Genomic DNA, 57,671 nt, shown 5'->3' on the forward strand with positions numbered 1-57,671 from the left:
TCCGCGCATTTCTGGCTTTCGATTTAATTAAATACTGGGGAGATGTTCCGTTCAAAACCACTTATACTGCCGGATATGACGAATCTTTCAAAGGTCGTGTAAGTCGTGAAGAAATCTATGACCAGATTATAGTTGACCTGAATTTTGCTAAAGAAAACCTGCAAAAAGACAATGCTTCACTTTCACCGGAAGTTCCTTCACAAGGTGCTGCCCATGCATTGCTGATGCGTGTTTATCTGCAACGTGCCGGGTACAGCTTGCAGCAAGACGGTACATTGACCCGCCCGGACGAAACTAAAAGAAAAGAATACTTTAACGCTGTAATTGCCGAATGGACTGCCTTCCAGAACAAAGGCAACCATGGTTTTTATACAGGTGGTTTTGAACAGTTATTCAGAGGTTATTCAGAAGGTACCTTGAATTCCCAAGAGAGTTTGTGGGAAATTGCTTTCAATCCTACAGGAGCCGGCTACAAGGACAATGCAGGTACTTGGGCTACTTATAACGGACCAGCGGTAGAGGCACCGGGAAAAAATGCTCCTGCTGATGCATGGGGACGTGCCAATGCTTTCTTCCGTGTACTGCCGGCCTGGAAAAACTTCTTTGAAGAAGGCGATGAACGCAGAGATGTAATGGTATGTACCTATCAGTACAAATGGAATGCAAATGCCGGTAAACATGATAAGGTTGAAAACGCAAAACTGACTGACTGGTATCCCGGCAAATGGCGCAGAGAGTGGATGCCCGGAGGTTTTGTAGATCCCAACAACACAGGAGTGAACTATTGTCCGCTTCGCTTCGCCGACGTTGTATTGATGGCAGCCGAAGCTTATAATGAAACAGGCAACACCCCGGAAGCCTGGAAATTGCTGAATATGGTACGTGAACGCGCAAAAGCTACTCCGATAACCGATGCCAACTACAGCAGCCTGATGAAAGCTCCACAAGTTTATGATCTCCCATATATTCAGGATGGAGACGCTGCCGGCAAGTTCCGCACAGCTCTTTATTGGGAACGTGGTTTCGAGTTAGCTTTCGAAGGTCAGCGCAAATATGACCTGTTGCGTTGGGGTATCTTGGGCGACGCACTGAAGTTCTTCCAAGGAAATATGGACAAAGCACTCAAAGGTAAGTATGTAGCCGGTGATAAATTCGTCAAAGGCCAGCATGAACTTTTCCCGATACCACTGGGAGAGTTACAGGCTAATCCGGCTTTGAATAACCAGAATAATCCGGGTTACGAATAAATCCGGGAAATATAAAATTGGCAATTGTGATGGAGAGAGAATCTGTTTCATACTCTCTCCATCTGCTTTACTTATAAAACGTATTGTATGAAAAGATTTTTATTATTTTGTTACGCAGTTGCTACACTACAGGGTTTCTCCAGTTGTTCATCCAGTCAACCTGAAGAAGATTATGACTGGTTGAAAAAAGCAATAGATACTTCTGTTCAACAACTGGAAGAAACAGTGGCCGATGTAGGAGATTCAGTCTTGTTGCCCCGTTCCATCTGGACGGGATACGATATGGATTTTCTCTGTAGTCAGTTACAAAGAGATCCTGCAACCTTCAAAGACTCTTTACGGGTTAAACCCGTGAAGGATGTTCTGGGAAGCCGCAGATATTGCAGTTCCATCTATGATTGGACAAGTGGTTTTTTCCCCGGAAACTTGTGGTATACGTACCAGCTGACCGGCATTGAAGGATTAAAGAACGATGCTGTGAAATTCACGAATTATTTGTATCCGGTAAAAGACTATAAAGGTACACACGACATCGGATTTATGATGAATTGCAGTTATGGAAATGCATATCGCTTGGCTCCTGCCGACAGTGTTCGTCAGGCATTGGTGCAAACAGCCGATAACTTATGCAGCCGTTTTGATCCGACCATAGGTTCTATTCGCTCCTGGGATTTCGGGAAGTGGAATTTCCCTGTAATTATTGATAACATGATGAACCTGGACCTGCTGTTTTACGTAAACCATCTTACCAATGATTCCAAGTATAAGGAAATCGCATTGAAACATGCCGAGACAACCTTAAAAAATCATTTCAGAGCAGATCATTCATCCTACCACGTAGTCAGTTACAATAATGATGGCAGCGTAGAAATGAAATGTACCCATCAGGGGAAAAATGATGATTCGTCATGGGCACGCGGACAGGCTTGGGGAGTATATGGATATACCTCTTGCTATCGTGAATCCGGAGATACGGTCTTCTTGCAGCAAGCCAAAGATATTGCAACATTGATTATGACTCGCGTAAAGACTGAGGATGCGATACCTTTGTGGGATTATGATGCGCCGGATAGCCCGGAAACACCCCGTGATGCATCTGCCGCCTCTATTACAGCCTCCGCTTTGATAGAACTCAGCACTTTGGTAGAAGATGGACAAGTATATTTTGACTATGCGGAAAAACTGCTTAAGTCTCTTTCTTCCGATGCTTATCTGGCAAAGGTTGGTACGAATCAGGGATTTATCCTGATGCACTCTACAGGTTCGTTGCCCAATGGTTCCGAAATTGATACTCCTATCAATTATGCCGATTATTATTATCTGGAAGCATTGGCCCGGTATATGCAGGTAAAAGGACTCGATTATAAATCGCTTTAAACGAAATTAGTATACCATGAAAATAGCAAAGTATTTTTTATGCCTGGCTCTTTTGCTGGCCGCCATAAGTGCGGAAGCGCAGCAACTGCGGAAGGAAGCCTTTGATTTACTGAACCTGGATTATCCGGGGTTGGAGAAAGTAAAGGCTGCATGCACCCAACAGCAATGGGATAAAGCGGCTCAGGCTTTATTGGACTATTACCGCCAACGCACCGGCATAGGACATCCTGATATAAATCTGAAGAATATCAAAATATCAAAGGAAGAACAAAAATGGGCGGACGATGCCCTGGAACACACATTTTTTGTGCACAAAGGATATCAGCCTTCCTATAATTACGGTAAAGATATCAATTGGCAATATTGGCCGGTACAGGACAACGAGTTGCGCTGGCAGTTGCACCGCCATAAATGGTTCACCCCGATGGGAAAAGCATATAGAATCTCAGGGGATGAGAAATATGCCAAGGAATGGGCATACCAATATATGGACTGGATTAAGAAGAATCCTTTGACAACCGTAGAGAAAGAAGAATACGAACTTGTCAGTGCGGGCGAAGTAAAAGGAAATGCTGAAAATGTACGCTTTGCATGGCGTCCGCTGGAAGTGAGCAATCGTTTGCAGGATCAGACACTGCAATTTCTATTGTTTATTCCCTCACAGGCTTTTACTCCGGAATTCCTGACTGAGTTCCTTATTAATTACCATCGGCATGCCTTACACATTTTGGGCAATTATTCCGACCAAGGCAACCATCTGTTGTTCGAAGCGCAGCGTATGGTGTATGCAGGCGTATTTTTCCCTGAATTTAAAGAGGCAACCGGATGGAGAGAGAGTGGGATAAGCATTTTGAACCGTGAAATAAAAAAACAGGTTTACCCGGATGGCGGTCAATATGAACTGGACCCGCATTATCATTTGGCGGCAATCAATATTTTCTGCAAGGCCCTGCGTATGGCTGATGTCAATGGTTTCCGTCAGGAGTTTCCTGCCGAATACGTGAATACAGTTAAAAATATGATTGAGTTTTACGCTAACATCTGTTTCCCGGATTACAGTAATCCTTGTTTCAGTGATGCAAAACTGGGAGACCGTCCGGCAGAAATCCGCAATTATCAGGAATGGCTCAAACTGTTTCCTGATTGCGACTGGATTCGTTATTATGCCACAGAAGGACGTGAAGGTTCCCCCCTACCCAATCTTTCTCACGGAGCCCTGACTTCCGGTTTCTTTACTTTCAGAAACGGCTGGAAACAAGATGCTACTGTAATGGTGGTAAAGGCCGGGCCTAAAGGTGAATGGCACTGCCAGCCGGATAACGGAACTTTTGAGCTTTGGTTCAATGGTCGGAATCTCTTTCCGGATAGCGGTTCATACGTCTATGCCGGTGATGATGAAGTGATGAAACTTCGCAACTGGTTCCGCCAGACAAGTTCACATAATACCCTGACACTGGATGAGAAAAACTTGCAGACCACACAATCCGTCACTAAACTTTGGAAACCCGAAGGTAATGAACAAATCCTGGTGACAGAAAATCCCCATTATGAGGGTTTAAAGCACAGACGTTCTGTCTTCTTTGTAGACCAATCTTATTTTGTCATTGTCGATGAGGCTGTGGGAGATGCAAAAGGAACAGTGAATCTGAACTATCACTTATGTGAAGGTACTGTAAATGTGGACGATAAGAATCATATTCTGACTACCGCTTACGATGGGCCAAGCAATATGAAGCTACAATGCTTTGCCGAAAAGAAAGCTTCGATGAGAGAAAAAGAAGGATGGCGTTCAACTGCCTATCGCGTACGTGTCCCCCGTACTTCAGTTTCTTTTGATGTGGACAAAAAGGATTCGGAAGCTGTACGCTACATAACCATTATCTATCCTTCGAAAAATGCAGCTTCTTTTCCTGCATTCAAGGCTAAATTCCTGAATAAGAAGTTTGATGAGAATGGAGTGAAAATAGAGATATCTGTTGATGGAAAGAAACGTCAATTGGAGTATAAACTATAAGAAGACTTTTATTATGAATCGCTTATCATATTTATTTTTACCTCTCACTGCCATCGGAGTCTCCGCTTGTAGCTCCAATAAGGCCAAAGAGGAGGTGAAACGTCCGAACATTATCTTTATGATGACAGACGACCATACCACGCAGGCTATGTCGTGCTACGGCGGACGCCTGTTGCAAACTCCCAATATGGATCGGATTGCCAATGAAGGTATTCGTATGGACAATTGTTATGCGGTCAATGCTTTATCCGGTCCGTCAAGAGCTTGTATCTTGACGGGCAAATTCAGCCACATCAATGGATTCACTGATAATGCCAGTACTTTCGACGGCAACCAACAGACCTTTCCCAAATTATTACAGTCGGCAGGCTACCAAACTTCGATTATCGGTAAATGGCATCTGATCACCGAGCCTCAGGGATTTGATTATTGGTGCATCTTGACCGGACAACATGAACAAGGGGATTATTATAATCCCGATTTCAATGAGAACGGAAAGCAGATTGTAGAACAGGGCTATGCTACCGACATTATCACGGATAAGGCTATCGAGTATCTGGAACACAGAGACAAAAGCAAGCCTTTCTGCATGATGTACCATCAGAAAGCTCCGCATCGTAACTGGATGCCTGCCCCCCGCCACTTGGGTATGTTCAATAATACCGTTTTTCCTGAACCGGCCACACTCTTCGATACGTATGAGGGAAGAGGTTCCGCTGCCAGGGAACAGGATATGTCTATTGAACATACATTGACCAATGATTGGGATCTGAAACTGCTGACTCGTAAAGAAATGCTGAAAGATACGACCAATCGCCTCTATCAGGTCTACAAACGTATGCCGGCTGATGTGCAGGATAAGTGGGATTCAGTATATGCCCAGCGCATTGCCGAGTATCGCAGTGGTAAACTGGAAGGTAAAGAGTTGATCAGCTGGAAGTACCAGCAATATATGCGGGATTACCTGGCAACAATTGTTGCTGTGGATGAAAATATAGGGCGGTTACTCAGTTATCTGGAAAAAATCGGTGAGTTGGACAATACAATCATTATCTACACTTCGGATCAGGGTTTCTTCCTGGGCGAACATGGTTGGTTCGATAAACGCTTCATGTATGAGGAATGTCAGCGTATGCCGCTGGTCATCCGTTACCCGAAGGCAATCAAGAGCGGAAGTGTTTCGAGTGCCATTGCCATGAATGTAGATTTTGCTCCCACCTTGCTGGATTTTGCCGGAGTAGACATACCCGCCGATATTCAAGGCCAGTCGCTCAAACCGATCTTGGATAATGGGAAAATACCGGCAGACTGGAGAAAAGCCGCCTACTACCACTATTATGAGTATCCGGCGGAACATTCGGTTAAAAGACATTATGGCATTCGTACAGCTGATTTTAAACTGATTCACTTCTATAATGATGTGGACGAGTGGGAAATGTACGATTTGAAGAATGACCCGAATGAACTGAATAATGTGTTTGACAAACCGGAATATGCCGACAAACGGACAGAACTGATGTCACTGCTGAAAGAAACCCAAAAGCAGTATAAGGATGATGATCCGGATGAAAAAGTAAATGAGCTGTTCAAAGGTGACAGACGATTGATGAAAAATAGATAATCTAAATGAATACCATGGATAGAAGAAATTTTTTAAAGAATACAAGCTGGTCCTTTCTCGGATTAGCTGTTTCCGGTAGTTTATTGTCCGCATGCCAGCGCGGAACTGCCGCAGGAAAGAAAATTATGCCCTCTGCCAGTAATCTGAAATATTTCTGGGGAGATCTACATAACCACTGTAACATAACCTACGGCCATGGCGACATGCGTTCTGCGTTCGAAGCCGCCAAGGGACAATTGGATTTTGTATCTGTCACCCCACATGCCATGTGGCCTGACATTCCCGGAGCAGATGACCCTCGCCTGAAGTGGGTGATTGATTATCATACCGGTGCTTTCAAGCGTTTGCGCGAGGGAGGTTATGAGAAATACGTAGCCATGACCAATGAGTACAATAAGGAAGGGGAATTTCTAACCTTTGTAGGTTATGAGGCACATAGCATGGAACATGGCGACCATGTGGCCCTGAACTATGACCTGGATGCACCGTTGGTGGAATGTACCTCCATTGAAGACTGGAAACAAAAAGCCCGCGGACATAAAGTATTTATAACTCCGCATCACATGGGTTACCAGACGGGCTACCGCGGATATAACTGGAACTTCTTTACGGAAGGAGACCAGACCCCGTTCGTAGAGATGTATTCCCGCCACGGATTGGCTGAGAGCGATCAGGGCGATTATAATTATCTGCATGATATGGGACCTCGCCAATGGGAAGGTACAATTCAATGTGGATTGGAGCAAGGCAAGAAATTCGGTATTATGGGCTCGACAGACCAGCACGCCGGATATCCGGGCAGTTATGGTGATGGGCGTATAGGCATACTGGCAGAGTCATTGACCCGTGATAAGATTTGGGATGCCATGAAGAACCGTCACGTTTGTTGCGCTACCGGTGATAAGATCAATATAGATTTTCGTCTGAACGACGCTTTTCCGGGCGATGTGGTGCGGGGTAACAGCCGCCGTATTTATTTGAATGTGGAAGGCGGCAGTTGCATCGATTACATAGACATTGTCAAGAATCGAAGATGCATAGCCCGTTTAAGTGGTCCGTTGTTGCCCGAAATGCCGGAAGGAGACATGGTACGTTGTAAGGTAAAGATTGAATTTGGATGGAATCGTGAAGAGCAGTATGTACATTGGCAAGGAAAGCTATCTATCAGCAAAGGAACTATCAATGCTGTGGAACCTTGCTTCCGTGGCGCTGCCTTCACCTCTCCGCAACCGGGAGAACCCGAGTTTGAAACAAAGGTCAACCGTATTGTGTCTGTTACGGACAAGGATACGGAGTTGGACATGTACAGTTCCAAGAATCCGAACACCACCACTCCCGCCATGCAGGCTGTCATTCTGGATGTCACTATGCCTAAAGACGGTATGATTACGGCAGAATTCAACGGCAAGAAGTTTGAACATTCACTGGGCGAACTTCTGGAAGGTTCCCGCTCCCATTTTATGATCGGATGGCTTAGTGAAGCTATTCTATTCAACCGTGCAATGCCGGAAAGTTGCTTTATGGTTGAACATTATATGGAAGATACTGAACCCGAAAGAGATACGGACTATTACTATGTCAGAGTTCGCCAGCGTGACCAGCAATGGGCGTGGAGCTCTCCTATATGGGTAGAAAGAACATAATGTTTCCTTATTTGATACAATAAATTATGGAATACGCAATTGGCATTGATTTAGGTGGCACATCTATAAAATATGCTTTGGTAGATAAAGCGGGTAATTCTTTCTTTGAGGGAAAATTACCCTCTTTTGCTTCTGTTTCGGCTGCAAAAGTGATGGAACAACTGACAAAGGCTGCCACTTTGCTGAAAGATGAAGCTGCCAAACAGAACTGGAACGTACTGGGCATAGGACTTGGTACACCGGGAATTGTAGATGAAACAAACCGTATCGTACTGGGAGGTGCGGAAAATATTGTCGGCTGGGAAAATATAGATGTAGCCTCCCTTATGGAGAAACAGATGAGTCTACCGGTAGTTGTTGGAAATGATGCCAACCTGATGGGACTGGGAGAAACGAAATACGGTGCAGGAAGAGGTTGTACTCATGTGGTGTTTCTGACTGTAGGAACCGGTATCGGCGGAGCTGTCATCATTGATGGCAAGTTGTTCAATGGATATGCTAACCGGGGTACGGAGTTGGGGCATGTACCGTTGATTGCCAACGGTGAACGTTGTGCCTGCGGGGCAGTCGGCTGCCTGGAGCATTATGCTTCGACTTCCGCCTTGACAAGACGTTTTAGCGCATTGGCGAAAGAGCAGAATTTAAGCTTTGATACGGAGATAAACGGGGAATTGATTGTTCGCCTCTATCATGAAGATTTCCCGCTCGCTGTCGAGTGCATGAACGAACACTTTTACTATTTGGGGAGAGGAATTGCCGGCTTCATCAATATCTTCAGTCCCCAACGGATTGTGATAGGAGGAGGTGTTGCAGAATCCGGCAGCTTCTATTTAGAGGAAATAAGGGCGGTAGTCAAAAAGCACGTAATAGCAGACTGTGCCCTGAATACCCAGATTGTGGCTGCCGAATTGGGCAATAGAGCCGGTCTTATCGGTGCAGCGTCACTAATTCTATAAACAAACGAATTATCATGAAAAATAACAAGAAATGGGGTATGCTGGCATTGATAATGATGTTCTGGTTTACCATTTCATTCATTACAAACATTCTCGGGCCGCTAATTCCTGACATTATCCATAACTTTGAGCTGAAGGATCTGGCAATGGCGGGATTTATCCCGACTTCCTTCTTTCTGGCTTATGCCATCATGTCGATACCGGCAGGCATATTGATAGACAAATATGGAGAAAAGCCGGTGCTGTTTATCGGTTTCCTTATGCCATTTATCGGAACCGTCTTGTTTGCGTGTTTCCCGTTTTATTCGATATTACTGGTGTCTTCCTTTATCATCGGTTTGGGAATGGCTATGTTGCAGACCGTAATTAATCCTTTGCAGCGTGTTGTCGGTGGAGAAGAGAACTACGCATTCATAGCCGAATTGGCACAGTTTGTGTTTGGAGTAGCATCGTTTATCAGTCCTTTGGTTTATACTTGGTTAATACATGCGCTGGCACCGGGAGTCTATCAGCCGGGAAAGAATTTCCTGCTTGATATTTTGGCGGACATCACTCCGGTCACTCTTCCCTGGGTTTCTCTTTATTGGGTATTCACAGTGTTATTGCTGATTATGCTGCTCGTTGTGTCATTGGTTCGTTTCCCGCGCATTGAACTGAAAGATGATGAACGCAGTGGTTCTTCGGCCTCCTACAAGAAATTGTTCCGTCAAAGATACGTATGGCTTTTCTTCTTGGGAATCTTTTGCTATGTCAGTACGGAACAGGGAGTTTCTATTTTCATGAGTACTTTTCTGGAACAGTATCATGGCATTGATCCGAAGACCGTCGGCGCGCAAAGCATCAGTTATTTCTGGGGTTCAATGACCGTCGGATGCTTATTTGGCATGTTCCTGCTGAAGTTGATAGACAGCAAACGTTTACTGCAAATATCGGGCATACTTTCCATGGGGTTACTGTTAATCGCATTATTCGGTTCTGCGGAAATAGCGGTATGGGCTTTTCCTGCAATAGGCTTTTGTATCTCCATGATGTACTCCATAGTGTTTTCACTTGCCCTGAATACAGTAACCCAGAATCATGGTTCTTTTGCAGGTATCCTTTGTTCCGGAATAGTGGGAGGTGCAGGTGGCCCGCTGCTCGTCAGCCTGGTATCCGATGCCACTTCATTGCGAACAGGCATGCTGCTTATTTTGGTTTTCATGGGATACATTACGTTTATCGGCTTCTGGGCACACCCTTTGGTTAATAATAAGACAGTTAGCTTGAAAGAGCTGGTTACCTTCAAAAAACAAAAATAAGATTTTGAGATGAAAAAGATAGTATTGGGCTTATCGGCCCTCTGCCTGTTAATGGCATGTGGCAGTTCCGAGCAACCTGCCGTGATAAAGGTTTCCGAAGAAACATTGATGCATGAAGTCCGTGCAACTCCCTCTCCTGCCGGTGGCACATACGTCAAGATGAATCCACCGCGTTTCATGTGGCCGGACAAATTCCCTCATTTAGGTCCGGTGCTGGATGGAGTTCCGGGACAAGTAGATGAAAAGCCCAAAGTAGTTTACCGGATTCGTATCTCCCAAGACAAGAATTTCCGGAAAGATGTCCTTACCGGTGAACGTGCCTGGGCTTTCTTCAATCCTTTCCAGTGCCTGGCACAAGGAAAATGGTATTGGCAACATGCTTATGTTACCCCCGAAGGTACTGAAGAATGGTCGCCGGTTTACCAATTCTATATAGATAAAGATACACCGGAATTCAATCCGCCGACTTTGGAAAAAGTCTTGGCAAAATATCCTTCCCATCACCCGCGTGTGTTGCTGGATGCAGCTGACTGGGAAAAGATTATAGCGAAAAATAAAAATAATCCGGAAGCCCGGACTTATATGGACAAGGCTTCCCAATGCATTTCCCGTCCGTTGAAGCATCTTCAGGAAGAGATCGATACAACGAATGTAGTTACGTTGACCAACATAGTGCAACGTGAATCAGCCCTCATCCGCGAGAGCCGTAAGATTGTAGACAGAGAAGAGGCCAACGTGGAAGCATTGGTCCGTGCTTATTTGCTGACAAAAGACGAGAAGTATTATCGGGAAGGCATTAACCGCCTGAGTGAAATCCTTTCCTGGCAAAAAAGCAAATACTTTGCAGGCGACTTTAACCTATCCACCCTATTGTCTATGAGCACATCCGCATATGACGGATTTTATAATTTACTGTCACCGGAAGAGAAACAACTGCTGTTGGATAACATCCGCAGAATTGGAGACAAGTTCTATAATGAATACGTGAACCATCTGGAGAACCGTATTGCAGACAACCATGTGTGGCAGATGACTTTCCGCATCCTGACGATGGCGGCATTCGCTACAGTCGGTGAAATACCGGAAGCGTCCGTATGGACAGATTACTGTTATAATGAATGGATTTCACGCCTTCCGGGTCTGCATAAGGATGGTGGCTGGCACAATGGAGATGCCTATTTCCATGTAAATATACGTACCTTGATAGAAGTGCCGGTCTTTTTCTCACGCATATCCGGTTTCAACTTCTTTGCAGATCCGTGGTATAACAACAATGCCTTATATGTTATCTATCAGCAACCTCCCTTCTCCAAATCCGGAGGTCATGGCAACTCACATGAAGGACAACGTAGTCCGAACGGAGGGCGCGTAGGATATGCCGATGCCCTGGCACGCGAATGTAACAATCCGTGGGTAGCTGCTTATGTACACGAAATTATGCAGGAAGACCCTGACATCCTGTCGAAGGCTTTCGAAGCCAAACCGGCAGATTTGACCTGGTATCGCTGCACAACCCCGAAGGAAAGGCCTGCTTATAGCAAACATCTGTCGGAACTACCGGAATCCAAAGTCTTCAAACAAGCAGGTACTGCCCTGATGAATACCGACATAGGGCATCATGCCAACAATGCCATGCTTTCTTTCCGAAGCAGCCCTTATGGTTCCACATCCCATGCCTTGGCCAATCAAAACGCTTTCAACACCTTCTTTGGGGGTAAGGCTATCTTTTATAGCAGCGGGCATCGTACCGGATTTACAGATGATCATTGTATGTATGCCTACCGGAACACCCGTGCCCATAACTCCATATTAGTAAACGGTATGGGTCAAAAGATAGGGACAGAAGGCTATGGTTGGATTCCCCGCTACTATGAAGGTGAAGAAATCTCTTACGTTGTAGGCGATGCCTCCAACGCCTATGGGAAAGTAGTTTCTCCGTTGTGGCTGGAACGCGGACGTTTGTCCGGCACTCAATTTACACCGGAGAAAGGTTGGGATGAAAATAAGCTGGAATTCTTCCGAAGACATATCGTTCAGCTCGGACGCTCGGGTTTGTTTGTTGTTTACGATGAACTGGCCGGTAAAGAACCGGTAGAATGGAACTATCTGCTGCATACGGTGGAACTGCCTATGGAGGTTGTTAAGGAAGAAGGAGGATTGCGCATCTTGGGTAAGAATAAAGCGGATGGAATATCAATAGCTCATTTATATTCTTCACAGGAGATGACTTATGCACAAACGGATACATTCTTTGTAGCCGCCCTTGACTGGAAAAAGCGTCTTGGCAAAGCTCTTGCTAATCATTATCATTTTACGGCAACGACAACTCCTTGCAATAAAGTGTTTTTTCTCAATATAATCGATGTACATGGAAACAACCGTGCCGATGCCGTGATAAATCATCAGGGAAATCGCATTACAGTAGAAGGATGGGTTATTGAATGTAATCTGGATAGTGAAGGTAAAGCGTTCCTGCGCATAGAGAACAAGCAGAACGGTGCTTCACTGGACTTCAACTATAATTCGAATAAGGGTGCTACGACTATCGTCGATCAGGTAGGCGGAAAGAGAATAGAGAAAAGACTGGTTGATTCCCTACCGAAACCTGAAATATAAAACCGAATATTAAATCATGAAAGCTAATAATATGGTAAAACAAATTCCAATGAAGCATCTGGCATTTTTTTCTTTGCTATGCTCTTCTGCGGCTTCTGCGGCCGAACGTCCCAATATCATCTATATATTCACGGATCAACAGACAGCCAGCGCCATGAGTTGTGCCGGAAATCCGGACCTGCACACTCCTAATCTCGACCGCTTGGCAGCGGCTGGCGTAATGTTCAATAATGCTTATTGCACTGCTCCGCTTAGTGGTCCTTCACGTGGAGCCATGTTTACGGGGCATTATCCGGATGCAGTAGGACTGTCAGTCAATGGTTCACCGATGCCCGACTCTCTCAGGACACAGACATTAGGCACCTTAATAAAGAATGCCGGATATGATTGTGCTTATGGCGGTAAATGGCATCTCCCTCTTCTTGATGTCCCCGACAAAGAATACGGCTTCGACAACATATACAAACATAGTGACGACGGACTGGCGGAAGCTTGCGCCGAATACCTCTCACGCAAACATAAAAAGCCGTTTTTCCTGGTAGCTTCTTATGACAATCCACACAATATCTGCGAATACGCACGGAGCCAAAACTTCCCTTATGGAAATATCGATACGCCTGATATACGGGACTGCCCGGGAGTACCTGCCAATTTCGCCAAGAATCCTTACGATGCCGATGTCATTGAAAGCGAAAGAGCAAACAATTATAATGTATATCCAACTGCCGGTTTTACCCCCGAAGACTGGCGTATGTACCGTTATACCTATTATCGTTTGGTAGAAAAAGTAGATAAGGAGATCGGAAAAATTATTGATGCGATTGATAAGAACGATCTTTGGAAGAATACAGTAGTGATCTTCTCCAGTGACCACGGAGATGGTATAGGGGCTCACCATTGGAACCAGAAATCTGCTTTATATGAAGAAGTTATCAACATTCCTCTTATTGTAACCCTGCCCGGCAAGAAGAATGCAGGCAAAGTATTGCCTCAGCTTATCAGTAACGGTATAGATTTCTTCGCTTCCGTATGCGACTGGGCAGGTGCCAAGATGCCGGAAGGGGCAGCCGGAAAGTCTTTCCGGAAAGTTGTGGAAGAAGGCAACCCACAAGCCTTGCATCAAGAATACATCATCACCGAAACACGTTTTGACGGTAGCAAGACAAGAGGTTGGGTGGTACGCAGTGAACGTTATAAATATGTGCTTTATGATAAAGGAAGACATCGTGAACAACTGTTTGATATGCAGAATGACAGAGGGGAAATGAGAAATCTGGTTATGGAAAATGCATATAATCAGGAACTACAAAAACTTCGTGATGTCCTTGAGAAATGGATGAATACATATAATATACGTCCAAGCCGCCCAAAACTGCACGATGTTCCCGGTAAAAAACTCGTAAGCACAACCCGATATCAGACAGCTTATAAATAGATAAGAAATCCCGGTATATAATATGGGGAAAGGTTCTCCTCATATTATTGCCGGGATTATACTGCTGAAGAATTAGTTTTCGTATTCCACTATCTTCCTTAACGGAGCTAACAAACGCTCCAATACATTCCTGTCCGCCAATATAATATCTGCTGTCCCTTTCAATTCGCGTACTGTAGGGAGTGTTCTGCCATAGTTTGTATGCAACCCATCGGGCAAAGTGATTTCCACAATGTATACTCCGTCTTCTGTTGGAACCGGAGAAATACTTTCCACCCTTCCCTTTACATAACCAAATTCCTGATCAGGATAATTGTCTATACGCACATGCACTTTCTGTCCTATCTGTACCTTTCCTGAACCCTGCAAAGGAAGTTTTGCCTTTCCAACGACTTTCGAATCTTTCGAAGGTTGTACCACAAAAACCGTCTCCCCCGATTCTACATTCTGATTACGGCTCCAAACCGTCATAAAAGTTACTTTGCCACAAATCGGACTACAGAACAAATAGCTCTGTTCCCACGAACTCAATTGAGCTTCAAGCTGTTCCACTGCATTCTTCAATTCAAGTCTGTGGTTTTGTTCTTCATCATAAGCCTGCTTGCCCAAATCCAATAAATTTTCTTCCTGCTGCTCCAATTGCATTTCAGCTTGCAACAAACTCATGCCGGAAGTTTCCCTGGTACGCAGACTCTGCAAATAACGACTACCCGACTCTTCAAATTCTACTGCAATCATAGCATCTCCTTCAAAAAGGATGGAATCCCGGTCATACATACTTTGCGCCAATTTCATTTCTTTTTCAGTCAATGTATGCTCACGCTGTACCAGATTGAGATAAGAACGTTGCCCGCCCAGCTGTTTTCTTCCGGCATTCAATTTCTTTGTGTAATAGTCCTGCTTAATAAAACGGATATAATCTGAAAGAGCAATCATGAAAGAAGCGTACACCGATTGCAGTTCCCCTAATTGCAAGCGTTTACCTATAAAATAGTCCGCTCCCTTATCCGGTTCATAACCGGCCTCTTTCCATTCTTTCATACAATCTGTCAGCCACAGTACATCTTCAGTAACAGAAGTATTCTGAATTACCCCCAAACGCTCGCCTGCCTGCACCATGCCACCATTATTTATATACAACGTATCAATCTTTCCTGCTGAACGTGCCAAGATAAAAGCCGGAGGTTCTTCAGTCGTCAGAGTTACTTCCGCTTGCAGCACATCTGGGTATCGAAAGACCCAGCACCCAACCAATATAACAAGCAGAATAATAAACAGCACCGTTATCCCCCACCTCACCACCCAAGGTGAAATGTGATTCATAACTTCCTGCACTTCTTCACTACGCAGTTCTATCTCCTTGTATTTCTTCTCTTCTTCCACAGTATTGAGTTACAAATTTCTAATTACCCAGTTCCAATTGATTTTTCACCAACTGATAATACAAACCTTTCCGCTCAGTCAGTTCCAGGTGAATTCCCTCTTCCGCAATCTTCCCTCTATCCAGCACTATTATGTTGTCCGCATCTCTCACCGTACTCAACCGATGAGCCACCACCACGACCGTCTTGCCCTTATAGAATTCGTACAAATGTTCCATAATCTCACGTTCATTATTGGCATCCAAAGCATTAGTAGCCTCATCAAAAAACAGATAATCCGGATTCTTATAAACGGCACGGGCTATCAAAATGCGTTGTCGTTGTCCCTGACTGATACCATTTCCTTCCATACCAATTTTAGTGTTATATCCTAACGGTAGAGAATCTATAAAATCACGAATATTTGCAATAGTCACCGCATGCCGCAAGCGTTCAATATCAATCAGCTCTTCGCCCACTGCAATATTCTGGGCAATTGTTTCAGAAAAGATGAAACCGTCCTGCATCACAGAACCAGTTCGGGCACGCCATAGATGCGGATTAATATTTTCCAACGGAGTATCCTGTATTTTGACAATTCCTTTATTGGGAGTATAGAAGCCGAGCATCAACTTTATCAGAGTGGTTTTACCGCTTCCACTCGCTCCAACAATAGCTGTCACCCTATGTCGGGGAATATGAAGAGAAATATCATCCAGCACATAATCCCTGTCTGCACCATCATAACTGAACGACAGATTCTCGATCCGAATATCTCCCTTTTCCGGCAACACCGTCAGTTTCGATGAGATATCCTGTTCTTCATCCCTTTTGCTATGTATCTCATTCAGACGTTCCAAGCTAATCTTCGCATCCTGAAACTGCTGAGCAAAACTGATAAAAGAAGAAACCGGAGAACTCAACTGCCCGATAATATAAGTAAGAGACATCATCATACCCAAAGTCATCTGCCCATCTATCACCGCCTTTGCCGCAATGAATGAGATTACAATGTTCGTGGTCTGATTAAAGAAAATAGAGCCCACTTGCTGAACCTGTCCCAATGCCAACCCCTTTATACTGATTTTAAACAATTTCACCTGTATACGCTCCCATTGCCAGCGTTTTTGCGTTTCACAGTTGTTCAGTTTGATTTCCTGCATGGCAGTCACCATCTGTATCAGACTGCTTTGTTCTCCGGCAGCTTGTGCAAAACGTCGTATGTCCAGTTCACGCCGATACTTCATGAAAACAAGTATCCAACAAACGTACAAGGTATTGCCTAATAAGAAAATACCTAATACTGTGAGATTATAATAAGCAAGTACAAAGGCAAAAATAAAGAAGTTGACAAAGGAAAAGAGTGTGGTAATAGATGACCCTGTTAGGAACGTTTTAATACGTTCATGATCACCGATACGTTGCATAATGTCACCTACCATTTTTGAGTCAAAGAAGTGCAATGGCAATTTCATTAACTTAGCCAGAAAATCAGATATTAAAGAGATAGTAATACGTGTATTAACATGTAACAGTATCCAGCTGCGAATAAACTCTACCGAAAGTTGCGATACAGATATTATGATTTGTGCTATCAGTACCAGAATGATAAAATTCAAATTACTATCACGGATACCTACGTCCACCAATGACTGCGTCAGAAAAGGGAGAATCAGTTGCAACAAGCTGACTGTTAGCATCCCCAATATCAACTGTATCAATTGCTTTTTATAAGGGGTGAGATATCTCAGAAAGAAAAGCAATCCTCTTTCTCTAATTTCCGGTTCATCCTCACGATGATAAAAGTCCGGTCCGGGTTCCAATATCAATGCTGTACCGACATCTTCTCCCTCTGTCCTTGTCGACAGCCAGCACTTCTTAAATTCCTGTTCATTATAATCCACCATCTGTTTTCCGGGATCAGCAATCTGAAACCAATACTCCTCTTTTCTTTTTTTAATGCCATAGCAAACTACAAAATGGTTTTGGTTCCAATGTAAGATGCAAGGTAACGGTACATCCGTAATAAATTGTTCAAATGATACATAAACTCCCGACGTCCGAAAACCAATAGCCTCTCCCGCATCACTAATCCCCAATAGTGATACTCCCTCACGGGATATAAACGAACGCACCCGCAATGTCTGCAATGAATAGCTCTTACCATAGTATTTAGCAATCATACGCAAACAAGTAGGACCACAATCCATCGCATCTGCCTGGTGATAATATGGAAATGAATGTTTCATCAATTGATATTTAAATCCCCCAAATACCTCATATCTTCAATCTTATAATTATCCGGCAACTGGTAACCGTTTATTAAAATAGTGGGAGTTGCCGTTAACCTGTTTTTATATTGCCATTCATTATGACTACCCAACTCTTGAGAAACTTCTGTAGTTTCCAAATCATAACCGAACGTCATGATATAGGCTTCGCCCAAATACTTCTTTCCTGCAAACCACTCATTATAAATCCTTTCAGCCTTATCACGTTTTTCCTGTTGATAAACGGCAAGAAGAAACCGGACGCTGTTTTCAAGCTCTTTAGTGAAAGATGAAAAAATATATTGCACACAAACCTTGTCCCCCATTTGTTTCAGTAATATGCCAATACGTTTATGCATCTGTGCGCATGGATTACAATGCGGATTAGTCAGGATCGTAATACGCAACTTTGCTTGCGGACATCCCCAAAGAATTTGAGAAGTGACAGCACCAACCTCATAACGAGGCTGTTGTTCTAATTGAGAAAGAAAAACACTCTCTGATGCTTTCAGATTATTCAATTCATACTTTACACTCTCTAATTGTTCCGAACGAAACCAACGTTCAGCCAGAAGGTGTAAAGCTAAGAAAGGGAGTAAATAAAGTATGACTACAAACAGAATCTCCTGTATTTCAAAAGCCGGCCACTGCCATCCTACACAAACATTGACAATAGCCGTCAGCCAAAGCAGCAACAAAACAGACAAGCACAACGGACACCATTGTTTAGCCACCTTATACTGATACCAAACGCTCCAAACCGTGTAAGGTAAAGACAATAAATTGACAAGAGCCAAGTAGGGTCCCCATTGGGGATAAAATACTGTCATGATAAGACTTGATACAAAATAGCCAAGTCCTATTTCACTCCAACTAAATACTCCCCATAGCTTAGCCGCTTCAGACTCCAGCACACTATTACAATCACTTTGTTTGAATAAAGAACAGATTTTATCAGTATACTCACTTTGTATTTTCCCCTGTTTCAACAATAATAAATAAGTCACCCCTACACCTGCCAGATTAATGAGTAACACTAAACTACCTGCCACTGAAGAAAACAACTGATGTTGCAAACATCCCAATAACAATAAAATAGCTAAAATCATAATCATACCTATTTTCTGAACCGAACTCAAAAATTCCGCTTTCCAATGTTTTCTATATTCCGGTTCTACTGATGATTTTCCCGGTTCAGCAACAAGCGCAATACCCGACCATAATCTTTTAAATTCTTCTACAGGTACAGATATTCGTTTTCCCCGCCAGATATATTCCATCATCTGTCCGGATAAATGGCTCACGACTACAAAATCATTACCAACGTGGGCCACGAACGGAAAAGTTAATTCCCCCAAGTCCTTATCTTCCACCTGTACTCCAGTATTCTCTATCTTATACACAGACAACATATCCGACAGGCCATACAAGTTATAGCGATGCGGATGCTCTGCAAAAAGTTTATCAGCAAAACTTCTTGTAAAGGGGATATGTAATTCTCTTAGATAACTTGATAAAAGTGTTTTCATTGTATATTCAGATATCTATGCTATTAACTTATTCATCTTATTTCTTCAGCCGAATCCGTATCAATACATTATTACCTTCTTCATCTATGTTCTCAGCTAGTTTCCGTATTTCAGAATTATCAGAAACCAACCAAGCATCTAATAGTTTATAAGTTGGATAGCCACATTCCAAATATTCATAACCATCCATCACGTAATAGTTAGAAGGAATTACAGAAGGAAGTCCACATAAATCATCGACGATTCCCTCTGAATTAAATAACTTCCCAGATGTTTTATCATAAAAACAATAATTCCATTGGTTCTTCATTATGTCATAAGGACGCCATATACACAAATAATAATTAACAGTTTCTATTATAGTATATATTATCATAGATTGATAATATTCTTCCTTTTCCACTTTGGCAGGAGTCAGTCGCTTATCCCACTTACCCCATACAGCAAGAACCTCTTCCCCTTTTTCTGAAATTCGATAGATGGTATCACTATATTGATTCCAAGCTAACATAGCATCACCAAAAAGTCCGATATGGTCAGAAGGGAAACTCGGATAATTACCTGAAGCAAAATATATACTTTCGTCTTGTTTAAAAGATAATAAATTCCCTATTGTATCTGTTATGGCATACATACAAGAACGCAATTTATCATCAGCTTCTACACTATAATAAAAGTAAAGCTTGCCTTTCAAATAATAAAACTTCCATGCCCACTTTTCAGGAAGTTGAAGAGAATATTTATTTAGAAAAGTCCCTTCATAAGAAAAAGATAATAATGTAGAAGTATCCATACGATAAACATAAATAATCCGGTCTGTTTCATTTATTGCCATTTGATAAAGTCTACTATATTCACCCGGCCCTTGCCCTATTCCCCCTATCCTATTCATAAAATGCCCTTCTTTATCATACCTCAATATACCCTGCTCCGTTCCAGCCAAGAAAAAAGATGAAGCATGCACAATTCTAGCCCCCTTATAATCAATAGAATCGGGTTGAATGATTGTTACCTTGTCCGCTATATCAGAGAGTTTCACATCTCTTTTTATGAAATCATCATAATGCCAAACCATTAGATTACTGTCAGACTGACTATGGCATGAACACAAAAAAATATATATTATACAAACTATCTTTTTCATACTTTATAGTTGTGAATTACATAGGAGAATAAAGTTCTATTCCCCTATGCAATCAATCAAAACTTACGTACAACGAATACTTGCTACATCATCTTTAACACCTTGATCATAATAAATCAAGTTTACGCTCGTGCGAGCCATTGCTCCGCTTGTAGCACAAACGGAGCCACTAGAACGGCCTCCTCCCACCCAAATGGTAGCACAAGTATATAGTGACTCACCTTCACCGCACATACTTGAAGGAACCGCCCCTCCACGCACCTGCTTCATTTCCGAGACATTCAAAATCTTTTTCATAAGCATAGATTTTAATAAAACAATAAGGAAACTTCCGTTTTATCCATCACAACAGCCAGCTACTCCGTTACAATTAATACTATACGGTATCAGTATCAAAGTTGAAATGCAGCTAACATCCCGACTTGGAATGTAGCAAAATTAGGCAGGATACTACACTTAAACAAGAAAAGATACCGGACAAAAATCAAATCAGATATAGCACTATAAATCAAAATATTACCTCTGTAATAAAGATAAAAAGAAGAACCTCAACCGGACAAGACATTCTCTTTATTCTCTACAACTTCCGTATAAAATCATCAAAAGCATTACCACCGGACAACAAAAATTTACTCTTCATACGCTGCTTTGACTTCGCAATAGCATCGGCAGTTACGTTAGAAACAATGGCAATCATGCCATTCGTGAACCCGGCTCGGATAAGATAACATATCCTCCGCTCCTGCATACCCAGTTTATAACCGTCCAGTTTCTCCGACATATCACCATAAAGAGTATCGATTACTCCAAATACCTCCATCCATTCCTCATCCGACTTCACCAGTCCATATGCCGGTTGGCAACGCAACTGACACAACCGGCTTAGTGCAAGCGTACGCTCAACAGGCAATAAGGAATGAATTTCCTGATATTCTTTCAATTGCTTTGTATAGGATACATTCAGTTTCTGCAAATAAGAGTTCAACTCATCCTTATCTTTCTGCCGGACGAACAACTTCTCTATCCTCCGAGACAATTCATGATTTTCTTGTAATAATTGCCGCCGTTTTTCTTCCGATTCCACTCTTCCTTCATCCAATTGTTTCTCATTCTCTTTCAGGCGAGTAAGCAAATGTTCAATCCTCCTCTGAACATTCCGTTTGTATAAGTGAAAAGCCACAAAGCCAACTACAACTAAAAGCATGGCTCCGAAACCGATAGAAAGCAACCATACTTTACGATTTAACAGCTCATTTCTTATCCGCTGATTCTCATTTTTCAAGATTTCACTATTGTACTTCTCCTTTATTTCACGGTCTAAAGCCAATTGATCCTCATTCATTTTACACCAGCTTGCATAAAGTTCCTGATATTCGGAAGCAAACTGCCTGTAGTCTTTGATTTTAAACTCTTCGCCCTGCAACAGGTTCAGATTTCGATTCCTTCCTCTCACAAAATCCTCTTTCATCAGAAACATCCCATTGGAAACCCGCCGCATCGGAAGTTCGTCCGTTGCCGATATTCTCCGGTATTGAAGCATTTGTTGCTTTCCTTCTTCCCAATCATCCACATTATGGCAGACAATGGATAATTCAGTAGAAATATCCATAAAAAGAGTCGGGTCAAAGTCCGCCACTGCCTCCTGCGCTTGAAGATAATAATACAGGGCACTGTCCGGACGCGAAGATAAAAGATAGATCCGCCCCATATTTCGCAAGGCATTGGCATAAGAAGCGGTCAGTGATTTCTTTTCGAATATGCCGGCAGCTTGTGAAAAGCATTGCAGTGCATCCTCATAGTTATGCCCATTCAGGTATCGACGGCCATAGTAACAATAGATAGAAGCTTTCAGAGACGGACTTTGCACCGTGTCGGTAGCCCATAAAGTGATGGTACTGTGAATGGGAGCTTCCTCTATAGGATGCTGGCAAGATGACGCAAGTACAATCATCCCTCCAAAAAGCAATAAACAGAACAGCATTTCCCGTAGTAATAGCAATTTCAGTATAATATGCATAGGTTATCATTCATGTATGGTGCAACAAATATACTGATTTTAATAAACATCTTCGACTTTATGCGCGCATTTCTGCCAGTGCCTTTGAAAAGAAAGCCAGTCCGTCCCTATCCTGAAGTCCTCTTTGCAATAAATCAATTATCGAATATTTTTTTTCATTGTCCACTTTATAGAGCTGCTGCAACTACTTTTAAAAATTGTATTAACTAAAGATTATTTTTAGTGTCTACTTTATTGGGCTAGTACATAGAGATAAACATGGAAGAGGATAAGTTGGGGGATGGGATCTTTGCGGATGCCAAAACGGTGAATGATTTCTATCTGGCATTGAGCGTGGTAGCGGGTGACAGGATGAAAGGACGTACTGATACACTTGTCTTTATAGATGAGATACAAGCCTACGATCATTTGCTAACCATGTTGAAGTTTCTAAAAGAAGATAATCGGTTTACCTATATAGCGAGTGGTTCGCTATTGGGCGTAACATTGAAGAATACGTCTTCCATTCCTATGGGAAGTATTGAGATTAAGCACATGTACCCAATGGATTTTGAGGAGTTTATCATAGCTAATGGTGTCGGTGAATTTGCCATCTCAACTATGAGGACTCAGTTCTTGGAACATCAATCACTACCGGATTCATTACATGCTAAAATGCTTGATTTATTCAAGAAATATCTGATTGTAGGAGGATTACCTGATGCTGTGAGGACTTTTGTTGAAGAAAAGAATGTAATGGCTATCCGAAAAATACAGGAAGATATTCTTGCTCTTTACGGTGTAGACGCATCTAAATATGAAAGAGACCATGCCAAACTGAAGATACAACGTGTATATAGCTTGATACCATCCAACTTGGAAAACAAAAAAAAGCGCATGGTGGTGAAAGATATTGAAGGGAAAAAAGGTAAGCGAATGGCGGACTATGAGGAAGAATTTGATTATCTTATCTCTGCCGGAGTCGTTTTAGAAGTGAAAGCCATCAGTGCACCCAGCTATCCGCTAGTGGAGAACTGTGGTAAAAACCTACTTAAACTCTATTTGAATGATGTGGGATTGCTTACAGGTTTATTTTTAAAAAACAATATACAGGCCATTATGCAAGATGTGCAAAGTATTAATTTAGGTTCGATTTATGAAACGGTGGTGGCGCAAGAATTGTCTGCGCATGGATTTAATCTGTATTACTATGATAATAAAAACAATGGGGAAGTGGATTTTTTGATAGATGATGCAGATAACCTCAGTGTAATGCCCCTAGAAGTAAAATCAGGCAAAGATTATACCATTCATAGTGCACTCACTAAGTTCTTGAAAGTAGAAACATATAATATACACCAAGCTTTTGTCCTGTCCAATGAGCAAAAAGTTTATCAGAAGAACGGAGTCACCTATATCCCCATTTACTACATCATGTTTTTTGAACATAGTGATGCGGTAATTGGCGAGTTTTAATGCTTATTTATTATTCAATATCTTCTAAATACAGTTCCCACAAGGGGGAACGAGCGTTCCCTGTAGTGTACTGAATAAGTTGACACTTCAAAAATCGAAAATAAAGATGAAATATTCGAAAAAGAAGTACAACTATTACAGTGATGATGAACGAATGTCTTATATTCGTGAGTATTTATCAAGTCCCGAGAGCAAATCTCAGTTTTGTAAGCGTAACGGCTTTTGTGCCAAGCTTCTTACTTATTGGCTTAACAAGTATCAAATGGAAGACAAAGCTATGGGTATATCACCTAAACCGGTAAATAGCGATGCTATTGATTCTAGTATTTCTGAGCTCCAGAAAGAACTATCGCTATTGCGTGCTGAGAACCGTAAACTTCATCGGTCTCTTGCTGATGAGAGTTTACGTCATGAGGCGTGCGAAGAACTCATCAATCTTGCTGAATCCACGTATCATATCAAGGTACGAAAAAACTCCGATGCCAAGTAATCGACACCTTGTCACAGAGGCACTCAACCCGACGCAAACATGGTTGTATAAAGTTCCTCTGTGATTACTTCGGCATAACCCGACAAGGTTATTACAAGCATGTGAACCGGCATTTGGAGGTTGATATCCTTACCACAAGCATCGTGTTGTACTGCAAGGAACTGTTGGAACTCATGCCCAAAGCTGGTATGCGCGAGTTATACGCCTGCTGCGTGAGTAAGTTTGGACCAAAGATGGTTATCGGTCGTGATCGTTGTTATGACATTTTTCGCTCCAATGGTTTGTGTCAACGTACAAGTCGCAAGCGTCCTAAAACAACGAATTCGAACCATAATTACTATATCTACCCCGATCTGTTGAATGTTACACCCAAATTTGTCGCTACGCGATTGGGCGCTATGGTAGTGGCGGATATAACCTACGTAAACACCGGTCAGGGCTGGGCTTACCTCTCGTTGCTTACCGATGCGGCAAGTCGTGCCATCGTGGGATATGCACTTTACAAAACTCTTGAGACGGAGGGACCCTTGAAAGCTTTGGAGATGGCAATATCATTCTATGAGAAGTATCACATAGACATGAGCACTCTTATTCATCATTCCGACCGGGGTGTCCAGTATTGCTCAAATAAATATGTAGAGAGGCTTAAAGAGCATCAAATCAACATCAGTATGACGCAGTGTGGTGATCCTTTGCATAATGCATTGGCTGAAAGAATGAACAACACCATTAAAAACGGTTGGCTATTCGACTCTGATGATGAGAGCTTCGAGCAAGTAAGCAAGCGCATTGAAGATGCTGTATATGTATATAATCATGTGCGGCCTCATCAAGGGATAAACATGAGGACACCTATGGAAGTGCTCAGAGAAACGGTAGAATTTACAGCATAATACCCGCTCGTCGGGACGGGTGGTCCCGCCCCTTGCCGCTAGGGCGATCCCCGACCGAAGAGTTTTTGTTTGTTGGCAACATTACATTTTCCTGAAAAAGGCTTGCGTAAATAAAGGAAGATGCATAAATTTGCAAGCACCAACAAAAGACAACTAAAATAGGAATAAGAAAAAACAAAAGTAAACCTGTTTAGATATTAAAGTATATTGAGTAAACTAATCCAGTTATAACAAACGAAGTTGTCAACTAAAACCAGTACACATCACCCATTAAAGGGAACGACAGTTCCCATTAGGAGAAACGCGAGTTTCCATTAGAGGGAACGACAGTTTCCAAGGCAGGAAACGATAGTTCCCTACCTACAAGAAACTTCAACATATCAACAATATACAAAAGGCATTATTACAATAAGAATAGGGTCTTGCCAGATAAGAGCAAGAGCCCGAATCAGGATATTATGCGGTGTAGGCAACTGATTTGCCTGCACCTGCCTACACCCTTACCTACACCTTCTGAAACGCCCATCAATAAAGCGTTTGAGGCGCATTGGTGTAGGATGTAGGCAAAAAGCGTCAAAAATCAAATTTGTAATAGACTTATTGCTGACTTTTTTGGGGGCTTTAGCACCAGGGAATTTGCAAACCTCTTTCCTCTTCAGACAAAACACCGGAAGGAAGAAGAAAATGCCGATGATAGACATTATCAGTCCGCCTATAGTGCCCGATGCCAACGGGAACCAAAAGGCCTCTTTATCCGTTCCGACCATAAACGGGATAAAACCCAGAATAGTAGAAACCACCGTAAGGAAAATAGGCAGTATCTTTGCATTCCACGCCTTTGTATAAGCACGAAGCATGGAAAGCCGGGGAAAGCGACGACGAATGCTATTATACTCATTCAGAATATAGATGCTGGCATTTACCGTAATACCACAAAGCAGCACAAACGAAGCAAAACCACCCTGATCAAAATTCAGGCGGAACCAATAGAATGTAAGGAACACTCCGATATAAGATACCGGAATAACAAAGATAATAGCCAAAGGCTGTTTCAGAGAATTGAATAGAATACTCGTTGTAAAGAAGATAATGGCAATCACAACCAGCAACAACAGGTATTGCTTGTTTTCTTTCTTACCCCATGACCACGATTGACTATCCGATTCAGCAGTATACCCCATCGGAAGCAATTTATTAAACTCTTCCAAGTCCCGCTTCTGTATTTTATTGCCTTGCTCGTACGAGCCGATATACTCATATTGCAGACAAAGACGATATTGCTGATTCTCTTTGGCTATCTGTTGCGGCATCTGCCCCTTCTCTACCGTAGCCAATTCGGAAAGTTTATAATGCTTTCCGCCATCCACACCGTAAGGAAAAAACTGCATGGCCCATACATCATAGTCATGAGACTGCCGGGAAGAAAGCCGGATACTTTCCGTACCGCTTTCCGTCACCACCGAACCCACCTGCATATTCTTGCCGAATATCGGCTGGATAGCGGAGAACAAGTGCTGGGCATTAATCCCTTCCTGGGCCATACGTTCCTTATTCAGATTGAAGTAAAACTCTTGATAATCGTCTTTCCACCAGGAAAATTCCGACTTGATAAACACTTCCTTGATGCGACGGTGCGAAAGTAATACCTCCTTCAGTTTTTCGGCCCATGCATAGAGTTCATCATAATTGTAGCCATACATCTTGATGCGATAAGAACCTGCGCTCTCACGAACATCATTACTAAAGCCCTGATCTTGCAAACCATATACATCCCAGCTACCACCACCTAACTCAGATACTTTACCAATCAGATTCGCCTTTAACGTATAAGGGAAACCACTATGCTGATACTCTTTCTTGAAATAAATCTGAAGATTAGCCCTGCGTGCATTATAGACAGAAGCATGAAACTGCTTAATCTCCTTGAAGCCGCTGAGATAAGTTTCCACACGTTTCACCAGCGTATTCATCTGTTCCAGCGTACTTCCATTCGGTAAGTTCGCATTCGCATAGAGCACCACTTCTTCGTTGCGACTAAAATAACTGCCTTCGTACACTTTCTGCACAAACAATCGGAGACTACCACCTAAAGCTTTATCCACCACAGGTTTCACTTTCTCTTTATAAGTAGAGGAACCCAACGTCTTGTTATACCGTTCTATCCATTTACCTTCACCCTCCAATTTCTCAGGAAGAAGGAAAACGGGCAGCCCGAAACCAAGCAGGAGCAAAATGCACACCGCTACCCTCCAGCGCAGAAGAAAGCGGATGAGCAACTGATAGAAATGCGTGAAGTAAACAGTCAGCCTGCGAATACGTATATGACTCCGCACCCAGCGTTTCACGCTCTGCATCCATCTGTAAAGACGAATCTTCTTCCACCAACCCAGTCGAGAGGCCTTCCCCGAAGACTTCTTCACAAGCTTTATTCTATCAATCATGGCCGGCACAAAAAAGAGAGCCACGAAAAGAGATACCGCCAGATTAATAATCACCACAGCTGCAAAGTCCTGCAGGTTCAGTCGGATTTTCTCATCCAGAAAGAAGATAATAACCAAAGCCCCCATTGTGGTCAAGGTAGCCGCCAGCACGGACATAAAAGCTTTCAGATTACGCCTGTGCAAGATGTGATCCGTCATCACAATGGTACTGTCTATCACAAGATTCAAGGACACAGTAATCCCTGCCAATGAATACAGTTGCATCTCCAAACCGAAAAGATAATAGAAAATAACCGCCACGGAAATGTTGACAGCCAGGCTGGTAACGATCAGCAACAGATATTTCAGATTCAGCGTAATAATCCAGACGAATACCAGCAGGATCAGTACTGTCAGCCCCGTGCGGAAATAAATTTTATTCAGTTCCTCGCGAATATACTCCGTAGCATCATAGCTGGTATGCACCTCGTAGCCGGGCGGCAAAGTCAGACGTATTGCTTCCATTTCCTGCATCACTTCATTGCTCAGTTGCAATTGGTTAGCAGTCTCTACGGCCGTGACAGACATATAAATGGAATTCAGACCATTGATACGGTAATAGCTTTGAGGAGCTTCTTCCATACGGACTACTGTCACCAACTCGTCCAAGCGGATAATCTTCCCGTCCGAAGCAGTCACCGTGATGTCCGAAGGAATAAATTGCCCGCTGACTCCATCCGGTATCAAAACCAAACGTATCCACTGCTTACCACCGGACGTATCCATATTGTGCGTTCCCAAAAACTCTTTATTATAATGTAACTGGATGGCCCGTTGGATATCAGAAATGCTGACTCCTAGCGTCCGCAATTGTTCACTGTCGTATTCCAACCGCCATTCCATCGGGGTAGCACCACTTAAATCTATTTTATAAATACCTTGCAACTTAGCCAGACGCGGCTTGATATGTTCTTCTGCATACTGCTGTATCAGTATAGGCGTGGACGGTGCATTCAGTGTGAACGATAAGAACGGACGGGCTGTATTCGCATCGGGCACCTTCATGTCGATATACGGATAACTGACACCGGAAGGCAATTGCGACCATGTCTGCCGGATAATAGTAGAAGCCTCAAAACGTACCGCATCCACATCAGCGTGTTTATCCAGATCTACCGTAATGGAGCCGTAACCATTGCCTGAAGTAGAGTACATTCCCTTTACCCCTTTGATGCGGGCCAGCATGGACTCCAGTTTGCTTGTCGCCTCCATCTCTACCACCCGCGACGAAGTGCCCGGCATGCTAAAGCGCACCGTAAAGCCCGGTAATGTGCGCGACGGGTTCAGCTTGACCGGAAGCATCGGAACCAAGGCCAAACCCACCAGTGCCAGACAGACAAAGGTGACGATGAGGGTAAAAGGGGAAAGGCGATTCATTCTTTTTTTTAATTATTAATTACTAATCACTAATTACTTATCGGGCATAGTCGAACTTGTCAGAAAGAGAGAAGCCGCTGGCAAAATCGTGCAGGGTTAGCTTGCGGATTTTGTAATAGTTCAGCCAGTAGTTTTTCAGGGCTGAGATATAGTTGCGCTGGGCTTCTTGCTGACGGTTCAATGACAAGGTAAGGCTACTGATATCCGCCTTACCGATGATGAAGCGTTGGCGGGTTTCATTGTATGCCAGGATGGAAAGGTCGAGGGCTTCCTCGGCACTTGTCACCAAGTCTTGCTGGACATTGAAATCACTTACGGTCATAATGACTTCTTCTTCAATGCTGATTTCGTTCTGACGGGAAGAGGTCTTTACTACATTCAGATTGTTACGGGCCATATTATATTTACCCTTACGCACTCCCCAGTCCACTAAAGGAATGGAGACGCTGACGGATACCATTTCCTGCTGCATAGGGCGGTTGTAGGCTTCTCCAAATTTCTCCGCCACCTGGTTGAAACCGACACTGGCGTTGATACTGGCGTTGAAGCGGGATTCTTTCTTAGTCTTGTCTACATTCCGTTCTGCTTCCAATATGTCCTGGCGTAATCCAAGGAAGTTCGGGTTGTTGGAACGGGCGGCATCCAAGGCAGCATCTACAGGGATGTTTAGTTCTCCGGGACGGCTGGGGAGAAGAAGCCGTATCTCTGTATTCTTTTCCAGATTGAGGAAAGAAGCCAGCGAGAACATGGCACGTTTCAATGAACTTTCAGCATTCTGCAAAGTGTTACGGGCATTCACCACGTCCAGCTTCAGCGTCAGAAGATCGGCGCGACTGATAGAGGCTATCTTCAGACGTTGCATACCAATACGATAAAGCGTATCGGAAGAAGCGACATTCTCTTTTGCCAAGTCATACTCAGCCTGCGCCATGGCAAGTGCAAAGAAATAAGTAGTGGCCTGTTCGGAGACCTGCTCGGCATTGTAGATATATTCCTTCTTAACTTTCTCGTATTTCAGCGGTTCAATCTTTCGTTCCCAGCGAAAAGGATTATAACCTACCAGACTTTGCGAATAACCTAAACGAACAGGGACACTGGTATACTGCGTGTAGGGATTGGAACCGAAACTACGCATATAGCCCAACTCGGTATCCAAATAGAAAGTACCACCCGTCAGGTCAAAGTTTTGCCTGACAGCCAAGTTACCATAGGCATAGAAAGACTGTTGGCTACGGTAAATATCCAAATCCTGTTCGGAGTCATAACGCTTCGTAATGTCACGGTTATACTGTGCAGGAGTCATATTCAGTGTCAGACTCGGCAAGCGATTTGCCTTATAGGTGCGATATTCCCAATAGCCTGAAAGATACATATTTTTGGTACGAAACGCCTCCAGCGAACTGTCGTTCGCCATCTTAATCGTCTGTTGCAAATCCAGCGTTACCTGCTGTTGCTGTGCGACGGACGGAAGCGCCTGTGAAAGTCCTAAAAGAATAATTAAACCAAGTTTCTTCATTATATCAAACTTTTAAATATGAGGTATGAGGTATGAGGTATGAAGTATGAAGTATTAAGTATTAAGTATTAAGTATAACCATACGGCATGATAGCGCAGCCTTATACTTAATACTTAATACTTCATATTTCATATTTCTTTCTTTCTTTATAAATAAACCAATATATCAAAGGGATGATGAACAGACTGACCAGCGTACCGATAAACATCGCCCCAATCATGGCAATGGAAAGCGGTTTCTGCAATTCCGAACCCATATCGAAAGAGAACAGCAACGGCACCATGGCAAAGATGGTGGTCAGCGAGGTCATAATGATAGGACGCAACCTGCGCCTTCCCGCCTCATGAATAGCTTCCAGAAGCGGCATCCCCGTCTTACGCAATTCATTAATCGCATCCAGTTTCAAGATGGAGTCATTGATAATGATACCACACGTAACGATCAGACCGATGGCAGACATCAGGTTTAGCGTATGCCCGCATATCCATAACAATACAAGGGCAAAAGCTACGTCTATCGGTATCTCCAGCAACACAACAAGCGGTTGCACAAAACTCTCGAACTGTGCCGCCAGAATGAAGTACATCAACAGAATGGAAATAAACAGAATAACCACCAGTTCATCCAGCATCTTCCGGTTAGAAAAGAAACTTCCTGAAAAAGCGGTATCCCAATCGCCGGTAGCATCCACCACTTCCTTCACTTGCTCCATAAGCGGTTCCGCCTCTTTTACTTCATAAAAACGGAACGGAACATATTCTCCGTTACGCCCTGCGGTAATCGCTTTCAGATCTTCCGCCGGTGCCACTGATACCAGCTCACGCAAAGGCAGATATTCAACACCATATTGATCCGCCCGTGTCGGAACGAGTGTTTCCTGTAAGATGCTGTTAACAGTTTGTTCCTCTCCCACAATGCTGATAGGCAGATATTGCTGGTAAGAATGAAGAGTGGCTATGCTGTTTTCTTTAAAAGCAGTTTTCAGTATGCGATACAACTCGTCATACGAAACATTATAAAGTAGCAGTTTTTCTTTATTGATACGGATATTCAGCTGATTTTCAAAGGCAATACCCGTGGGAGCATATCCTGTGCGGGTAGCAAATTCTGTTTCCAGACTACGTAATTCATCCGCCGTCGGCACCTTTTCTTTATTGCGGGAATAAAGTTCGGCCACCACATCGGCTTCTCCCGTCACAAACAGTTTCTCAAATACCGTCTCGGGCGGTGAAAAAGAAATCACGGCCAATGGATACTCCGCTTTGAGGGCACGGTAAACCTTTTCCTGCAAAGGAGCTATCTCAGAAGGATTCTTTGTCTTGAAATAAAGTTCTGCTTCCGAAGAAGAAAGAGCCTGCTCCCGATTCAGGAGATAGTCTTGTTGTCCGACGGCGGCAGTCTGTTCGATAGTCTCTGTCTTAAACAACTCAAATAAATTGTCTACCCTGCGACGATTCTCGTCCACATGGATATTCTCATTCCATTCCACACGGGCTATCAGCTCGTTCTGATCTATTTCCGGCATACGCTCTTTTCCTATGAAATAGAACATGAATACACACAATGGCACGGAAACTATGCAGAACAATACGCTTGCCGTTTTATGAGCAAATATAAAATCAATCCCGGCATCATAGAAACGATCGAGTGTATGATCCTTTATAGGATTATTGATCCGGATACGCGAGAACCATGATTTGCGCAGCCCCGTCCGGTAAACCAGCATATAGAGCACCGGCAGCAACATGATGCCCGTGAAGTAAGAAACCATCAATCCAACGGTTACCGAGAAAGCCTGATCGTAGAAAATGGCTCCGGCAATACCACTCATAAAGATCAGTGGTACAAACACCGCAATGGTAGTCAATGAAGAGCTGAGCATCGGAGTGACCACCTCACTGGTACCCGCAATACAGGCACGTTTCAGCGAGTATCCTCTTTCCCGATATTGAGAAATATTTTCAGTTACGATGATGGAACTGTCGATCATCATACCCAGTGCAAGGATCAATCCGGACAGGGATATGATGTTCAGTGACATCTTGAACAGATAGAAAAAGAGAAAACAGATCACAATGGAAACTACCATACTCAGTCCGATGATGAAAGGAGATTTGACATCCCCCAGAAAGAGTACGGCTACGATACAGATAAATAGAAAGCCCAACGAAAGGTTTTGTTGCAAATTGGAGATAGTATAATCCAAAAGCTCTGTCTGGTTTCGGCTAACGCTGAATTCAATGTCAGGATATACACTCTGAAAATAATTCATGGTGCCGCCAATGGCCTGCTTCATGTCATCCATATTCTCGTCCGCCTGCTTGATAATGGCCAATGTCACCGCCCGTTTACCATTGCTCATGGATACACCTTTTTCCCTGACGGGAACAATACCTATCCGGCAAAACTCTTCCAGACGGATGATACGTCCGTTTTTGTTAATAAGAATATTCTTCACATCTTCCTCCGTACGCAACAGAGTGGAGAACTTGATATTATATTCATAATATCCATCGCGTACGGTCATGCTGCCCGGTTCCACGTTGTTTTGGGCAAGAGCTGATTCTACATCCTGTATGGAAAGTCCCAGTACGGCAAGCTTATTTTCATCGGGAACAATCTGCAACTGACGCTCCACCAATCCTGTGATATCCACCATAGCTACCTCTGTCAGCTGCTCGATACGCCGTTTGATGACGCTTTCGGCAAATTCACACAGGTCGAGAAAAGCACGTTCGTCCGTTTGTCCGTAAGCACTGTCATTCTTCAGGGTGAGGCTGAGATAGAATACCGGAATATCGGTAGCACTTGCTTTTACCACTTTAGGACGGTCCGTATCCTTAGGCAGGTAGTTCATGGCGGCGTCAATCTTCTCATTCACCTCGATAAAAGCAAGATCCGTATTGGTGCCGAAGTCGAAATTCAGTCGGATAAGGCCTGCACCATCATGAGCTTCGCTATCCATATCTTTCAGACGAGCCACCTGGATAAGCTGTTGGCGCAACGGTTTCACCACAGTATTCTCCAACTCACGCGCAGAAGTATTCTGTGCCGAGATTTGTACTGTAATCTCCGGGATGGCAATATCCGGCAGCAAAGATACCGGCAACGTGAAATACGTCACCATACCGACAATAAAACATGCGGTAAACGCCATCAATACGGCAATGGGCCGCTGTATCAAGAACTTAACCACCCCTTTTATTTTTTATTTTCAATAACTTTCACCGGTGCCTCATGAGCCAGGTTCACATTACCTGTCACAATCACCACATCTCCTTCTTGTACTTCATCTTCCACAATGGTGTATTCATCGGAATTTTCCAGTACGGTCTGCACGTAGTTCCATTTCGCTTTATTATCTTTCAGTGTAAAAATCACCTGCTTACCGGAACGCAATACCACGGAACTCTTCGGAACAACCAGCTGTTCACCTAGCGAACGATGTACATTAACCCGTATGTTCATGCCATTAAAGAGCTTGCCCTGTCCGTTGACAACGGCTTTCACTTTCACCATGCCTTTATCGTCCACCAGCGGATTGATTTCGGAGATACGTCCTTCGTATTTGGCAGAAGGATCCGCATAAGGGGTAACAACCACTTTGTCGCCACCTTTGATAAGAGGGAGTTCACTCTCCAATACAGTAAAGTCAGCTTCCATGCCCTGTGAACCGATAATTGTACAGAAAGCGTCTGAACTGCTGGGAGCATTATAGGGTTTGGAAAAGAGATTAGCCACCACTCCGTCAAAAGGAGCAACCAGAGTGGCATGTTCTTCTTCGTATTTAGCCAGTTCATATTGAGAAAGGGTCTGATCATAGCCGCTTTTTACCCGTGCCAGTTGCATGATATCATCGGGCACATTGGCAGTATCATCCGCTGCATACCCCTGCCCTATCAATACATCCTGCAATTCCAACTTAGCTTTCTCCAAAGCATCCTTGGACTGTGCGGTCTTATTCTTTAAACGGAATTTATCCAGCTCTGCCAGCTTTTGTCCTTTGTGCACCCGGTCACCGTTCTTCACATAAATCTGCGCTACGATACCCGAACTTTCAAAACGCAAATCTGCCATTCCTCCGGCCACTATCTTGCCATTACTCACCAACTCGTGATTGAATATCTGCCGCTTCAAAGGCAACACGGTCACTTCATTCTTCTCATCCGGCAATACGGTAGCTACTCCTTCATCGGCGGCCTCTTCTTTTTTCGCACCGGAACATGCTGCCAACGCAAATAGTGCCAGACAGATCAAAAACCGGTAGTTCTGTGTCTTTATCATTTTATATTAGTTTTTCCGTTTACACTTAGTGTATGCAAAAATAGTCGTTTTCCCTTTACGAACCGCCATATATATATGGACAAAACAAGACAGGTTACAAACCATTAATTTTCTAATTATCAAATAAGTATATTCTTGCCCATTCCCAAACAGGTGGACAAGAACATACCTCCTTCCTTATTTAGGGACTGTAATAATCACTACCGGATTAGAATCATCCGTCAATTCTTTCAGTGCCGAAAGTTTTTCATTTTCTGCCGCTTCAGGATTTTCTTCCAACCAAGTCATCACTTCTCCGGCATCAATAATCATTCCATATTCTCCCTGTGCGCTGTATGCCTTGGGACGGAAAGCCATAAAGCCGGTCAAGTCATCTTTTATACCTTCCTTTTCTGCATACATCTGGGTAGTATTTGCCTTCCGGTCGTAGATTCCGTTAAACGTTTCCGGTTCATCTGTATACAGTCCCCGGATACACTGAAAGAAAACAGTATGATCCGTCTCAAAGATACATCCCACCAACAAGCGTTTTTCGTTATCTTTGGATTCGGTACGTGCCTCGGCGCCCCAATGCCATTTACCGGTGGAGAACGCAATATAAGGTGTCAATTCATTCCCTTCCACTGTATAAATGGTATCATTGAAATTCTCTTTATAACGTATCTTATTATCACTTTTCCACAGGAAAGGAATACCCGCTACACTTGCCGAGGCATCTCCACTTTTGAATGTAGTCAGAATAATACCTGCATTTCCCTGCCTTTTGACGCTGATACTGTTTATGTCATCTACTCCTCTATTAGGCAAAACCGGAAGTAGGCTGGGCACCGTATCTATCTGTTCTCCCGCTTCATTAAATAACAACAAAGCACGCCCGTTATCACCTACAATATTACCGTAACGGCCTATTATCACGGAGTCTGTGAAGCAGAAATCACTTGGTGATTCGGGCGGAGTAGGTATCGTTACACTGCCACGATAATTACCTCGCAGATCATATTTCTGTAATTTGCCGGGCCGGCGCATAAAATAAAGCAGACCGTTTACATCGTTATAAGTAGGCACCGCAGTTGAATAAGCTTCCGGATCATCGCCCAAATGTCCTACTTTGCTTAAAAACTTACCGCTCTCTTTATCAAAGACAAAACAAGTTTGACGTGAAAAAACAACAATCTCTTTATCCAGCAACAGAATATTCGGGCTTCCACCTACCAGACACGAATCGGTTGTTTCCAATGGAACATAGCGTACATCGCTTCCTAATTCCGAAAGTTTCAATTCGGCAGGCTTTTCCATAGCTCCCGCCACATCAATAGAACACAGTTCACCGTCAGCCGACGATTGCGGAGTACCGGTACAAGCCGACACCAGGCAAACCAGACCTACTGCATACAACCATTCTTTTTTCATAACTTCTTGTGTGTTTTTAGATTTAACATTCATAACATCTCCGCAAATAAACTAATATTTTTAGTTTTAGAACTATATTTTATCGTTAAAGAAGTAAAAAGGAGTATTTAAAACGCGACTTTATATATAATAGAAAGCTACCCATCATTCAATTCTTCGAAACATTCTATTCCAACTAATCCTATTCGTCACTTCATCTTTCGAAAACCAAATCATCTGTCCTACACCCAAAATAAAATCATCTGGTAATATCCCCCAACCACGTGAATCATACGAATGGTTAAAATTGTCACCACGCATAAAATAATACTTATGATTAAAACGGAAACTTTCCAGCAAAGAGTCCTCCAGATAGACTTGCCCCATTTTCAAGCTCATCTCTTTCCCCGTTTCATACTCTATACATTTATAATAATGTTCATAATTGCACGAATCAATATGTAGTACATCTCCAATCTTAGGTAAATACACCTCTCGCACACCTGTAGCTTCGCACCATCTGCAAGTGTCGCCTGGAACTCCTACACAACGTTTACAATAAAATGTATTCATACTGATTATCATCTTTTCTTTATCTTCAGCATAAGGAAAATTAAAAACAACTACATCATTCCTCTGTACTTCACGTTGTCCCTTCAATCTATGCACTAGCAGCCTTCCTGAATCCGAATTCATTATTCTACGCCCTGGTATTTGCATAGAAACAATAATATAATCTCCTCCTAATAAAGTTGGCGCCATAGAATACGTAGGAATGAAACAAGATACAATCCAGTAAAACCTAATAAATAGATAAACTTGAAATATAACAAATAAGCTTAAAGCCATATACATCAATTTCTTTCCTATTCGCTTCATTTTCCGTACTTCCATTGCAGACAACAATTACTCAATAAGGTTATTTTTATTAATTAGATAAATTCAATCCATGTTCTTTTAAAATCACTTTCACTTCCCCTCTCATCTCTTCAATGGCTTTTGAATAAACTTTCGGACGTTTAGTTAATACGATTTTTGCCATTTGTTTCAGTTTATCCGGTTGATAAAATTCGGGCTGCGCATAAAGCAGAAACAGCCGATAATATGAATAAATTCTATTAGGTAACAGATAAATAGCATCATAATAATATTTCTCTGCCTGTTCATAGTTTTTTTGTTGCTGGCTATTACCCCCCAAAGCATTATAGCATTGATAATTACATCTCAACAATATAGAACGTCTTAATAAATCATTCGATTCAAGATATTTTTTCTGTTGAGATAAGCACAAACCATATTCATATACGAAATCGGCATTATGCTTCAAATCAGGATAGAGCATAGCATATCCCTTCTCCGCAATTTCCAATGCATCGGTTGACCTTAGATAACGGCATTTGTCCAATTTTTCTATCACACCTTTGGGTACATCCTGCAAAAAGAGCAAAAAGATAGAAGCAGCTACCAAAAATACCAAAACACAGTGCCCATATACATTATTCCCAACGCCAATAGCCCTTTTAGTGCTCAAGCTTGCCACTATAATAACTGCAACAACACAAAAGGCCGGATATTGGAAAGGATAAGAAGAAAATGCGAATATCAATAATGAAATAAGCCCGCCACATAATCCATAATCTCGCCTCTTAATTCCACCACTCAGCGCATATGCCATAATCACCACAACCCCGAATAGCAAAAGACATCCTCCTTCTACCAGAATCTGCAAATACTCGTTGAAAGCATATTCAGGATTTCCCGCTACTCTTTCTTCTGTTGCCGTATATTTACCCGAACGAAATCTATCAGTCTGTTCTTGGGCATAAGCAAGCGGAAACATACAACTTCCGTACCCGAAAACCGGCTTTTTCCATATAGCACAAGCCGTATTTCCCCAAATAAACAAACGCCCACATGCAGAATCTTTTTTCAGATTAAACATTAGGTAACTTCCTGCTGCTATTCCAACAACACCCACTACAAGACAAAGAACGGACAACTTTCTTTTCAAATACCAATACTTCATCCAATTATTTTGCCAAAATAGAACAATAACAGAAGAGACTATTGCTCCAATCCATGCCGATCTGCTCATCCCGGCAGGCAGTATGCACAACAAGACTGCTAAAAAGAATAATGCAACATATCGCTTCGTGCATTTAGTTGATAGAAACAGATAAAGAGATACGGGTACCATTATAGCGATGTAGCCGGAATAAGGACCCGGATTAAAAAAAGAACCTGTTATATCAAATTTGCTATGATTAGACTCACAGAAACCATACAATTGCAGGATTCCCCATACTGACTGAATTAGACCGGTACTCAACAATACCCAAGAAATTTTCTCCACAGAAATGAGATTGCATTCAAGCAACATTCTGATTGAAAACCAAAGGATACAGAGCTCCCCAAAAAGGAAAAGCTTCCAGTTTGCCAATTGGAGATCAAAATCATATCTTAAAAGCCAATATCCCAATAAGATAATAACTAACAAGTCGGTAACAACAAACTGAAAGCATTTTTTCCTTCTAATAAAGAATTTCAGGAAACTTAATACTACTGTCAGACAAAGAATAGCCCAAGATAAAGGATATATGAAGAAAGATAAATCGTGAGTTGAGAATGATATAAATGTAGTGTTTATCACTCCCAATAACAGTAGACTTATCCCTATTGAACATATCATTTTCCCAATGGACAATATCTTTATTTGTCGAAATACTTTTTCCATATAATTCGGTAATATAAATCAGAGAGATCAGGCAATTCTTTCATTGGAATAAATAAATCTTTCATTCGCAGATCTTCTCCAATTACAAAAAAGAAAGGTACATTTTCTTTTTCCAAAATATTATGAAACACTGTATCTTCTGTCAAATAAACAGGAAGACTTAGCGACAAGCTATTTACCAATGCCTGTAATTCTCTACGATTAGAGTTATCTGCTATTATAATTAGTTTATCCTTCGCTAGCTTCCCCATTAGTTTCCTAACAGACGAAAAACTATGTTGAATGCATGAGCTGCAATTGGTTGATGAAAATTTAAAAACAACCTTATCCTCTCCATTCAACAAAGCGGACAATTTGATAGCGTTTCGATCTTTGTCTAACAATGTCATATCTGGCAACTGGCATTCCGAATATACATAATGCATCTTCATATTTCCAGATAACAATGTAAGCATTTGCTTTTGGACTTCCAGAGTTTCAGATTGTTTCGCTATTTGAACATCCTTATGCATAGCATCACGTATAGAGTAAATGAGTCCTACGCTCAATAATCCTATCAATATTACTAAAAGAAATGTTGCTCTTTTCATTGTAAATCCATCATTTCAACTCAAATTTAACGATAATCGGGTTATCATCTAATTCCACTTGCTTTCCGAAAGCTTTGGATTCGACAAATCGTCCCGGAGATATACAACTGTACACAGCATTCTTATAAGTCGTCAACGGAATAAAAACAGCCATATCATCCATATCATTTACCACTGCATTTTGTTTATAGCCTGCTGCTTCCATATAGGTATCCGATTCCTTATGGTTAATAATTCCCACATAATAATAATCATTCGTCGCCACAATCTTGTCAACAAAACCTATCAAACATTCATCTTTTGTTTCAAAAGGAATATACGAAATTGAATCCACAAATGAAGACATCCTTATTTCATGATTGCTACTTCGCAAAGGAACATCAATTACTTTCAAGTTCTGACCATCCCTTTCTACCGAAGTTGAACATCCGGCCAATATCACTAATAACAACAGTAAATATTTTCGCATAGCTAAAATTACTAAAATACATTTCTTCATTCCATTTTCATTTCTGTTATCATTATTATAGGATTATCATCACCAGATACTTTTTCTTTCAAATCAACAAGTGCTGAAACCTTTGGTTCCACACTGCTTAAGTTGTAAGATTCAATGATAGTGTACAAATCATGTCCTTTGATTGCAATAGGATTAATATAGAATCCATTATCTATATCATTTTTGATAGGGAAACGCTCCATAGCATATCCACCTATATAATTTTGACTTTGAAAATTATAAAATCCCACTCCAATTTTCATTTCAGATAGATTATTATACAAAATACAAAAAAAATCATCACTACATAAGACAGTAAGTAAATTAGGAAAATTTGTTTTTCTATTTTGAAAAATCTCCTCAATGGGCACCTCTTCTTCTTTTAACATCTCTACATAACGCTCTCTTTTCTTACAAAAGTCTTCTCCCCAATTCACATAAAATTTTTGTTGAATACCTAAAGAGTCTATTAAATAAATGTTAGGATCTAAAGGATAAGCTAAAGAAGCACCATTGGCAGCTTTATACATAGACTGATTAGCATGGACTATTTCTTGAGGACCGATCCTACTATCTGCAGATAACAATATTTGCTTATCACCTGTTCTCAGGTCATATAATATCAAAATAGGTACCTGGCCATCCTGCTCCTTTCTTTCCATATAATCACAATAACATGCCATTTTGTTACTACCAACATAAACAATATCTTTCACCGAGAAATCAACACCTATTTTGTCTAAATATTCACCTCTCATATCATAAACCAATATATTTCCAGTACCCATATCAGCAATAAAAATACGTTCTTCTTCTTCATCCACAGCTACACTGGTAATCGTCACATATTCTCCGGGAGCCACCCCCACACGAGAAATATGAGTAATGAAACGCCCTGTAGCATCGAACAAAAGGACTTGCTTAGATGCAGAATTATCAACTACCAAATACTTATCTTTTAAAGGTATCAATTGACTAACAGTGCCAATCAAATTATCAGAAGTAGTTTCCAGCTTTACATAGCGTATATTCTTTACCAACTCAGACATTTTTAGCACCTTCTCGCCTGACTGAGCAATATATATTTCATCAGTCTGCACTCTACGAGACTGAGTATTCGTACAAGCACTTATAATTATAAGTAACAAGTATAACAAACAAGCATTCTTTTTCATTGTAAATCCATCATTTCAACTCAAATTTAACGATAATCGGGTTATCATCAGGTTCAATATGCTTTTTAAAAGCCTCGTCAAAGGTTATTCCATCTGGTGATCTATAACTATAAACAGCATTCTTATAAGTCACCAATGGCATAAAAATAGCTATACTGTCCATATCATTCACAACGTTCATTTTTTTATAGCCAGAAGATTCTACGTATGCATCCGATTCCTTATGATTAATAATACCCAAATAATAATAATCCCCTAAATTATATTTCAAAAAAGAATAAGAAGGAGTTTCTAAAAAAGCATAGACATAAGGAACATTCTTTCTAAGTTCACGACCCCGATATAAATCGACAGTTTCTGTTCTCAGTTTTTCAATATAATCTTTCTTAGCCTTCTGATTCTGTTCTCCAAATCGTACGACATATTTTCTTTTTAAAGTCACAGAAGGCAAAGCCTGATAAATAGTATCATTTAAAGAAGTCACAAGATTACCATTGCTGACAAAATTGAAAGGAGAAGACATTATCCCAGGAAAGGACATTCGGGAATCAAAAAATAAATCAGATTTTGTTTGTTTGTTATCAATATTGACAAATAACACATTAGGATATGAGTTATTACAACTATATTTTCCATTATCTTTATAATCAGCATAGAAAACGATCCAAGAATCATCTAATACAGAGAATGATTCCGCCATATAATCAAATTTCCTCTCTTCAATAAAACGACCAAAATGGTCAAAGATAAACAATTTCTGTAATGAGCAATCCCAGATATAAACATTATCTTTATATATATCAACATCGTTTATCCTCATATATTCCCCCGATCCAACTCCTCGATTACTCAATTTATGAATAAATTTTCCAGATTTATCAAAACAGAAAACAGAATACGATATCGTTTTATCAACTATATAATAAAAATTATCCGTTACTATAATTTTATCAATAGATCCTATCAAGCACTCATCTTTCGTTTCAAGCGGAATATATGAAATTGAGTCCACAAATGTAGACATCATAACCTCATAATTTGTCTTCCTTAAAGGAATATCCAAGTTACTAACCTCATCTTCTGAATTTTGCTTTTGTCCTACACAGCCAGTCAATATCCAAAGAACTAATAATAGATATTTTTGTTTCATACAAATTTAATATTTAAATAAGGTTTTTGGAGAAGATTCTCCAAAAACTTTATTGACAGATTTTACTAAATATAACCGCTACAAGTAGTCTGCTTAGAAGGGTCACAACAAACACTTGCCTTAAATAAACATCGCAAATGTGTTCCACCATTCCCACATGGAGCTTCTTGTAAACTTTCATTTTTAGTATAGGTTGGATTACCTCCACATCCCCATTCAGTTTCACCGCCGCCACCTTCATTACCATCTGACAAAGCCATAAGATTTGCCAGATACAAATTACCAGTAGAAGCACTCGTCCTTAAGTTAAGAACATTAACGGAAGCTACAGCCACAATGGCAACCATAACCAAAACATAAAACACTTTTCTTTTCATGTTCATACATTTTTAATTAATAATTAATTGATTTATATTGCATTTCCATACAATTTCAAGACTAAAGGACTGTCTGATGCATTACAGTACACCGTAATTGTTTCATTGAAATACCCTTCTTTCTCTTTTTTCACAAAAACTTTCACTAAACCAGAATCACCCGGATTTATAGGTTGTTTTGTATACTCTACCGAAGTACATCCACAACTCACATTTACTGCATTAATAAGCAACTTTTTATTACCCACATTCTTTAATGGGAAAGAATATTGTATACTATCCTTTGCTATTTTAGGAAAGTTAACCTCACGTTGTGATATTTCCACATCAGTTCGCATCATTGGAACCGTATCAGGAGCTAATAGTATATCTCTATAAAGTTCCGCTATATTTTCATTATTAACCGGGCTTCCAACAAGCACCACTTTATTGTCTCTGTCAAGTAGGAATGTATGAAACTTTCCACCCGCAGGAAATTTATTCAATTGATTAAGACGGTCTGTTTCATCTATACAGACTGGCACAGAAAAGTCATAGAATCTCAATAAATCAACAAGTTCTTCAGTATCCTTAGGATAAAAATCAAATAAATAGGATACAGAGTAAGAAGATTTATTCTTCAAGCAGTCAACCCAATCCAGCCATCTTTCAAGTTGAAGTTGACAACTTGTACATCCTACGGTATCCACATAAACCAAAATTTTATAATCCGTATAAGCCTGTGAATATTCCACTGTATCCGTACCATACTTAGTATAAACTAAATCATTCGGAATAACAACTTGTCGTCCTATCCATTCTTCCAAAACACGATTTGCCTTATGCTGTCCACTTCCTCCACACGAAAAAAGAATAAGTATACTACAGGTTACCCCAAATAGCCCTAAAATCATTCTAATAATTACTTTCATATCATTAATATAAAACATCATACAATATGATTATTTTCACTCATACCCAACAAACCTCTGCTCCCCATCTTCCACATAGAATACCTGCTCTTCCTTCCCGCGCGTCAAATTGCGCAACCACAACAAGGCACCTTCAGGAATATTCCGATAGATTAATTCATTGGTAATAGCAGTCTGTACTCCCAAAGAAATCCATCCCTTCACGCCAGACTGATAGAATAATTCATACACATTGCCCGGAGTGATAAAATTATCATCATTGCGAGGAACGAATAATATCTTTTTTATGGTGTGAGCACGTTGCAGGTCAAATACGATGGAATCCTGCGGCCCTGATGAATAATAGAATGTCAGCCAATCATCGTCACACGCCTTGTCTATGTCGTGCGCGGGATTCTCATCCACCGGACCACCACCGTATATGGCTTTCGAAGGAAGATGTTCTTCACTGTCCACACTATCAAAGAATGCCAGTTCCGCAATTTCCGCCCTACAATCTGCTGTGGGATAGGCAGGAGGCGGTGGAGTGAAACGCACATAACGATAAGGGCGTGAAATCTTCGGATAATAATAATTGAGGTTGGTGCGGGGAGTATCTGTCAAGCAACAAAGCAGCTCACTCGTACGGAAATACCAGTCATTACTCACCTCAATCTCAGCACCTGTCATGGTAGCCATGTAACCATAAAGGTATTGTCTTAACGGGTATTTTCTCCGTATATGGGCAGTGACCGCCCTCGACATATTCGGTTCAAAATAGCGTACATTTCCGTCTACTACCATAAAAGGATATCCGGCAGGAGAACGTGTTCCGTTCTCAGAGGTCAAAGGCTGGAAAATAACGCCCGGTTCTATATTGTTCACTTGTGCTTTGCCGCGTCGTAATGGAACTTCATCCACTGTGACATATCCGGAAGGACTGAACATTCCCAACAGAATACTATTTCCTTCTATATTGTCATCAACCTTTACCTTGAATTCATTCTCACCAAAGTATTCCGCCGTCACATCCTGATAAAAAGGTCCAAACAAAGAAGCCGTCTTACTATCGTGCGCTTCAAAAGTATTCCTGTAGACTTTACCTTTCTTTCTGCCGTCCGTAGACCCACGTTTCACCACAAAGTCGGACGAATCCATATACCAGAATGGGATAAATCCACCGTCCGAATCCTTCAGTACGTTCCACATGTGGTCGTGCTGATTAGAAGGAGAATACCAATATTTATCTATATTTACCGGAAAGCCCAATGCCCGAAAGACGTATACGGCATGGTCGGTGATTTCACGGCAAGTGCCTACCAGATATTCTGACAAGAAGCGGGCACCTAAATGCGGCATACGGTATTCAGTGGTAAGAACAAATAGATTAGTCCGCTTAAAATGACGTGCCAGGAGGTTAACGGCTTCTACCATATCGTCACCGGTATACAGCGAATCTAAAACCGGTTTATAAAGATCATAGTACATTTTCCGCCAATTGTCTAATGGCTCGTCACCTATACGATAGGGCAATACCCACTCGCAAAAGTCATCAAATGAATAATTCTTTGCCCACGGGCTTTCTTCCCAAACTTTAAAGGATTGTTCGATATTTTCTATCAGATAATCGGCAGATATGTATTTAATATCCGGACGTTTCGGCAATGTCCTGTAGTTAAAGCCAGTCCACTTGCGCTTCCATTCGCTATCAGGCAGATAACCTCCTATATTCAGTTCCACCGCGGCCTTCATCACTGCCTTCACACTGTCCAGACGGTCATCTTCATAACCGCCATGCCCCGGCATATTCCTTATAAGAAAGCGGGCGGCTTCTAACTTCAGACTATCATTTCGGTAGTAGTTCAGCACTTTTTCAAGTTCTATCCTGTTTTTTCCGGCCTGTTCGAGTGCAAAATCCAAACGTTTATCTCCCGCACTTTCGCATGATACAAAAAATACAATTGACAGAGACCATATTATTGTCACCTGTACTCTATTCATAGTATTATAATTATAGTAGTTCTTCTCTAAATAACGTTTTTACTTAGAGGTCTAATGCCACCATTAGGCAAGTGCAAATGTAAAGAGCCAAGGTTAATTAATAGTATAATATAAACTTAATTATAGATTAAAAAAATGATTAATCCTATACAAACAAAGAATTCAAACCTATTTAACTGAAGTTGCATACGTAAAGTGATAAAGAATCCTTCTTCTTTCTTCATTCCCCGTGTCTCCGTGTTCAATCCTGTCATTTTAAAACAGACTCTTACTCTTTATAAAAAAACATTGTCCTTTCTTTGCTTTTACATAGCACCTGGGTTATCTTTATCTTTATGTCTTATCCTGTATTTAGTTGATACTAATAGTTACCAATCAAATACAGGGCAAGACAGAAGTAGAGCTTATAAAAAAGGACATATTATTTCAATTCCATTCTTCTATTAATACACATATTTTACTAAAGCCCAAAACATTACACGAGGTTAATAATATAACAAAATATTTCATAGTATTTATAATTAAAGATGCTGCTTTATACAATAGCGTTTTATTTCATCGTTCATTAATACAGCATAAATCATACCCGTTTCTTCACTAAGAGTAATACATTTTATATTATCCTCTATTTCTATTTTACACAAAAGACGGCCTTCCCAGTCATATATATGTAAATAGGAAACCGATACATTCTCTAATTCACTCGGAGCAATCCCATCTTTATACAATGCAACAATGCGATTGTCAGTTGAACATACAGACCAATAATAATGTCCCGGTTTCTCTATGTACGATTCCAGTTCCTCCTCTTTCCCAAAAGGAAAAATTTGCTTAGAACTTCCAGTCTCAACATCCGTTATTGCAAGCATTGGTATGAAGCGCATAAACGATGCTATTTTTTTACGATCATTTTTTAAGGACAATACTCCTTTATACAATTGAAATGCTTGAGGTATAAATGGCAAGTCTGTAGCATAAAAGCTTTTTATTATCTTATTTTTAGCGTAATCATATAATTCAAAATAAGTATTGTTATCTTCTATTTTTCCTGACCGTTCCGGTGCCTTTGTTAACAGAAAAACATTCTCTTCTATATAAAAGGCTGTATTAGAAGATGTAAAAACAGAGTTACGCTGTTCATCAGTAAAACTGTATTTCTTTTCATATACAGTTTTATTCTTATCCAATGTCTCATTCAAATCCAAAATTGCCAAATATTGTGGATAAGATTGTAAATCCATTTTTCTCCTTCTAGCTTAACTGTTGCTGATGAATCCACAAACAAAGTTTCAGTAACGTTTCGAATCTCACTTCTTTTTTCTGATTTGCATGAGATAAAAAGCAAAAAAGCTGTAAATACAAGATATTTCATAATCGGCCTGTCTTTTAATAAATATTACTACAAAAAAACTAATTAAAGACCTCATCTAAATCTAAATAATACACATCATCAGACTTTGGTCTTGTTACATACAATCTGTTTCTAACTGTATCCAAAAACATTTTATCAATATCATAATCCGTCTCCAACTTCTGTATTAATTTACCATGCCAGTCAAAAACATGAATAGTATTGACATACGGAATCTCATGCATTCCCCATCTGTCCTTTCCCCAATACAATGCATAGATATAATTATCGTCAGCCTGCACTTCTACATAATAATTTTTTATATTTTTCTTTCCCTGAAAGATTGAAAAATCATCTCCCCCTTCCATACGATATCCCACGACCTGTCCAGTCTCAAAATCTAAAACATTCAATTGCGGAAGGTGCCCCATCACTTGCACAGCCTTAGTCCCATCCGGCTTAAAGGCATCAGCAGAAGTAAAAAAAGCTTCGGATACAATGGAAGCTTCCTCATTTTTTATTGTTTGCTTATAAATTGAATAGTTCTTTAACGCCTTATTAGTATCAAGCGTCCGTTTTTGATAAAACAGTAAAGTAGATTCTTCATCACTTAAAGGGAAAGGATCTACCCTAGTCAATAATATACTGTCATCTTGAAGGTACATCTCATTATAACATGCTCCCCCATTCGCATCTCTCCAAGCATACGGAATAATCTTATCTATGACAGTAATACCCTGCTTAATAGATTGAGTTATATTCCAAATAACTAATTTTTCTTCATTAGGAGCGAATAATAAAGTCTGCAATTCATTTCCTATTTTAAAGAATTGTGAAATAGGTCCAAAAGCAGCAGCCTCCTTAGGACCACCTCCTTTACTACAAAAGGTTCCAATCTCCTCTCCGGTATTTATATTGAATATATTATAAAAATGATCCGGTAATTTGGGATTCAAAAAAAACATCAGTGAATCATAGACTGCAATATAGCCATAGTTTGCACCATGCAATATAACATTATTTAAAGTGACTTTTTTCACTGTTCCACTATTATCTTCGACTTTTTGGATATCGCCATTAAAATATTTGCCATCATCATATTTCTCACGACAACTTATGCAAACAATAAACAACATCACAAAACAAAATATACCTCTAATTCTTTTCATACTATTTACCTGTTTATTTCCAATTCAACCACATTTCTATAAAATACAATCATTTTTTCTGTTACATTCTTTAATTTTTTCAAGGCGGACATTATCTATTTTTCATTTAAGATGAAATCAAAAGCGAAAGCAGGCGGCTTCTAACAATTATAGTAGTTCTTCTCTAAATAATCTTTTTTACATAGAGGCCTAATGCTATGTACAAATATAAAGAGCTAAGGTTAATTAATAGTAACATATAAGATTAATTAGAGGTTAAAAAATGATTAATCTCATATAAACAAAGAATTCAAACCAATTTAACTGAAGTTGCATACGTAAAGTGATAAAGAATCCTTCTTCTTTCTTCATCCTCCGTGTCTCCGTGTTCAATCCTGTCATTTTAAAACAGACTCTTACTCTTTCTTTAAAAAAGCATTGCCCTTTCTTTGCTTTTACATAGCACCTTGGTTATCTTCATATTCTTTATTTTGCCACTTGAGAGCGAGTTCCGTTTACCGCCTGATAAAAAGTAAAGGCAGACACCCAACAGCATAGCAAACAATATCCCACCATGAAAATGACGTACCCAATACTACCCTTGCCAACGTACAATTTTGCAACCCCAATAAAGTAACCAATTGCAGATACTGTAACGTTTCAATACAACAAGCAAACAGGAATATCCATAGTGGCAGCCATCGCAATGGACGGGTAATAAATATACGCACAAAGCAATATACGAGTATTACCACCAATACATCTCCCATATAGGGACGTATGAATGCGTCACGCACAAAAAGGGCTATTAATGTTTCGACCACAAACAACCCTGCAAAACAAATTGCATAAAACCAACGGCTACCAATAAATGTATCATTTCTATTATCCATAAATCGCTCTTATTACATATTTGGAAAATTAAAATCTATTATAAATGGGAAACTTCAAAATTTCAGCAACAACAATATCGGATTATCATCTTCTGATAAATTACTTAATGCCTCACGAGTTTCATTTCTTAAACTCATAATATATAATAATCGGATTTGAATCTTCCGTCAAGGTCTGCAATTTATCGGCCCCTTCTATACGAGGGTTTATTCCGCCTTTCTTCATATTTTCTAAAAAGATATCCTTGGTGAAACCGTCATTCATGCCGATGCAATATACCCGGTCCTCATCAAATGAATATAGTTTGGGAATTAACAATGTGCCTGCTTTATCCGTATAAAGCAAATCGTCAGTTATACCCGGCATAACATAAGCTTTATTCTCTTCTTTCTTATAAAGAATGGAATAACCATAGAAGCCTACATGATAGCTGAAATGAATATATTTACCGGTTTCCCAATAATCAAATACATTATATATTTTATCGGTTTTCATCAATCTATCGTATATTTTTGACACTCTTACAGATTTCGACATATCATTCTCTGCTATCAAAGTTTCTAAATATTCCTTTGTCACAAGCTTTTTACTTTGCAAAGTAATATACGGCTTTATTCCTTTGGGAGTTATTTCAAATATTGTATCCATGAAGATCTGCATAAACTTGGGATTTCCGGTAGGGCCGGAGATAAAGGTATGTTGATCAGTACTGAATAGTTCATTCCAACCCTTATTATACTGAGAAGCCTCGAATTGAAAAGAAATTCTTTTTCCATTAGTAACGTCCACTTTACTCAAAAGAAATCGTTTCCCGGATTCATCAAATGTATACAGATTCGTATACAGCGCATTCTTAAAAGGTTGAATAAAAGTGGATCTTGTACCTTTATTTTCCAGTTTAAATGAACTTTCAAAAGTTCCATTACTACTATACTTCAATACATTCTGAGTTTGGGAGTCCAGTACATATATTTTCTTATTTTCCCTGTCGACACTTATATCACCCGGATCAATGTATTCACCGGGTCCTTTCCCCTTACGACCTATCATCTTTATAAATTTACCCTGCTTATTAAACAGAAAAAGCCCTCTGCCTTTTTCCAATACATACAAATTATTATCGCAGACTTCTAACTTATCAACTTTTCCTAATAATGATTCATCCGTATCTTCCAATACAATGATTCCCGCCTTGCTGAATAAAGATGAATAAGTCATCTTCTCCAACTTTTCAGCACGATCCAAATTAATCACATAGCCATTTTCCTTTGTTAAACCGCTATTCTCTTCACCAGGAGTAGTCAATAATCCCAGTATTAATGCCATTAACAGTGTAAGTGTTCTCATAGTATATTACATTTTCTTTCTCTTACATAATCAATTGCAAAAGTAATCATCAAAACAAGATTATGAAAAGAATAGTCACTATACTTAGTAAACTTCAATAATATATTTTCTACAAATGGATACAAAGCGCTCCTCTCTCCTTCAAAGCTATACAAGGAATAGCTAAACGGCAACAATCATTTTTAAGAATATCACTACGATAGTCTGAGAGAGAAACATCCAAAACAACGGTTCGGATGCGGAACAAAGAAGTCAATTCTTCAATACGACCATTGTAGCCTTTGGAAATGTATAAATAATCGATCTGTAAAGGGTGCTTTGAAATCTTATTTTTCCAGCGGGCATCATGGAGCAGGCAAACCCGCCTGCCCGCATAGGAAACAATGTGATTATGAAAAGCCAGACCGGAAGTAGAATAATCAGCAGGCAAAGCATTGGGAATAGAGAGATGCTGACGATTCCAATAAGGTACGAGTGCACGGTGCAAACGGGAAGTATCCGGCACACTATCAGCATAAGCCAACCAGGATTCTCCACTATTAGCAACGCAATGGACGGCAGGACAGCCACGGACATTATAAAAAACAATGCCGCGCTGAGGAGAAGACAGGCTGACGGAAATCGTATGATAAGTGATCAGCAACAACAGGCAGCAAAGCAGAAAGGATATGCTGCGAGCAGTTCGGATAGCCAAACTCCGAAACAGAAACAATAGAAAAAGATAAAACAGCATAATCTCCCAATGATCTATCCAAAGCCGATCTATAGAGGACATTGGCAGTTCTTCTATCCAGCAGAGAACTTTGTTCTGAGCACTTAACAGAGCATCGACCACTAAAGCACAGCCAGATTGAAGGAAAGGAAAAGGAGTCAGGATAAGCATAAGAACCGCAGAATACAAAATCAACGTCACCATAGGAATCACCCACAGATTTGTCAGCAGAAAATGAGTAGAGAAACGGGAGAAATAGAATATAACTAAAGGAGCCGTACCGATTTGCGCAGCAACGGAAACCGTCAGCAATCCCCAAGCATAACGAGGAATGCAACGCTTGACAGAGAGCAGGCTGTAAAGTTTGGGCTGTATCAACAAAATAGAAACTACCGCTACAAAAGACAATTGAAACCCCACATCAAAAAGCCAAAGTGGATTATAAAGTAACATTAAAAAGGCAGTAGCCGCCAGTGTATTCAACGATAACAATTTCTCAGATTGTAAACGGGATACAGCCAGCAGAGAGAACATGATTACGGATCGTACCACAGAAGAAGATAATCCCGTAAGAAAAGCGAATGCCCACAAAAAGAGAATAACCAGAAAAAATCCCAAGGGTTTAAAAGCAGTCCACCGCTTCCACAAAAAGGAGAAGAAAAACAAAAATAAAGTAGAAAGCAAGCCTATATGAAGTCCTGAAAGTGCCAGTACATGACTGGCGCCAGCAATTGAATAAGTTTCCCGTATATCCTCGCTCAAATTCTCCTTATCTCCCACCGTAAGAGCCGAAAGTACTGCAAGATTATCTCCCTGAAAACCTAAACGATGATATAGTTCCACCACTTTTTCCCGATAGTCCAAAGCTATTTGCTGAAGGGAGCGGGAAGCATTATGACCTATTATCCGCCAATGTCCGGCAGAGATATACGCTGTGCCGGTGCCAGCTTTACGAGTAAGATAACGTACATAATCAAATTCGTCAGGATTCCCGTTATTGACAGGAGGGGCAATACGAGTATGTACCCATAATCGATCTCCCCTCTTTAATGCAACAGTTGCGGAATTTCTCGGGAAATAGAATAAAAATGTATGTCCATATTCACTTTTCTGCAAATCCTCATCATTCACTTTTCCCTCTAATTGGACATGACATAACACGCTTCGTTCTTTCATTTCCGGCTTTTCCTGAAGAATCACCTGATAGACTGCCGCCTCATCGGAAAAAGGAAAATCCGTACGATGCAAATATTCTTCCGTCATACCGGCGCCTAATCCAAAACAACAGAGAAAGACGGAAACTCCATACAGCCAATGAATACGATATTTATCAGAAAGGAAATAAGTAAGAAACAGTAACAGGAAACCTGCCAGACAAATCCAGACAGGAAAAAGATTGGAAACCGGACAGGATGTCTCTGCCGGAATATTTAAGGAAAGTTCCGCCCGCTGCCGGAAGAAATGCGCATCTCCACATACAATACCGCCTGCAAACGGCATCAAAAGTCGTAGAAACGGATGTCGTTGCAGGCTGTTAATTATCAACGGATGAAGATTTAGAGATCCTTCAGCGAATGTATCATACCTTCAGGATCAGGAGCTGCAAACACGGCACTACCTGCAACCAATGCATCTGCACCGGCAGCTATCAGGCGGGCACCTGTCTCCAAATTCACACCACCATCCACTTCTATCAATGCTTTCGAACCGGTACTGTCTATCAAAGCACGCAATTCCCGTACTTTCTCAACTGTATGTTCGATAAATTTTTGTCCGCCAAAACCGGGATTCACACTCATCAGCAGCACCATATATACGTCCTGGATAATATCTTTCAACATTGATACGGGCGTAGCCGGATTAAGCGTTACGGCAGGTTGCATACCCGCTTCGCGGATCTGCTGCACCACCCGATGCAAATGCGGACAAGCCTCATAATGCACATTCATGGTATGCGCACCCAGCGCCTTCACTTCGTTAATGAATTTCTCGGGCTGTACAATCATCAGATGCACATCCAGAGGTTTTGTAGCCATCTTTGCCACATATTTCAATACAGGAAAACCGAAAGATATATTAGGAACAAACACACCGTCCATAATATCAATGTGGAACCAGTCGGCCTCACTGCGGTTCACCATTTCCAAGTCCTTTGCCAGATAAGCGAAATCTGCGGACAAGATAGAGGGAGCTATGATTGGTTTCATAATACACTACATTTTACAGGTTATATATAGATATAACGCACAAATATAGACAAAAGATTTCATTCATCCTAATATTATACCCTGCAAGCCTTGCGGAAGCTGAGGCACTGTACGATAATTACGTGCAAGGTTACGAAGAAAATCCAAAGTTTTCACGGAAGGCTGCGGATGTCCATCCGGCAATGCTTTATCAGAACTTCGCGGTTTCACGGATGAAGAAGAAAAAGAAGGAGTAGTTTTTTTATCCATAGGCTTATTGAACTGAGAATTAATAATTAATTAGTTAAAGCTGCGGGCTGCAAAAAAGAAGCAGGAGGAACTTTATATACTAAGAACGGGAGAAGAAGAGATATAGTATACAAGAAGTTATAAAAAAACATGAGATATGTAAACAAATCAGCCCAGGTTAGTGCCAAAACACCATACCTGGGCCAATATCCGGTTGAGTACCCTTCAATCCATCGTCAACACGATTCCATGCTTCTCCGCCATCCGGCGCAAATTCAAAATAGCGTAGCGCATCCGCCCCAAAGAGGTATTGATGCTGACTCCCGTCATTTCTGCTATCTCCTTGAAACTGAGGTCTTGATAAAAGCGCATATGCACTACTTCCCGTTGTTCGTCCGGCAGATGTTTCATCAGGCGACGTACATCCGCAAGAATCTGGTGGTTCACGATTTCAGCTTCAACCGTTCCTTCGGACAGTCGGATATTATTCAGTAAATTCCGTTCTTCTTCATCACAAGACACCAGGTTTTCCTGTTTTTCCTGACGGAAACAGTCGATAATAAGATTATGCGCGATACGAGTCAACCAAGCTGGGAACTTACCGTTTTCATTGTAGCGTCCCTGCTGAATGGTGACAATGGCTTTTGTGAAAGTTTCCTGAAAGATGTCTTCCGCCAGTTCTTCATTACGCACCGTATAATAGATGTACGTATAAAGACGATCTTTATAGCGGTTCAACAGAATATCGAATGCCTCGTTATTGCCTTGTGCATAAAGGGCCACTAACGTTTCGTCAGCAGCATTTGTTTGTACTTTCATTACGTGTGTTTTTAGATTTCAGCGTAATGTATTCCGATAGGCATTCGATGTTTAGTAGTTAATAATACGCAAAGAAAGGAAATTTTTGGGAAAGAAACAATATTAGAAGCAATAATTAAGTTACAAGCTACGAGCTACAAGCTACAAGTTGCTGCGCTGTCACTCTGCATAGTACTCGTAGCTTGTAGCTCGTAGCTCGTAACTATTTCACTCTAAATTCTTCCGTCAACCGGAATCCACGCAAAAGTTCATCTGTCTTCAAGCGTTTCTTACCGGGAAGTTGCAAAGCACGTATGCCGATAAATCCATCAGCAGCGGCTACATGGATATAAGTCTTACCATCCGTCAGCAAAGTTCCGGGAGTCAACTGGTGAGATTGGATTATTTTTTCTGTCTCAAATATTTTCATAACTACCGCCTCTCCATCAGGTTGAACTAACTCTGACCAGGCAGCAGGATAAGGAGACAAACCGCGAATAAAATCATAAATACGTTTCACCGGCTGATTCCAATCGATACGGCAGGTATCTTTAAAAATCTTCGGTGCAGGGCGCAATTCGCCTACAACTGCCATTTCTTCCTGTGGAATAGGTTTCACTGCATCATTCAAGATCGCATCTACCGTTTCAGTCACCAGTTTTCCACCAAGCATCATCAGCTTATCATGCACAATGCCCACATCATCCGTATCTGCGATAGGAATACGAACTTGCTGAATCACTTCACCCGTATCGATTTCATGACGCAGGAAAAAGGTCGTGATACCGGTTTCCGTATCACCATTGATTACCGCCCAGTTAATAGGTGCAGCTCCCCGGTATTGAGGCAAAAGGGAAGCATGAAGATTGAAAGTTCCTAAACGTGGCATATTCCACACCACTTCGGGCAGCATACGAAAAGCAACTACTATCTGCAAATCGGCCTTCCACTCACGCAGAGCCTCAACAAAAGCCTCATCTTTCAACTTTTCCGGTTGCAACAAAGGAAGATTCTGTTCCAGCGCATACTGTTTCACTGGAGAAAACTGAAGTTTATGTCCCCGCCCTGCCGGTTTATCAGGCATGGTGATGACACCTACTACATTATATCCACCTTCTACTAAACACCGCAGAGACTCCACTGCAAAATCCGGAGTCCCCATATAGACTATTCGTAAATCTTCTTTCTTCATCATATAACAACTTTATTAATCTTCAGAGAAATGTACCAATACCTGACGGTATGAATTGAATATCTTCGACTTGGAAACAAATCCCAGATAGTGCCCTTCTTCATCTACCACAGGAAGGTTCCATGCTTTCGTATCATCAAACGTGCGCATCACCTGTTCCATACTATCCGTGTCATAAAGGCGTGCCGGGATAGCCGTCATCAGCTTGCCTACCGTAAAACGATGATATAGCTCCTGCCGGAACATGATATTCCGGATATCGTCTAAGGTAACAATGCCAATCAGTATTCCGCTCTTATCCGTTACCGGGAATATATTACGCCGTGAGGCTGAAATCGCTTTCACCAATTCTCCCAAGTCCATCTCCGGATGAACCACTACAAAATCTTTCTCCACCACATTTTCCACCTTCATCAGAGTAAGCACCGCTTTATCTTTATGATGAGTCAGCAGTTCTCCCTTTTTAGCCAAACGCATGGAGTAAATACTATGAGGTTCGAAAACAATAATTGTCAGATAAGAACTGGCTGCTACAATCATCAGCGGAAGGAAAAGATCATATCCACCTGTCAGTTCGGCTATCAGGAAGACTCCGGTCAACGGGGCATGCATGACACCACTCATCACACCCGCCATACCCATCAGGGCAAAATTCTTTTCGGGCAGATAATAAGAGAAATCAAACTTATTACTAAAAAAAGCGAAGACAAAACCGGCGATACATCCCAAATACAAAGAAGGTGCAAAGATACCACCACAACCGCCACCACCATTTGTCGCACTGGATGCAAATACCTTGAACAAGATGATGAGCATCAAATAGAGTAATAGCAAATTCCCATGTCCATAGAAAAAAGAGTTGTTCATCACTGTATCCCAATCGGCATTGGAAGTACCGTTCAGCAACAGTTCGATGGTATCGTAGCCTTCACCGTAGAGCGGTGGAAAAAGAAATATCAAGATACTCAACATGACACCACCCAAAGCCAATTTCTGGTAAGGGCCTTTCAACTTGCCAAACAAACCTTCCACAGAGTTCATTGCACGGGTAAAATAGAGCGAAACCAGTCCGCAAAATATACCCAGCATGATAACGTAAGGAATACGTTCCATCTCAAATGCCTGGTCAAGGTGGAATTTAAACATTGCTTCTGTTCCGGTAGTAATATAGGACACTGTAGCAGCTGTCACTGCAGAAATCAACAACGGAAGCAGAGAAGTCATAGTCAGATCTATCATCAGTACTTCCAGTGTAAACACCAGTCCTGCAATAGGCGCCTTGAAGATACCAGCAATAGCACCGGCAGCACCACAGCCTACCAAAAGCATCAGTGTGCGGTGTTCCATCTTAAAAACACTTCCCAGATTGGAGCCAATAGCGGAACCTGTCAATACGATAGGTGCCTCTGCTCCTACCGAACCACCGAAACCAATGGTTATGGAACTGGCAATCACAGACGACCATGTATTGTGCCGCTTAATCCGCCCTTGCCGGCGGGAAATCGCATAGAGAATTTTAGTAACCCCATGACTGATATCATCCTTCACCACATAGCGTACAAACAATCCTGCCAGAAAAATACCCACTACCGGATAAACCAGATAAAGGTAGTTGGCTTCCGTTGTATTGAAATTGTTCGTCAGGAAATTCTGTATCCAGTGTATCAACATCTTCAGTATCAAAGCTGTAATAGCCGTAAAGATACCTACCAGAAAGCTGAGTATCAAGATAAACTGTTTTTCCTTAATATTCTTTTCACGCCATAAAAGGAAACGCTGAAACAAACTTCTCTTCTCTTTTTCCATATACCTATATTTACCAATCTAAACGAAATAAAGAATTTACTCTCGTATCCATATAATAAGAGAGAAAATCCTTCGACAAACTCAGGGCATACCCGAGTTTACAGAGATTAAAAATAACGATACCTTTTTTAGTCCGTTATTTTATTTCCGGATAATTTT

The 57,671-nt window shown here is 41.2% G+C and carries 42 protein-coding genes and 1 pseudogene (2 of these 43 only partly in view); 12 read left to right on the forward strand and 31 right to left on the reverse strand.

Going from position 1 to position 57,671, the window contains the following annotated elements; translation table 11 throughout:
• From K6V21_RS00500 to K6V21_RS00540, 9 genes are all read left to right on the forward strand, one after another.
• Positions 1-1,247, forward strand: the 3' portion of a protein-coding gene (locus tag K6V21_RS00500) for a RagB/SusD family nutrient uptake outer membrane protein (RefSeq protein WP_224320524.1). The gene continues 424 nt to the left of window position 1, outside the view; the window shows 1,247 of its 1,671 coding nt (coding positions 425-1,671); its start codon lies off the left edge, out of view; its stop codon occupies positions 1,245-1,247.
• Positions 1,248-1,334: 87 nt separating this feature from the next.
• Positions 1,335-2,624, forward strand: a complete 1,290-nt coding sequence (locus K6V21_RS00505) for a DUF4995 domain-containing protein (protein WP_224320525.1) — start codon at positions 1,335-1,337, stop codon at positions 2,622-2,624.
• A 16-nt stretch (positions 2,625-2,640) separates the two neighbouring features.
• A complete protein-coding gene (gene hepC / locus K6V21_RS00510; protein ID WP_224320526.1) occupies positions 2,641-4,638 on the forward strand; it encodes a heparin-sulfate lyase HepC in 1,998 nt (665 codons plus the stop codon).
• Between the two features lie 13 nt (positions 4,639-4,651).
• Positions 4,652-6,259 carry a sulfatase gene (locus K6V21_RS00515; protein WP_224320527.1) on the forward strand — a complete coding sequence of 536 codons (1,608 nt, stop codon included), beginning with the start codon at positions 4,652-4,654 and terminating at the stop codon, positions 6,257-6,259.
• A gap of 14 nt (positions 6,260-6,273) precedes the next feature.
• Positions 6,274-7,902 carry a Tat pathway signal sequence gene (locus tag K6V21_RS00520; RefSeq protein ID WP_224320528.1) on the forward strand — a complete coding sequence of 543 codons (1,629 nt, stop codon included), beginning with the start codon at positions 6,274-6,276 and terminating at the stop codon, positions 7,900-7,902.
• Positions 7,903-7,928: 26 nt separating this feature from the next.
• Positions 7,929-8,858, forward strand: coding sequence for an ROK family protein (locus K6V21_RS00525; RefSeq protein ID WP_224320529.1), 930 nt, complete (start codon positions 7,929-7,931; stop codon positions 8,856-8,858).
• Between the two features lie 14 nt (positions 8,859-8,872).
• Positions 8,873-10,156 carry a sugar MFS transporter gene (locus K6V21_RS00530; RefSeq protein WP_224320530.1) on the forward strand — a complete coding sequence of 428 codons (1,284 nt, stop codon included), beginning with the start codon at positions 8,873-8,875 and terminating at the stop codon, positions 10,154-10,156.
• 9 nt (positions 10,157-10,165) lie between these two features.
• The gene (locus K6V21_RS00535; RefSeq protein ID WP_408912636.1) at positions 10,166-12,772 is read left to right on the forward strand and encodes a DUF4962 domain-containing protein; all 2,607 of its coding nucleotides are present in this window, start codon (positions 10,166-10,168) and stop codon (positions 12,770-12,772) included.
• Between the two features lie 16 nt (positions 12,773-12,788).
• Positions 12,789-14,207 (forward strand): sulfatase, encoded by a 1,419-nt coding sequence (locus K6V21_RS00540; protein WP_224320531.1) that lies wholly within the window; start codon positions 12,789-12,791, stop codon positions 14,205-14,207.
• Positions 14,208-14,279: 72 nt separating this feature from the next.
• Here the strand turns inward: K6V21_RS00540 and K6V21_RS00545 are convergent, their stop codons facing one another.
• The 6 genes from K6V21_RS00545 to K6V21_RS00570 form a co-directional block, all read right to left on the reverse strand.
• Positions 14,280-15,590, reverse strand: coding sequence for an HlyD family secretion protein (locus K6V21_RS00545; protein WP_224320532.1), 1,311 nt, complete (start codon positions 15,588-15,590; stop codon positions 14,280-14,282).
• Positions 15,591-15,609: 19 nt separating this feature from the next.
• On the reverse strand, positions 15,610-17,820 hold the full coding sequence (locus K6V21_RS00550; RefSeq protein ID WP_224320533.1) for a peptidase domain-containing ABC transporter: 2,211 nt from the start codon (positions 17,818-17,820) through the stop codon (positions 15,610-15,612).
• Positions 17,817-19,367, reverse strand: a complete 1,551-nt coding sequence (locus K6V21_RS00555) for a vitamin K epoxide reductase family protein (RefSeq protein ID WP_224320534.1) — start codon at positions 19,365-19,367, stop codon at positions 17,817-17,819. The genes K6V21_RS00550 and K6V21_RS00555 overlap by 4 nt, the downstream gene beginning before the upstream one ends.
• Positions 19,368-19,404: 37 nt before the next feature.
• Positions 19,405-20,511 (reverse strand): 6-bladed beta-propeller, encoded by a 1,107-nt coding sequence (locus tag K6V21_RS00560; RefSeq protein ID WP_224320535.1) that lies wholly within the window; start codon positions 20,509-20,511, stop codon positions 19,405-19,407.
• A gap of 63 nt (positions 20,512-20,574) precedes the next feature.
• Complete coding sequence (locus K6V21_RS00565) at positions 20,575-20,808, reverse strand: hypothetical protein (protein WP_224320536.1); 234 nt, start codon at positions 20,806-20,808, stop codon at positions 20,575-20,577.
• Positions 20,809-21,088: 280 nt separating this feature from the next.
• Positions 21,089-22,528: a tetratricopeptide repeat protein gene (locus K6V21_RS00570; RefSeq protein ID WP_224320537.1), complete on the reverse strand. Its 1,440-nt coding sequence runs from the start codon at positions 22,526-22,528 to the stop codon at positions 21,089-21,091.
• 258 nt (positions 22,529-22,786) lie between these two features.
• Here K6V21_RS00570 and K6V21_RS00575 point away from each other — a divergent pair, with 258 nt between their 5' ends.
• The 3 genes from K6V21_RS00575 (at position 22,787) to K6V21_RS00585 (ending at position 25,366) form a co-directional block, all read left to right on the forward strand.
• The gene (locus tag K6V21_RS00575; RefSeq protein WP_224320538.1) at positions 22,787-23,983 is read left to right on the forward strand and encodes an ATP-binding protein; all 1,197 of its coding nucleotides are present in this window, start codon (positions 22,787-22,789) and stop codon (positions 23,981-23,983) included.
• Positions 23,984-24,089: 106 nt separating this feature from the next.
• Positions 24,090-24,473 carry a transposase gene (locus tag K6V21_RS00580; RefSeq protein ID WP_224320460.1) on the forward strand — a complete coding sequence of 128 codons (384 nt, stop codon included), beginning with the start codon at positions 24,090-24,092 and terminating at the stop codon, positions 24,471-24,473.
• 8 nt (positions 24,474-24,481) lie between these two features.
• Complete coding sequence (locus K6V21_RS00585; protein WP_258771143.1) at positions 24,482-25,366, forward strand: IS3 family transposase; 885 nt, start codon at positions 24,482-24,484, stop codon at positions 25,364-25,366.
• A 647-nt stretch (positions 25,367-26,013) separates the two neighbouring features.
• Here the strand turns inward: K6V21_RS00585 and K6V21_RS00590 are convergent.
• The 25 genes and pseudogenes from K6V21_RS00590 to K6V21_RS00710 form a co-directional block, all read right to left on the reverse strand.
• Positions 26,014-29,223: pseudogene (locus tag K6V21_RS00590) on the reverse strand (efflux RND transporter permease subunit); the annotation flags it as partial.
• Between the two features lie 37 nt (positions 29,224-29,260).
• Positions 29,261-30,739, reverse strand: coding sequence for a TolC family protein (locus K6V21_RS00595; RefSeq protein ID WP_224320539.1), 1,479 nt, complete (start codon positions 30,737-30,739; stop codon positions 29,261-29,263).
• A gap of 122 nt (positions 30,740-30,861) precedes the next feature.
• Positions 30,862-33,936, reverse strand: coding sequence for an efflux RND transporter permease subunit (locus tag K6V21_RS00600; RefSeq protein ID WP_224320540.1), 3,075 nt, complete (start codon positions 33,934-33,936; stop codon positions 30,862-30,864).
• Positions 33,937-33,941: 5 nt separating this feature from the next.
• Positions 33,942-35,024: an efflux RND transporter periplasmic adaptor subunit gene (locus tag K6V21_RS00605; RefSeq protein ID WP_224320541.1), complete on the reverse strand. Its 1,083-nt coding sequence runs from the start codon at positions 35,022-35,024 to the stop codon at positions 33,942-33,944.
• A gap of 177 nt (positions 35,025-35,201) precedes the next feature.
• Positions 35,202-36,434 (reverse strand): DUF4934 domain-containing protein, encoded by a 1,233-nt coding sequence (locus K6V21_RS00610; protein WP_224320542.1) that lies wholly within the window; start codon positions 36,432-36,434, stop codon positions 35,202-35,204.
• A gap of 144 nt (positions 36,435-36,578) precedes the next feature.
• Positions 36,579-37,307, reverse strand: coding sequence for a signal peptidase I (gene lepB, locus K6V21_RS00615; RefSeq protein WP_224320543.1), 729 nt, complete (start codon positions 37,305-37,307; stop codon positions 36,579-36,581).
• A gap of 34 nt (positions 37,308-37,341) precedes the next feature.
• Positions 37,342-39,147 (reverse strand): O-antigen ligase family protein, encoded by a 1,806-nt coding sequence (locus K6V21_RS00620; protein WP_224320544.1) that lies wholly within the window; start codon positions 39,145-39,147, stop codon positions 37,342-37,344.
• Positions 39,123-39,737 (reverse strand): peroxiredoxin family protein, encoded by a 615-nt coding sequence (locus K6V21_RS00625; RefSeq protein ID WP_224320545.1) that lies wholly within the window; start codon positions 39,735-39,737, stop codon positions 39,123-39,125. The genes K6V21_RS00620 and K6V21_RS00625 overlap by 25 nt, the downstream gene beginning before the upstream one ends.
• 10 nt (positions 39,738-39,747) lie before the next feature.
• Positions 39,748-40,206: a 6-bladed beta-propeller gene (locus K6V21_RS00630; RefSeq protein ID WP_224320546.1), complete on the reverse strand. Its 459-nt coding sequence runs from the start codon at positions 40,204-40,206 to the stop codon at positions 39,748-39,750.
• A gap of 26 nt (positions 40,207-40,232) precedes the next feature.
• A complete protein-coding gene (locus K6V21_RS00635; protein ID WP_224320547.1) occupies positions 40,233-41,411 on the reverse strand; it encodes a 6-bladed beta-propeller in 1,179 nt (392 codons plus the stop codon).
• A 10-nt stretch (positions 41,412-41,421) separates the two neighbouring features.
• Positions 41,422-42,561 (reverse strand): 6-bladed beta-propeller, encoded by a 1,140-nt coding sequence (locus K6V21_RS00640; protein ID WP_224320548.1) that lies wholly within the window; start codon positions 42,559-42,561, stop codon positions 41,422-41,424.
• 65 nt (positions 42,562-42,626) lie between these two features.
• Entirely contained in the window at positions 42,627-42,938 is a 312-nt protein-coding gene (locus K6V21_RS00645; protein ID WP_224320549.1) for a hypothetical protein, read from the reverse strand.
• A 32-nt stretch (positions 42,939-42,970) separates the two neighbouring features.
• Positions 42,971-43,849, reverse strand: coding sequence for a DUF1573 domain-containing protein (locus K6V21_RS00650; RefSeq protein WP_224320550.1), 879 nt, complete (start codon positions 43,847-43,849; stop codon positions 42,971-42,973).
• A 36-nt stretch (positions 43,850-43,885) separates the two neighbouring features.
• On the reverse strand, positions 43,886-45,829 hold the full coding sequence (locus tag K6V21_RS00655) for a hypothetical protein (protein ID WP_224320551.1): 1,944 nt from the start codon (positions 45,827-45,829) through the stop codon (positions 43,886-43,888).
• Between the two features lie 521 nt (positions 45,830-46,350).
• Entirely contained in the window at positions 46,351-47,070 is a 720-nt protein-coding gene (locus K6V21_RS00660; RefSeq protein WP_224320552.1) for a hypothetical protein, read from the reverse strand.
• Positions 47,071-47,239: 169 nt separating this feature from the next.
• A complete protein-coding gene (locus K6V21_RS00665) occupies positions 47,240-48,349 on the reverse strand; it encodes a BF3164 family lipoprotein (protein ID WP_224320553.1) in 1,110 nt (369 codons plus the stop codon).
• Between the two features lie 494 nt (positions 48,350-48,843).
• Positions 48,844-49,221, reverse strand: a complete 378-nt coding sequence (locus K6V21_RS00670; protein ID WP_217712696.1) for a DUF2809 domain-containing protein — start codon at positions 49,219-49,221, stop codon at positions 48,844-48,846.
• Between the two features lie 121 nt (positions 49,222-49,342).
• Positions 49,343-50,569: a 6-bladed beta-propeller gene (locus tag K6V21_RS00675; protein WP_224320554.1), complete on the reverse strand. Its 1,227-nt coding sequence runs from the start codon at positions 50,567-50,569 to the stop codon at positions 49,343-49,345.
• A gap of 109 nt (positions 50,570-50,678) precedes the next feature.
• Entirely contained in the window at positions 50,679-52,781 is a 2,103-nt protein-coding gene (locus K6V21_RS00680; RefSeq protein WP_224322110.1) for a ComEC/Rec2 family competence protein, read from the reverse strand.
• Between the two features lie 56 nt (positions 52,782-52,837).
• Positions 52,838-53,488, reverse strand: coding sequence for a ribulose-phosphate 3-epimerase (gene rpe / locus K6V21_RS00685; RefSeq protein ID WP_217712698.1), 651 nt, complete (start codon positions 53,486-53,488; stop codon positions 52,838-52,840).
• Between the two features lie 63 nt (positions 53,489-53,551).
• Positions 53,552-53,737 carry a hypothetical protein gene (locus K6V21_RS00690; protein WP_224320555.1) on the reverse strand — a complete coding sequence of 62 codons (186 nt, stop codon included), beginning with the start codon at positions 53,735-53,737 and terminating at the stop codon, positions 53,552-53,554.
• 204 nt (positions 53,738-53,941) lie between these two features.
• Positions 53,942-54,535 carry an RNA polymerase sigma factor gene (locus tag K6V21_RS00695; RefSeq protein ID WP_217712700.1) on the reverse strand — a complete coding sequence of 198 codons (594 nt, stop codon included), beginning with the start codon at positions 54,533-54,535 and terminating at the stop codon, positions 53,942-53,944.
• A 202-nt stretch (positions 54,536-54,737) separates the two neighbouring features.
• Positions 54,738-55,709, reverse strand: coding sequence for a methionyl-tRNA formyltransferase (fmt, locus tag K6V21_RS00700; protein WP_217712701.1), 972 nt, complete (start codon positions 55,707-55,709; stop codon positions 54,738-54,740).
• 12 nt (positions 55,710-55,721) lie between these two features.
• Positions 55,722-57,512 carry a chloride channel protein gene (locus K6V21_RS00705; protein ID WP_007210121.1) on the reverse strand — a complete coding sequence of 597 codons (1,791 nt, stop codon included), beginning with the start codon at positions 57,510-57,512 and terminating at the stop codon, positions 55,722-55,724.
• Positions 57,513-57,653: 141 nt separating this feature from the next.
• Positions 57,654-57,671: the 3' end of an L-threonylcarbamoyladenylate synthase gene (locus tag K6V21_RS00710; protein ID WP_217712702.1), read on the reverse strand. Its footprint extends 546 nt past the window's final position; 18 of the gene's 564 nt are visible here — the last part of the coding sequence; its start codon lies beyond the right edge, outside the window — the gene reads right to left on this strand; the stop codon is at positions 57,654-57,656.

Origin of the sequence: Bacteroides cellulosilyticus (genome assembly GCF_020091405.1) — a bacterium.
GTDB lineage: Bacteria > Bacteroidota > Bacteroidia > Bacteroidales > Bacteroidaceae > Bacteroides.

Bases quoted from the DNA above. Each gene is read 5' to 3' on its own strand.
- K6V21_RS00620 (WP_224320544.1), bottom strand. From the start codon at position 39,147: ATGGAAAAAGTATTTCGACAAATAAAGATATTGTCCATTGGGAAAATG.
- K6V21_RS00525 (WP_224320529.1), top strand. From the start codon at position 7,929: ATGGAATACGCAATTGGCATTGATTTAGGTGGCACATCTATAAAATAT.
- K6V21_RS00675 (WP_224320554.1), bottom strand. From the start codon at position 50,569: ATGAGAACACTTACACTGTTAATGGCATTAATACTGGGATTATTGACT.
- K6V21_RS00665 (WP_224320553.1), bottom strand. From the start codon at position 48,349: ATGAAAAGAATTAGAGGTATATTTTGTTTTGTGATGTTGTTTATTGTT.
- K6V21_RS00680 (WP_224322110.1), bottom strand. From the start codon at position 52,781: ATGCCGTTTGCAGGCGGTATTGTATGTGGAGATGCGCATTTCTTCCGG.
- K6V21_RS00575 (WP_224320538.1), top strand. From the start codon at position 22,787: ATGGAAGAGGATAAGTTGGGGGATGGGATCTTTGCGGATGCCAAAACG.
- K6V21_RS00570 (WP_224320537.1), bottom strand. From the start codon at position 22,528: ATGCATATTATACTGAAATTGCTATTACTACGGGAAATGCTGTTCTGT.
- K6V21_RS00560 (WP_224320535.1), bottom strand. From the start codon at position 20,511: ATGAAAAAGATAGTTTGTATAATATATATTTTTTTGTGTTCATGCCAT.
- K6V21_RS00650 (WP_224320550.1), bottom strand. From the start codon at position 43,849: ATGAAAGTAATTATTAGAATGATTTTAGGGCTATTTGGGGTAACCTGT.
- hepC (WP_224320526.1), top strand. From the start codon at position 2,641: ATGAAAATAGCAAAGTATTTTTTATGCCTGGCTCTTTTGCTGGCCGCC.
- K6V21_RS00625 (WP_224320545.1), bottom strand. From the start codon at position 39,737: ATGAAAAGAGCAACATTTCTTTTAGTAATATTGATAGGATTATTGAGC.
- K6V21_RS00595 (WP_224320539.1), bottom strand. From the start codon at position 30,739: ATGAAGAAACTTGGTTTAATTATTCTTTTAGGACTTTCACAGGCGCTT.
- K6V21_RS00540 (WP_224320531.1), top strand. From the start codon at position 12,789: ATGAAAGCTAATAATATGGTAAAACAAATTCCAATGAAGCATCTGGCA.
- K6V21_RS00670 (WP_217712696.1), bottom strand. From the start codon at position 49,221: ATGGATAATAGAAATGATACATTTATTGGTAGCCGTTGGTTTTATGCA.
- K6V21_RS00630 (WP_224320546.1), bottom strand. From the start codon at position 40,206: ATGCGAAAATATTTACTGTTGTTATTAGTGATATTGGCCGGATGTTCA.
- K6V21_RS00530 (WP_224320530.1), top strand. From the start codon at position 8,873: ATGAAAAATAACAAGAAATGGGGTATGCTGGCATTGATAATGATGTTC.
- K6V21_RS00580 (WP_224320460.1), top strand. From the start codon at position 24,090: ATGAAATATTCGAAAAAGAAGTACAACTATTACAGTGATGATGAACGA.
- K6V21_RS00645 (WP_224320549.1), bottom strand. From the start codon at position 42,938: ATGAAAAGAAAAGTGTTTTATGTTTTGGTTATGGTTGCCATTGTGGCT.
- K6V21_RS00610 (WP_224320542.1), bottom strand. From the start codon at position 36,434: ATGAAAAAAGAATGGTTGTATGCAGTAGGTCTGGTTTGCCTGGTGTCG.
- K6V21_RS00515 (WP_224320527.1), top strand. From the start codon at position 4,652: ATGAATCGCTTATCATATTTATTTTTACCTCTCACTGCCATCGGAGTC.
- K6V21_RS00555 (WP_224320534.1), bottom strand. From the start codon at position 19,367: ATGAAAACACTTTTATCAAGTTATCTAAGAGAATTACATATCCCCTTT.
- K6V21_RS00660 (WP_224320552.1), bottom strand. From the start codon at position 47,070: ATGGATTTACAATCTTATCCACAATATTTGGCAATTTTGGATTTGAAT.
- K6V21_RS00690 (WP_224320555.1), bottom strand. From the start codon at position 53,737: ATGGATAAAAAAACTACTCCTTCTTTTTCTTCTTCATCCGTGAAACCG.
- lepB (WP_224320543.1), bottom strand. From the start codon at position 37,307: ATGGAAGTACGGAAAATGAAGCGAATAGGAAAGAAATTGATGTATATG.
- K6V21_RS00635 (WP_224320547.1), bottom strand. From the start codon at position 41,411: ATGAAAAAGAATGCTTGTTTGTTATACTTGTTACTTATAATTATAAGT.
- K6V21_RS00605 (WP_224320541.1), bottom strand. From the start codon at position 35,024: ATGATAAAGACACAGAACTACCGGTTTTTGATCTGTCTGGCACTATTT.
- rpe (WP_217712698.1), bottom strand. From the start codon at position 53,488: ATGAAACCAATCATAGCTCCCTCTATCTTGTCCGCAGATTTCGCTTAT.
- K6V21_RS00520 (WP_224320528.1), top strand. From the start codon at position 6,274: ATGGATAGAAGAAATTTTTTAAAGAATACAAGCTGGTCCTTTCTCGGA.
- K6V21_RS00705 (WP_007210121.1), bottom strand. From the start codon at position 57,512: ATGGAAAAAGAGAAGAGAAGTTTGTTTCAGCGTTTCCTTTTATGGCGT.
- K6V21_RS00565 (WP_224320536.1), bottom strand. From the start codon at position 20,808: ATGAAAAAGATTTTGAATGTCTCGGAAATGAAGCAGGTGCGTGGAGGG.
- K6V21_RS00695 (WP_217712700.1), bottom strand. From the start codon at position 54,535: ATGAAAGTACAAACAAATGCTGCTGACGAAACGTTAGTGGCCCTTTAT.
- fmt (WP_217712701.1), bottom strand. From the start codon at position 55,709: ATGATGAAGAAAGAAGATTTACGAATAGTCTATATGGGGACTCCGGAT.
- K6V21_RS00505 (WP_224320525.1), top strand. From the start codon at position 1,335: ATGAAAAGATTTTTATTATTTTGTTACGCAGTTGCTACACTACAGGGT.
- K6V21_RS00655 (WP_224320551.1), bottom strand. From the start codon at position 45,829: ATGAATAGAGTACAGGTGACAATAATATGGTCTCTGTCAATTGTATTT.
- K6V21_RS00535 (WP_408912636.1), top strand. From the start codon at position 10,166: ATGAAAAAGATAGTATTGGGCTTATCGGCCCTCTGCCTGTTAATGGCA.
- K6V21_RS00640 (WP_224320548.1), bottom strand. From the start codon at position 42,561: ATGAAACAAAAATATCTATTATTAGTTCTTTGGATATTGACTGGCTGT.